The organism is Serratia sp. (in: enterobacteria) (assembly GCF_051654945.1).
GTDB lineage: Bacteria > Pseudomonadota > Gammaproteobacteria > Enterobacterales > Enterobacteriaceae > Chania.
Genome location: NZ_JBOFZA010000027.1, coordinates 1 through 56319 on the forward strand (window position 1 = coordinate 1; position 56319 = coordinate 56319).

At 51.7% G+C, this 56319-nt stretch carries 51 protein-coding genes and 1 pseudogene; 8 read left to right on the forward strand and 44 right to left on the reverse strand.

Features of this window, described 5'->3' with window-relative positions:
- Positions 1 to 68 precede the first annotated feature (68 nt).
- Positions 69 to 1484, forward strand: a complete 1416-nt coding sequence (locus ACRDCA_RS02120; protein ID WP_438688104.1) for an IS4 family transposase — start codon at positions 69 to 71, stop codon at positions 1482 to 1484.
- Here the strand turns inward: ACRDCA_RS02120 and ACRDCA_RS02125 are convergent.
- The 43 genes from ACRDCA_RS02125 to ACRDCA_RS02335 form a co-directional block, all read right to left on the reverse strand.
- Positions 1475 to 3394, reverse strand: a complete 1920-nt coding sequence (locus tag ACRDCA_RS02125; RefSeq protein WP_438688105.1) for a hypothetical protein — start codon at positions 3392 to 3394, stop codon at positions 1475 to 1477. The two genes, ACRDCA_RS02120 and ACRDCA_RS02125, sit on opposite strands and share 10 nt — an antisense overlap.
- Positions 3394 to 5190 carry a hypothetical protein gene (locus tag ACRDCA_RS02130; RefSeq protein ID WP_438688106.1) on the reverse strand — a complete coding sequence of 599 codons (1797 nt, stop codon included), beginning with the start codon at positions 5188 to 5190 and terminating at the stop codon, positions 3394 to 3396. Before ACRDCA_RS02130 ends, ACRDCA_RS02125 begins: the two co-directional genes overlap by 1 nt.
- The gene (locus ACRDCA_RS02135; RefSeq protein ID WP_438688107.1) at positions 5187 to 6380 is read right to left on the reverse strand and encodes a tyrosine-type recombinase/integrase; all 1194 of its coding nucleotides are present in this window, start codon (positions 6378 to 6380) and stop codon (positions 5187 to 5189) included. Before ACRDCA_RS02135 ends, ACRDCA_RS02130 begins: the two co-directional genes overlap by 4 nt.
- A 71-nt stretch (positions 6381 to 6451) precedes the next feature.
- Entirely contained in the window at positions 6452 to 7609 is a 1158-nt protein-coding gene (locus ACRDCA_RS02140) for a UvrD-helicase domain-containing protein (protein WP_438688108.1), read from the reverse strand.
- The gene (locus ACRDCA_RS02145) at positions 7602 to 9263 is read right to left on the reverse strand and encodes an ATP-dependent nuclease (RefSeq protein WP_438688109.1); all 1662 of its coding nucleotides are present in this window, start codon (positions 9261 to 9263) and stop codon (positions 7602 to 7604) included. Before ACRDCA_RS02145 ends, ACRDCA_RS02140 begins: the two co-directional genes overlap by 8 nt.
- A gap of 112 nt (positions 9264 to 9375) precedes the next feature.
- Positions 9376 to 9675 carry a phospholipase D-like domain-containing protein gene (locus ACRDCA_RS02150; protein ID WP_438688110.1) on the reverse strand — a complete coding sequence of 100 codons (300 nt, stop codon included), beginning with the start codon at positions 9673 to 9675 and terminating at the stop codon, positions 9376 to 9378.
- A gap of 40 nt (positions 9676 to 9715) precedes the next feature.
- Complete coding sequence (gene trbC, locus ACRDCA_RS02155; RefSeq protein ID WP_438688111.1) at positions 9716 to 12046, reverse strand: F-type conjugative transfer protein TrbC; 2331 nt, start codon at positions 12044 to 12046, stop codon at positions 9716 to 9718.
- A gap of 10 nt (positions 12047 to 12056) precedes the next feature.
- On the reverse strand, positions 12057 to 13121 hold the full coding sequence (locus tag ACRDCA_RS02160; RefSeq protein ID WP_438688112.1) for a hypothetical protein: 1065 nt from the start codon (positions 13119 to 13121) through the stop codon (positions 12057 to 12059).
- A 4-nt stretch (positions 13122 to 13125) separates the two neighbouring features.
- The gene (locus ACRDCA_RS02165; RefSeq protein WP_438688113.1) at positions 13126 to 14385 is read right to left on the reverse strand and encodes a secretion/conjugation apparatus DotM-related subunit; all 1260 of its coding nucleotides are present in this window, start codon (positions 14383 to 14385) and stop codon (positions 13126 to 13128) included.
- A 91-nt stretch (positions 14386 to 14476) separates the two neighbouring features.
- Entirely contained in the window at positions 14477 to 15151 is a 675-nt protein-coding gene (gene excA / locus ACRDCA_RS02170) for a plasmid IncI1-type surface exclusion protein ExcA (RefSeq protein ID WP_074032218.1), read from the reverse strand.
- Between the two features lie 18 nt (positions 15152 to 15169).
- The gene (locus ACRDCA_RS02175; protein ID WP_223665711.1) at positions 15170 to 15457 is read right to left on the reverse strand and encodes a type II toxin-antitoxin system RelE family toxin; all 288 of its coding nucleotides are present in this window, start codon (positions 15455 to 15457) and stop codon (positions 15170 to 15172) included.
- Positions 15454 to 15705 carry a type II toxin-antitoxin system Phd/YefM family antitoxin gene (locus tag ACRDCA_RS02180; protein WP_074032216.1) on the reverse strand — a complete coding sequence of 84 codons (252 nt, stop codon included), beginning with the start codon at positions 15703 to 15705 and terminating at the stop codon, positions 15454 to 15456. The genes ACRDCA_RS02175 and ACRDCA_RS02180 overlap by 4 nt, the downstream gene beginning before the upstream one ends.
- A 106-nt stretch (positions 15706 to 15811) precedes the next feature.
- Positions 15812 to 17959, reverse strand: a complete 2148-nt coding sequence (locus ACRDCA_RS02185; protein WP_223665712.1) for a DotA/TraY family protein — start codon at positions 17957 to 17959, stop codon at positions 15812 to 15814.
- Positions 17960 to 18026: 67 nt separating this feature from the next.
- On the reverse strand, positions 18027 to 18536 hold the full coding sequence (gene traX / locus ACRDCA_RS02190) for a conjugal transfer protein TraX (RefSeq protein WP_438688114.1): 510 nt from the start codon (positions 18534 to 18536) through the stop codon (positions 18027 to 18029).
- Positions 18536 to 19729 (reverse strand): conjugal transfer protein TraW, encoded by a 1194-nt coding sequence (gene traW / locus ACRDCA_RS02195; protein ID WP_438688115.1) that lies wholly within the window; start codon positions 19727 to 19729, stop codon positions 18536 to 18538. Before traW ends, traX begins: the two co-directional genes overlap by 1 nt.
- Positions 19730 to 19743: 14 nt before the next feature.
- Positions 19744 to 22821, reverse strand: coding sequence for an ATP-binding protein (locus tag ACRDCA_RS02200; protein ID WP_438688116.1), 3078 nt, complete (start codon positions 22819 to 22821; stop codon positions 19744 to 19746).
- Positions 22822 to 22846: 25 nt separating this feature from the next.
- Positions 22847 to 23791, reverse strand: a complete 945-nt coding sequence (locus ACRDCA_RS02205) for a hypothetical protein (RefSeq protein ID WP_438688117.1) — start codon at positions 23789 to 23791, stop codon at positions 22847 to 22849.
- A 63-nt stretch (positions 23792 to 23854) separates the two neighbouring features.
- Complete coding sequence (locus tag ACRDCA_RS02210) at positions 23855 to 24238, reverse strand: DUF6750 family protein (protein WP_059202132.1); 384 nt, start codon at positions 24236 to 24238, stop codon at positions 23855 to 23857.
- A gap of 24 nt (positions 24239 to 24262) precedes the next feature.
- Entirely contained in the window at positions 24263 to 24790 is a 528-nt protein-coding gene (gene traQ, locus ACRDCA_RS02215; protein ID WP_065684911.1) for a conjugal transfer protein TraQ, read from the reverse strand.
- Positions 24791 to 24793: 3 nt separating this feature from the next.
- Complete coding sequence (locus ACRDCA_RS02220; protein WP_438688118.1) at positions 24794 to 25579, reverse strand: hypothetical protein; 786 nt, start codon at positions 25577 to 25579, stop codon at positions 24794 to 24796.
- An 11-nt stretch (positions 25580 to 25590) separates the two neighbouring features.
- A complete protein-coding gene (traO, locus tag ACRDCA_RS02225; RefSeq protein ID WP_438688119.1) occupies positions 25591 to 26853 on the reverse strand; it encodes a conjugal transfer protein TraO in 1263 nt (420 codons plus the stop codon).
- Between the two features lie 2 nt (positions 26854 to 26855).
- Positions 26856 to 27878, reverse strand: coding sequence for a DotH/IcmK family type IV secretion protein (locus ACRDCA_RS02230; RefSeq protein ID WP_438688120.1), 1023 nt, complete (start codon positions 27876 to 27878; stop codon positions 26856 to 26858).
- A gap of 17 nt (positions 27879 to 27895) precedes the next feature.
- Positions 27896 to 28615, reverse strand: coding sequence for a DotI/IcmL/TraM family protein (locus ACRDCA_RS02235; RefSeq protein ID WP_438688121.1), 720 nt, complete (start codon positions 28613 to 28615; stop codon positions 27896 to 27898).
- A 482-nt stretch (positions 28616 to 29097) separates the two neighbouring features.
- Positions 29098 to 32370 (reverse strand): LPD7 domain-containing protein, encoded by a 3273-nt coding sequence (locus ACRDCA_RS02240; RefSeq protein ID WP_438688122.1) that lies wholly within the window; start codon positions 32368 to 32370, stop codon positions 29098 to 29100.
- 15 nt (positions 32371 to 32385) lie between these two features.
- Positions 32386 to 32646: an IcmT/TraK family protein gene (gene icmT, locus ACRDCA_RS02245; protein WP_161713074.1), complete on the reverse strand. Its 261-nt coding sequence runs from the start codon at positions 32644 to 32646 to the stop codon at positions 32386 to 32388.
- Positions 32643 to 33800 carry a plasmid transfer ATPase TraJ gene (gene traJ, locus ACRDCA_RS02250; RefSeq protein WP_059202126.1) on the reverse strand — a complete coding sequence of 386 codons (1158 nt, stop codon included), beginning with the start codon at positions 33798 to 33800 and terminating at the stop codon, positions 32643 to 32645. The genes icmT and traJ overlap by 4 nt, the downstream gene beginning before the upstream one ends.
- Positions 33797 to 34585: a type IV secretory system conjugative DNA transfer family protein gene (locus ACRDCA_RS02255; protein WP_438688123.1), complete on the reverse strand. Its 789-nt coding sequence runs from the start codon at positions 34583 to 34585 to the stop codon at positions 33797 to 33799. The genes traJ and ACRDCA_RS02255 overlap by 4 nt, the downstream gene beginning before the upstream one ends.
- The gene (locus ACRDCA_RS02260; RefSeq protein WP_438688144.1) at positions 34582 to 35040 is read right to left on the reverse strand and encodes a DotD/TraH family lipoprotein; all 459 of its coding nucleotides are present in this window, start codon (positions 35038 to 35040) and stop codon (positions 34582 to 34584) included. The genes ACRDCA_RS02255 and ACRDCA_RS02260 overlap by 4 nt, the downstream gene beginning before the upstream one ends.
- Before the next feature lie 196 nt (positions 35041 to 35236).
- Positions 35237 to 36313, reverse strand: a complete 1077-nt coding sequence (locus ACRDCA_RS02265) for an acyltransferase family protein (RefSeq protein WP_438688124.1) — start codon at positions 36311 to 36313, stop codon at positions 35237 to 35239.
- 79 nt (positions 36314 to 36392) lie between these two features.
- Positions 36393 to 37745 (reverse strand): shufflon system plasmid conjugative transfer pilus tip adhesin PilV, encoded by a 1353-nt coding sequence (pilV, locus tag ACRDCA_RS02270; RefSeq protein ID WP_438688125.1) that lies wholly within the window; start codon positions 37743 to 37745, stop codon positions 36393 to 36395.
- On the reverse strand, positions 37742 to 38413 hold the full coding sequence (locus ACRDCA_RS02275) for a prepilin peptidase (protein WP_438688126.1): 672 nt from the start codon (positions 38411 to 38413) through the stop codon (positions 37742 to 37744). The genes pilV and ACRDCA_RS02275 overlap by 4 nt, the downstream gene beginning before the upstream one ends.
- Complete coding sequence (locus ACRDCA_RS02280; RefSeq protein ID WP_438688127.1) at positions 38410 to 38895, reverse strand: lytic transglycosylase domain-containing protein; 486 nt, start codon at positions 38893 to 38895, stop codon at positions 38410 to 38412. Before ACRDCA_RS02280 ends, ACRDCA_RS02275 begins: the two co-directional genes overlap by 4 nt.
- Before the next feature lie 54 nt (positions 38896 to 38949).
- Positions 38950 to 39540 (reverse strand): type 4 pilus major pilin, encoded by a 591-nt coding sequence (locus ACRDCA_RS02285; protein ID WP_438688128.1) that lies wholly within the window; start codon positions 39538 to 39540, stop codon positions 38950 to 38952.
- Positions 39541 to 39576: 36 nt separating this feature from the next.
- A complete protein-coding gene (locus ACRDCA_RS02290; protein WP_438688129.1) occupies positions 39577 to 40692 on the reverse strand; it encodes a type II secretion system F family protein in 1116 nt (371 codons plus the stop codon).
- Complete coding sequence (locus ACRDCA_RS02295) at positions 40689 to 42179, reverse strand: GspE/PulE family protein (RefSeq protein ID WP_438688130.1); 1491 nt, start codon at positions 42177 to 42179, stop codon at positions 40689 to 40691. The genes ACRDCA_RS02290 and ACRDCA_RS02295 overlap by 4 nt, the downstream gene beginning before the upstream one ends.
- Positions 42180 to 42184: 5 nt before the next feature.
- Positions 42185 to 42775, reverse strand: a complete 591-nt coding sequence (gene pilP, locus ACRDCA_RS02300; RefSeq protein WP_438688131.1) for a type IV pilus biogenesis protein PilP — start codon at positions 42773 to 42775, stop codon at positions 42185 to 42187.
- Positions 42762 to 44066, reverse strand: a complete 1305-nt coding sequence (pilO2, locus tag ACRDCA_RS02305; protein ID WP_438688132.1) for a type 4b pilus protein PilO2 — start codon at positions 44064 to 44066, stop codon at positions 42762 to 42764. Before pilO2 ends, pilP begins: the two co-directional genes overlap by 14 nt.
- A 3-nt stretch (positions 44067 to 44069) precedes the next feature.
- The gene (locus ACRDCA_RS02310; RefSeq protein WP_438688133.1) at positions 44070 to 45701 is read right to left on the reverse strand and encodes a PilN family type IVB pilus formation outer membrane protein; all 1632 of its coding nucleotides are present in this window, start codon (positions 45699 to 45701) and stop codon (positions 44070 to 44072) included.
- Positions 45702 to 45725: 24 nt separating this feature from the next.
- Positions 45726 to 46151 carry a type IV pilus biogenesis protein PilM gene (gene pilM, locus ACRDCA_RS02315; RefSeq protein WP_438688134.1) on the reverse strand — a complete coding sequence of 142 codons (426 nt, stop codon included), beginning with the start codon at positions 46149 to 46151 and terminating at the stop codon, positions 45726 to 45728.
- Between the two features lie 152 nt (positions 46152 to 46303).
- Complete coding sequence (locus ACRDCA_RS02320) at positions 46304 to 47311, reverse strand: toxin co-regulated pilus biosynthesis Q family protein (RefSeq protein ID WP_438688135.1); 1008 nt, start codon at positions 47309 to 47311, stop codon at positions 46304 to 46306.
- Between the two features lie 77 nt (positions 47312 to 47388).
- Entirely contained in the window at positions 47389 to 47589 is a 201-nt protein-coding gene (locus ACRDCA_RS02325) for a hypothetical protein (RefSeq protein WP_438688136.1), read from the reverse strand.
- Positions 47590 to 47642: 53 nt separating this feature from the next.
- A complete protein-coding gene (locus tag ACRDCA_RS02330) occupies positions 47643 to 48347 on the reverse strand; it encodes a hypothetical protein (RefSeq protein ID WP_438688137.1) in 705 nt (234 codons plus the stop codon).
- Between the two features lie 118 nt (positions 48348 to 48465).
- Positions 48466 to 48975, reverse strand: coding sequence for a transcription termination/antitermination NusG family protein (locus ACRDCA_RS02335; protein WP_438688145.1), 510 nt, complete (start codon positions 48973 to 48975; stop codon positions 48466 to 48468).
- A 293-nt stretch (positions 48976 to 49268) separates the two neighbouring features.
- On the opposite strand from ACRDCA_RS02335, the gene ACRDCA_RS02340 reads away from it, so the two are divergent.
- Positions 49269 to 49646 (forward strand): helix-turn-helix domain-containing protein, encoded by a 378-nt coding sequence (locus tag ACRDCA_RS02340; RefSeq protein ID WP_059202111.1) that lies wholly within the window; start codon positions 49269 to 49271, stop codon positions 49644 to 49646.
- Positions 49647 to 49974: 328 nt separating this feature from the next.
- On the opposite strand, the gene ACRDCA_RS02345 is transcribed toward ACRDCA_RS02340, so the two are convergent.
- Positions 49975 to 50268, reverse strand: a complete 294-nt coding sequence (locus ACRDCA_RS02345; protein ID WP_438688138.1) for a LuxR C-terminal-related transcriptional regulator — start codon at positions 50266 to 50268, stop codon at positions 49975 to 49977.
- 491 nt (positions 50269 to 50759) lie between these two features.
- Between ACRDCA_RS02345 and ACRDCA_RS02350 the strand changes: the two genes are divergently transcribed.
- The 6 genes and pseudogenes from ACRDCA_RS02350 to ACRDCA_RS02375 all read left to right on the forward strand — a co-directional run.
- A complete protein-coding gene (locus ACRDCA_RS02350; protein ID WP_438688139.1) occupies positions 50760 to 50942 on the forward strand; it encodes a ribbon-helix-helix domain-containing protein in 183 nt (60 codons plus the stop codon).
- A gap of 616 nt (positions 50943 to 51558) precedes the next feature.
- Entirely contained in the window at positions 51559 to 51810 is a 252-nt protein-coding gene (gene repA, locus ACRDCA_RS02355; RefSeq protein ID WP_438688140.1) for a replication regulatory protein RepA, read from the forward strand.
- Positions 51811 to 52097: 287 nt separating this feature from the next.
- Positions 52098 to 53180, forward strand: a complete 1083-nt coding sequence (locus tag ACRDCA_RS02360) for a Replication protein (protein WP_438688141.1) — start codon at positions 52098 to 52100, stop codon at positions 53178 to 53180.
- Positions 53181 to 54121: 941 nt separating this feature from the next.
- Positions 54122 to 54712, forward strand: coding sequence for a plasmid pRiA4b ORF-3 family protein (locus ACRDCA_RS02365; RefSeq protein WP_438688142.1), 591 nt, complete (start codon positions 54122 to 54124; stop codon positions 54710 to 54712).
- Positions 54713 to 54848: 136 nt separating this feature from the next.
- The gene (locus ACRDCA_RS02370) at positions 54849 to 55421 is read left to right on the forward strand and encodes a recombinase family protein (protein ID WP_438688143.1); all 573 of its coding nucleotides are present in this window, start codon (positions 54849 to 54851) and stop codon (positions 55419 to 55421) included.
- A 36-nt stretch (positions 55422 to 55457) separates the two neighbouring features.
- A pseudogene (locus ACRDCA_RS02375) lies at positions 55458 to 56180 on the forward strand (ISKra4 family transposase); the annotation flags it as partial.
- Positions 56181 to 56319: the final 139 nt, after the last annotated feature.

Here is a 56319-nt window from a genome sequence, read left to right on the forward strand (position 1 = left end):
CATACCCTTACCCATAAGCCCAAAAGGTGGTAGTTTATTGATAAATTAACTATTATTTCAGAGGCACAATGGAAAATTGGGTTATTCAGGAACTGGAATCTCTGAATGTTGGCGACGCCAGGCTCGAAAGGCGAGTTAAGCACATTCTCAGCGTTCTTAGCCGGTCACCAAAGGAAAGCATCCCTGTATCCTGTCGCACCTGGAGTGAGACAAAGGCTGCTTACCGTTGTTTTTCCAGTGAAAAAGTATCTGCAGATAAAATAATGGCTCCTCATAAGGATAAAATTATTGAAAGAACTCGACAAGTTAAACTGGCTCTGGTTTTACAGGATACGACTGAACTAAATTATTCAGGACAAAAACAGAAGCAGGGTGTCGGACCCAGGAGGCATGAAAATGAACGTGATTTATTTATTCATCCTCAGCTGGTTGTAAGCGATTCAGGTGTTTGCTTTGGAGTTTATGATGATTATCAATGGTTCAGAAGCGAACTTAAAACACAGAGACAAAGCCGTAAAGAAATAACTAATGAATCTCTTCACAAAAAACATATCAGTGAAAAAGAAACTGGGCGTTGGGTCGAGGGTTATAAAAAGGCAACGGAGCTGGCAAGTTTCTGCCCTGACACTCATATAATCTCTGTATCAGATCGTGAAGGAGATATTTTCGACCTCTTTGAATGTGCAAAAAATGAAAGAGAATTAAAAGCTGACTGGCTCGTAAGAATGAAGAGCATTAACAGGGTTATACTGAATAAATCAGGAAAAAGAGATTCTCTACTCCTGAACGAAAGAGTAATGCAGTTACCCCCACAGCAAATAATTGAGTTTACCCTTCCTGAGGGACGAGGACAATCTTCCCGCCAGGTTCAACAGGAGTTACGTATTGCCAGATTGACTCTACATCCACCAACTGGTCGTAGAGGAAAGCTACGGTGTTCTCCAGTAACTGTAACAATATTACTTGCAAAGGAAATAAATGAACCGATTAATTCCAAGCCGCTAACATGGTGGATAATGAGCAGTATACCACCAGAAAAGCTGACTGAACCAGCACAATTAATTCAATGGTATTTATTACGCTGGCAGATTGAAATTTTCTTTAAAATATTGAAGAGCGGGTGTCAGGTTGAAAAGTTACAACTTGAGACATTTGAAAGAACAAGAAACTGCCTGGCTTTATATCTTATAATTGCATGGAGAATACTTTACCTGAGTTCACTGTATAAAACAGCCCCAATGGAACCTTGCAATCTAATTTTTGAAAAGAAAGAATTCGAATGCCTTTGGATTCTGATAGAAAATACTCCGCCACCGGAAACGGTACCAGATATAAAAACGGCAATTTTAATGCTTGCAAAATTAGGCGGATATCTGGCGAGGAAAAACGACGACCCACCAGGGCCTAAGGCTATATGGTCCGGGTTAACTCGATTAATGTTGTCAGTAAATGCAATAGAAGCAGCAAGAAATACTTATGGGTAAGGACATGGAATGCCAAACCGTGATCGATTCAGACGCCATTTTGCAACCCGCTGCAGCGGACTCAGTTTAGGTACCCGACGCATAGCCTCCGCGTCAGCGATGGCATTCTCCCAGGCGGGCTTATGCTTCGCTGATATGCAGGAATTGGCGCACCGGTCCGGATGGCAGTACGACATGACCGGAGATACCTGCGCATCCGTCTTCTCTCCTGCTAGGCACATTGCCGTTTCAGGTTCGAAAAAACAGTAATTCAGCAGACCCGGATAAAAATGCTTCGCTTTATGCCGAAGATAATACGCAACGTCATCATCCCGGCGGTCTCCGGCGCTGCCCCGAAACGCCTGCAGCATCTGCTCCCCTTTCGGCCCGGTAACGCAACCATCCACAACGTCATGCGCAACCTCATCAAGAAAATCAGCATTCGCCAGTAGCCGCTCCTGTCTCAGCAGGCTCCGCCAGGTGCTCAGGTTTTCACTGCCTGCATACCCCTCAAACGTCGCAACGTGAACATGCTTGTACTGCAGCATGCCGGCGATAACCCCGAATGGCTGCCGTGCGATATGGCGGGCAAGCGTGCGACGAAACTGACGGGTGTGGAACGGCCACGGGCCACCGTCCTCTCCCGGAGGAACGGGGTAAGACGGAAATAAGGTTGTCACATGGTCCCGGAACAGGTTGATGTATTTATTAATGACGCCCGTTTTCAGGGGCTGCCCCATGCTGTTTCTGAAGAGCACATCACCCGGGCTGGATCGGTACCAGACGGTGGCCGCCGCTATCGTTTTCAGCGCATTCGCCACCGGTGGTACAATAACCCATGTTTCCTTTCGCCCCTGCGGATCAGGGATCCCCTTGAATAGCGTTGATTTCACCTTCAGGTGCGGCTGGCCATCAGGCGTTTTTTCAGACACAACCGGCGCATCCCGGATGGCAAGGATTTCAGAAACCCGCATCCCGCTCAGCCAGGCCACGACGATATAACAGGCCGCGATAAGCATTCGCTCTTCATGGCGAAATTCCGAATAAGCAGCCCACACTTTACGCCAGGGATGACTCGTATCCGGATCGAGGGTCAGTGCAAGATTTTTAGTGAAACGTCTGAAGATATGCCCGTCAATCTCAGACTGGACCCGCTTCCGGCTGAGGCCCAGCGCCAGACGCTCGCATCGCATATCTTCCAGCCGAGTGCGCAGATGGATAATGTCTTTACTGAAAATATCGATATACCGGATGGCGTGTTTCCCCATTACCGCCAGAATGTCATCAGGAATGACCGGTGTTTTATTCTCTTCTCCCCGGTGTTTCTGAAATCCGGTGACAACGCGCGGATTTACTCCCTGCCAAGGATAAAATGAAAGTGGGACGGAAAGAACTTCTCTGTATTCCCATAGGCGCTGCAGGGTTCTCAGGATCAGGACAATCTGCAGCGTCTGCCTCTTCCCCCGGCGATCGCCTGTCTCCCAGTCCCTATTTATCATCAGATGTTCACGAAATTCATCGACCATTTCCTGGGTAACACCGGAGAAATGCCTGATGCCACGCCTGAGCAGCCAGCGGCTGAACAGGCTCAGATTACTCACGTCAATGATAACCGTGCTGGCTGATTTCCGGCGCATACCGGCGGGAGGAACCAGCAGTCGGGCGAAAGCCAGCTCTTTGGCAACCTGAATCAGGGACTGATCCGCTACGGCACTCCCTCTCTGACCGGGCGTGACATCAAAATCGAATCTCACCACCTTATTCCCCGCAGGAATGCTTGTTGCCCCGATAAGCGGAGCAACGTTCCACTCAGGATCGGAGAAACGGGTTATCACCCCATCCCCTTCCGCTATAAGGGTCTCGAGCCTGACAAAAGGCTCGGCCCGCGCCGCCGGAACGGCGGTTTCTGTCCGTTTCTGCGTGATACTCATCAGTTCCCCTTCATGGTTGCAGGGATATGAAGCACCTCATCCTGCGCAGCCATTTCCGCCAGAGAGATAATTTCTGGCCGGAACGAAGGCAGGATGGCCTCTGTGATTGCCCGCCATGGAAAACCAAAGCGCCGCTTCCATTCATCCGCGGGGAGATGCGTTCTCTGCTCCGTCAGAAAGTCCCTGAATCGGATAAGTCTGGGCAGTATCCTGGCCGTCCAGACGGCATTACGGCATGAAAAACAGGCAAACGGCCGATCGCAGGGCGTATCCGGAGGGCCATCAGGCCGGTTATAGAAGTCGCGACAGGAGGCAACGAATACGTCCTGTTCACCGGCAATCAGGCGCCGGGCTTCCGCCGCGCCTGTGCGAAGATTTTCTGATATCAGCGTGATTTCGTGCTCATCACGTTCTGGGGCAATGACCGTTCCGGCTAGGAGGATCTGAGCTTCCGTCTGCGCGGCACGGATGCTGGCCTGATGCAGCTGATGCGTTCCGGGGTTCGTTAAGTAATCGATCGTTGTCTGCATTTGTGCATGCCTCGCCCTGTCTTTAATCAGTGCCAGACTGCCGGTACGGCGGTACGCTCTGGACAGGCTGGTCACGCGAAACCGCGCGAGCTGAAGGCCCGGGAGGCCGTGTTTCTTTCCGAATGCCATCACCATCCGGGTGGTTTCACCCTGTGGAACCGTATGAACCGCTTCCGCTCGGCGGGCCAGATAAACCCACAAACTGTTTTTAATATCTGGATCATGTGTCCACTGACGTAATGAGCGGGTGATAAGTTCAACCATGCGGATAACGCGACCGGGCGACCAGATGGACGTATTCCCGTAGATTTTGGTGAATTCTTTCCGGACCGGACGTGTCTTGACGAAGCGAATACGGCAGAGCCGGGGGTCTTCAGCGGGTTCAATATCGCTCAGCTTCAGCGCCATGATGCAGTGCGGGTTTTCATCCAGAAGTGCGTGCAGCAGGATGATAAACGGCGTCAGATCCTCAATATGAGGATACAGATAGCGATAAATCTCATCTCTCGAGGGGTATCCTGCTTTCCGCTTCGCAAAAGCCGCACCCAGTGAGGTATGGGCCGATTTGTCGGTACAGGAATCCAGAAACGGGGCACCATTCATGGCATGATGCACATACCACAGAACGTTCGCCGGTGAACGCCAAGCTTCCCGCTGGTATCCGGACGGGTCTTTACCTGCTGCAATCAGCTTTTTTCCCGTTCTGAACCGGTGAATAACCGAAGCGATTTCTGCACGGCATACCCGGACTATCTTAAACATTTCCTCATCGGTATAGGGCTCCCGCCTAACGCCTGGTGTAGTCGCCAGCCGTTCGGGGAAAACCGGCACCACAAACCCGGACTGAAGTATATCGGGCCGGTTAGCCAGCAGGGCATGCAGACAGCCGCTCAGACAGTAAAATATCCCTGAACGCGAGCTCTGGGTGGGATAAGCCGACAATAACCAGGCCACAAAACGGACAAAGTGATGCGGCGTTAAATCACGGGCCGTCAGGGGGGCAGGCCAACCGCTGGCAATATCCCCGTTCAGGAAGGCGCAGAAACTACCCCACGCTGACAACACCGATCTGACGGAAGACCAGGCCGTCAGGCTGCCGTCAACCTGGGTCATATGCCAGACGGCAATCCCTGCCATTTCAGCGATAAAGGGGCGTTCAATATGCGCCCCGAGATCAAAAATTTTGCCGAAACGGACGCGCAGATCAAGTACCCCGGGGGCCAGCCAGGGCGTGTCATCATAAATGCAGTGATGTTCTGAGGTCATTGCTCATCCACCATGGGTTGTAAAGGCACCGTCCAGTTGCCCAGACTATCGTCAAGCAGCCTGTCGGCCTCCTCCAGGCAGTCGAGATAAATAAACGTCGTGGCCATACTCGCATGGCCCAGAAGCCGCTGCAGCTGCCGGAGGGGATCCCTGAGCAGTACCTGATAAGGCGGCTGTGACGGTGTTACCCATGCAGGGTCGGTCAGTAAACTCTGAATCATTGCCGTCAGCTGGTGAATAGCAAATGCATGACGCAGCATGTGGGGGGTACAGGAAACGCCTGACCGTTGTGACGCACGCCGGAAAACAGCGTGCCACCGCGCCGTTTTCATCGGCCTGCCGGACTCTGACAGCCACAGTTCTGCCGGACGTTCACAGGCGCTGTGCATGGCAACGGCATTTTCACGATCTTCTGCGATATACCGGAACACCGTGCGAAGCACGTGCACGGGAATACGGATGACGCGAACCTTCCGGCCCTTTGTTCCCCGGTGTAACGTCAGGGGAACCGTCTTTTTCCCTCGGCATTCCACGGCATCAGGATCGGGCAGGTCCCCCAGAAGCAGGCTGTTTGCCTCATTAATCCGCATCCCCGTTGAGATCAGTAAATCGGCAAAGGCACGATCCCGCTCCGCTGTTCGCGTACCGCCAAAGGCGGGCCTGAACTGAGCGAGGTATACCCTCAAGAGAAGGTAGCGAACCGGGCTGGCCGGGACTGACTCCATAATTGCTGACCTGACCTGCTGCGTACCCGGGGCGGCGGTCATGCGGCCCGACCTGATATCGCGATACGTGACGGGACTTTTGGCTATTTCTCCTGTCATGGCCGCCCACTCATAGAACCGCGTCAGCGCAGCTGCAATATTATTCCATGTTCGAGCAGATATAGGCCGCCTCTGACTAAATCTGCGCAAGGTATAGTAGGTGCGAAGTGTTCTGCGATTAACCTCTCGCCATGATAATTGATGTTGCGATAGCCAGGACAAGAACTTGGCAAGATGGTAAGAATAGGTACGCCAAGTATTAATACTTGGCGTTGATGGATCAACCAGAGATTGAAGGAAAGCATTAACTACACAATCGAATGTCCCATTGCACTCTACTATGAATGGTTGTCCGTCGATTATCCCAAGCTGATTGGCAACTTTAACTAAGTCAGGCGTCTTGCTCAAATCAGTAATTACCAACATAGAAACTTCCTATTTTTTAGGAGATAGGATTTATTACCCACTTAGTTTCGCATACTATTTAAACCATGCAATTACGCATAGGGATTTATCCAGGTTGGGAAGCGCAAGTCTTTTACTTTTTTGTCTGGCACAATAAATCCAACACTATACCTAGCTCTTGTTATTGCGACGTACATTTTATTCTGCGCCATCTCTGCATCTTCAGTAAAAGTCATCTCGCCATCTAATACAAACTGAATTTGACTCTCTGATGGTAAAATAAGCACACGATCAAAGCCCAGCCCTTTGCTACTACCAAAGGTGCAGCTACGCACATTCGTGGGCAAGATTTTTTTCCCTGAAGCTACACTCCAACGTAACACTATAGGATTATATTCTGATATATAAGAGCAGACATCAGACTCTTTAACGATGAAAACCCCAACATGATGATTTATTTCTTTTGGGATATGCGTGACTGCTGATTTGGTTTTGTCGTATGCACCCTTATGCACGGTATCTGCGATTGTGCAGATTGATTGAATACATCTCCAATTTAGCGTAAGTGATTCCTCCTGAAATCCCATGGATTTGAATGCTGCAATTTTATCGACTGCTAATTTAGGTGCTTTATGACCAAAGGTTGTATCGTAAACTGTCTGCCTAAAATCACCAACACAGCACATTGGTATCTTCATGGACTTGTTTAATATCTTTAGATTTTCATAATCCCACCCAACCAAGTCTTGTACTTCATCAAAATAAACTTTGCTATATATTTCACCAAGACGAACTGCAGCAGAATTCTGAGTTGCCTTTGCTATTCTAGTCGAGAGCTTTGCTAAAAATCCCGTATGCGCCAGAGTATTACAGCTAGTAAGAAAATGATTAGGATTATAGCTTTTGTCTTCTAATTGCTCTTTACGCCCCGGCAACATATATGTTGAACCAGCTTTAATATGAGGGTTTCGATCGTTGAAATATATGCCATCAATTCGCTGCGGAAACAGCACTTGCTGATATGGCCTCACCATGTCTTCTAGGTAAAATGAAAATAGGCCTTTAACTATAAAACGATCGCAGCTTCTACCAAACTTGGTTAAAAAACGCTGTCGCAGCTCTTGTTGGTTGCTCGTTGTGTAAGTAACAACCAGAACCTTGCCCCCGCGTTCAATCTCTTCTATCGATTCAGTGATGATTTTATTAGTTTTACCCGATCCCGCACCGGCAATGCATAGTGTCTTAACCAAAATTGAACACCTCTTGCAAGAAAAGAGGATACTTAAACGGCTTAGAGGTCTCGAATAACTTTATGGCGGAATCTACCTTCTTTTTACCTTTTCCATCACCATCCACGCTCTTAAACCAATTGACGAGAAAGTTTATTTTTTCTTCAAATGTATTCTCAGAGTTTAGCAAATTATAAGTCTGAGTTGAAAGCACTATCTTAGCGAAGCCTAAAAGCTCTTTTTCAGATGCTGAATTTGCTGAGATCATTGAAGGTTCCAACGAGAAGTCATTATTATCTTGGGATGAGACAAGTTTAATGTTTTTATATTCATCATATTCCTGTTTTACGGGGATAATATTTTTATTATAATCACCGTCATTGTCACGCAGCACATTTATTGCAGTGCCAATCTCTTTTCCAATTTCAATAAACGTCTTAAAGCCAACACCTCTCACGACAATAATATCTATTCCATCCTGTTCTGGAAGGCGCCCATTATTCTCAGTTATGTATAATTTCTTTAAAACTAATTCATCGGATGGCCCCTCCACTAAAATAACTTTTTTAGCGAGTGCCACACGTAGAGTATCGTAACCAGGTAGTCTCTTGAGAGTTTTAACTACATCTTTATCGAGAAGATGTAAGCGTGTATATGAATCATTCAATAGGCATATTTTATCAATGCTTAACTTGTTGAGTACATATGAACTATGAGTTGTTATAAACAACTGTTTACCTTCACGCTGCTCTTCAATGTTATGTACAAGTCTGCTTAGCTCGATATGAGAGAGATGGTTTTCAGGTTCCTCCATCATCAGAAGGTCAATATCTTTTGATTTATTATGGAGTGCTAGCTTTATTTGAACCTTGCTTTGCTCGCCCTTACCAACCATGTGAAATGGCACCGCATCGACTTCAAGTTGTAATGCATTCTGAAGTGCACCTACCGGCATTGTGTTTGAAGCAATAGTTAACTTTTTATCGGTGATTTTGTTGTCTGAATCGAGATCGTTATTAACCCCCCTGACTTCATCAGTATTATTAAATGATTGGAGGGTCTCCCGATAGTTAAGATTTAAGCGATATTCCTCCTCTTTGTTTAGGGCGGTATTAAGAACATTGGAAATATACTGGTTTTTACCAGATGAGGGATGGATTCGCGTAGGATCAATATAAAGAGCTCGAAATTTCTTTGTAAAAGGCTTAATTACATTCCATGAAAAGTCCATCCACTCCAATTTATAAAACTCAACTGGAATGCTTGTTATAGGCGCTCCACTATCTAAGTACTTCTGGTAAGCATCAATGAAATCTGTGTCAAAACTTGCTTTGACCTGTACTCCTTGAGTATCTTGAAAGCGGCTATTATTCGAGCCTCTATATTCAGGGACACCTTTCATATATGCCTCAATAACCAGAACTGGTAAATCCTCCGGTTTCATAGGAGATGCAAGATATGAATAAACGGCTTCTTTACTAAATAAGTCTGGAGAAAATTCTTTATTAAATGAACGACCACGGTATTGAAAGTTAAGTACAATTTCCAATGCTTCAAGAATAGTGCTTTTCCCAGCATTGTTATCGCCCACGAAAATATTTATATCTTCGTTGAACTCAAACGTTTTATCTGAGAATTTTTTGAAGTTCAATAAACGCAATGATTCTACTAGCACTTTTAGATCCCTCTGACATGCTGTCGTTAGACATGAATTTGTAATGTATCTCTTGTATGTAATCCATATAGTACTTTCTGTTATCTACATCACAATATGAAACATTGTCTCATTACACAATATAAGAGTAGTTGAACGATCCCGTCTGAGTCGTCACACCGTCAACGACCAGAAATTTATTGTGCTGAATCGCGTACCTGTCGTTTAGTCTTACCGGAATGCCCTTATGTTGTAGCCAAGTTACGGCAGAATAGCGTCCCCCGTTATCTTTGGCGTCTGCCACAACCCGCACTTTGATCCCCCGCAGACTTGCGTCGTTTAATGCCATGGCCACTTCTTTGCTGGTAAAGCTGTATGCGGCCACGTCGATAGTTTCACGTGCACTATTGATGGCTCTCAACACGTTAGTCACGGCACTTCCCCCAGGGGAAAATCCCGTAGTGATTTGTGCTTCAGAAGCTATGGTGGTCAGGGGTGTTAGTAAAATCGTCAACAAAAGCGTCGGAAGTAAAGTTCTGATACCAGTCATCATGATTTCGGTTCTCCGTGTACGGGGGGATCTCGTTCTGTGTGGGGAGGGGTGTCGGTATTACCGATTGTGCTGGCTGTTCTGCAACTGGTGAAGTGTCAGCGCCGGCGCTATTTTTGTGTGCTTCATCTATCCTTTTTTTCGATATGCGAATGTTTTCCCTCTCTTTCAGCCACTGGTAACGTCCCTGGGTTTTTTCCAGGGCGCTGATGGCCGTTTCAAACAGCAGAGCGCCGCGTTCTTCCGGGGTGTAAGTAACGTCATTGCGGTTATCGAGATCGGCGGCGATGGTAGTCAACGCCAGGAGGGTTTTGTCTGCAATACGGGCATTCAGGCGGCCGGACCATTCATCTGGTGCCCTAGTCCTGCAGATATCCAGTATATTGTTCGCGCGTTCCTGGGAGACCGGGCGACGACGAGCCGCAGCGGGCACTTCACGACACAGATCGCTGAAGTCTGGACGTCGAATCGGGACGTACCGGTTAATTTTTACCTCCAGCTTTGATATTTTCTCGTCATCCGGGATGTAAATGGAGTTGCTGCGCACCTGCTGGTCTTCGAATACGATGATGCCTTCACCAGATTTCAGTGCCTTGAGCTCGGACAGCTGGATATTGTCCCGGTCGCGGAATTCCACGCGGTCAACCTCCTGGTAGTTGCCCATTCCGGTACGGTCCATGGTTCTTTGCTCGGCGTACTGACCTGTACCACCCACGGCACGTATCATCTTCAGGGTATCTTCCGTGTCCTCTGTTTTCATGAACTGTTTGGTGCCCAGGTTGGCGTTGACTGAGTGGACTTCTTTGCTGCGATTCATCATGGCCTGAATGTCCTGGCCAAGGATGATAAGCATGAACGCCAGGGAACGTAATTGCGCTGCCAACTTATCCATCCCAGGAGCAAAGTAGTAGCCCACCTCGTCGCACAAAAGCAAAAATGGAAACTTACTGGCGAATTTCTTCACCGTTAGCGTGTGCTCCGGGGAGCCTTCAATTTTGTTACCCAAGTCTTTGGCGATGTTCATCCTGATGTCAGAGATGTAGAGCTTACCCAGGGTGGCGGCTTCGTTATCGGAGAGCTCCAGGGCGGGGATCAGGACAACCAGGGTACGGTCATTGTGCAGGATATCCTGCATATCGATATCGCCCCCGTTTTTGGGGAAAATATGGCCGTAGGTGTCGTTAAACATACTCAGCATGCGGGTGAACTGCTGGATAAGGTACCCGTGCTGGTCAAGAGCTCCCTGCGACCATTCTCCTGGGCGGTTGATGAGCTTCATATCAAAGCCGGCGAGGTTGGCCAGATAGTTCTCCATTGGCTTGAAGCCTTCTTCGTGCCAGCCTTCTTCCAGAGCTTCACGATACAGACCCACAAATTTCACCAGGGGGAGGTATGACTGGATAACAGCCTGGGTCAGCATGATGTTATCCCGTGAGCGCTTGTAACATAACGCGTAGATCAGGGCATTCATCATGGCGCGAGCTTTATCTTTCCATCCCTCATCGCTGCCGTTCCCCGCCGGCAGTAATGACTCCATCAGTTGGATGATAAATGTCGGGCTACCATAGGCGAACGGGTTTGTGCTGTTTGACTGAGGGCGGGATTTATCCCCGATCATCAGTCTTTTGAAACGGTCATCATTACCGGTGATGAAGTTCAGAACATGCCAGTCGTCTTCCTGGCCAAAGCGTCTGGCCATCGACCAGGTGGCAACCGCCAGGTCAATCTGTGCCTTACCATCCGAGATACAGCAACCACGAGCCCAGCACAGTGTATTCAGGTACAGAGAATACAACGTTTCCGTCTTGCCCCCGCCGGTGGTTGCCATAATCTGCATATGACGCAGGCTATCAGATTTAGAAAGCCATAATTCTTTACCTCTGTGACTCCAACGACCCGTACCAAGGCACAAAATACCTTCTGCTTTACTGCGCACAATTTTTGGCAAGTTGAGATTTAGCAGCGGGATATTCCAACTGAGTTCGCGATCGGTCGACAGGTCCAGGCCTCCCACATCCATTGGTATCCGGAGCGGTAGGCGAAAACGTTGATCACTAAAGGCAACCAGCATGGCAATGCTGGCGGGCAGGGAGATCAGCAGGGTCGCCTGCCATTGCACGCCAGCAATCAGAGATATCACCAGTACCAACTGAACCGTAAACGGGGCGAGCATGAATCGCTCTGTCAGCCGCCCCTGTACCTGACGGCTTATCAGCTGGCTTTCAACCGGCCCATGGCGTCCTTTTAAATCCATCGATATCTCCTCATTGTGCGCTGTTCAGGAACACCTGCAGAGCGGTATCGCTGGTCATGGCCTGCAACGGGATCAGACGGCCGTCATCGCTGATAACCGTCGGTGTGCCCGGGAGTTTGTAAAGTTCAAACGCCAGGTCGTTACGGGCCAGGGCATTCTGGCCAGCTTCGCAGGCTGAAGGTTCAGATTTTGCTTTCTTAGCCGGGTTCAGCATGCCGGCGCCAACGTCAAACAGGTCGCGCCACATGCCGGCACGCTTTTCCGCTGGCGAGCACAACAGCGGCACGACACGTTCTGCGGTTCGTGCTTTACCAATCAGCGTGACCGGGAAAATTTCAACGTTGTACTGTTCTGACAGAGCCTGAACGGTAGGTTCGAAAATGCGGCAGTTCTCGCACTCAGGATCCGCGAAGACGAACAGGGTTCGCGGATGGCCAGAAGAAAGGCTAACGGTAAATTCCTTTCTGGCGGCACCATTTTTCAGACGGGTTGCTAACATCCTGCGGGCCTCAGCCGCATCTTCTGGCGAAAGTGTGCTGCGTTGTGTCGGTGGCGTTATCTCTGCAGTGGAGGGATTAACTGGCGCTGCGATCGGGGCCGGAGTTGGTAGCGGAGGCAGCGGTCGTGTATTTGTTGCTGATTTAATCATGGAAGACAATTCGGCAGCCGCTTGCGGGGTCAGTTCTGGGTGAGGGAGTGTGCTGAGCCATGAAGCCCACGCTACGGTAAATATCGACCCGGCAAGTATCGCTCCGGCAAATTTCAGTAGGACAACGCCACGACGACGCAGGGGGGAGGACTGGGTTTCATTCATGGCCATGCGCTGTAGCGCGTCAGCCGTGATGTTCATGATGTTGTTGGCCAGCTCAGGGTCATCGGTTGAAAACAATCTGGCAAATACGTTACAGGGCTGGCGCATCCAGATGGTGTACTGCCCATTATTTTGCTCCAATGTCAGCAGATAGCGATCGGGTGAAGGACGATACAGGCTAAACAGGCTGTGACCATTAAGTCGCACCTGCAGGTGTTGGCCGTTAATTTCAATAGAGGTGTCGCAAGCTTTATGTTCTGACATGGGATTATCTCATTTTGGGGCGTAAGGAATTTACGTGGCGGTGGACATGTTGTTCAACTGACGGGGTCTGTGGTGAAGACTCATCACTGTCTTCGGCGTCATCATCGTCCTCTAGTTCATCGAGAGAAGGTCGAGCTTCCGTCGGGGTGTCATCAACGACGGCGCCAATATTTTTCAGGTCGTGTTCCAGCCCGTCTAGGGCTAGCGTCAAAATGGGTTTACTCAGTCGTACCCGATAGCGTGCAGCCAGCTTCTCCCAGTGGGAATGACTAACCACAGCGGCGCCCTCAACGAACGGCCAGGGGCGACCGGTTGACGCCAAGGCATACCAGAGTGTTCTGTCCAGACCTTTCAGCCAGCGGTAGCGCCTGATGGGAAGATGAAGGTCGTTATCATGCAACGCGGCAATAGCTGTCCGGGCATAGCGATACTGTTTGATCCAGGTCTGCGCGGCCGGTGATGCGATGACTTTCCGGAAAGCTGGATTTGCCAGAGAGAGGTTGGGGTAGCCAATTTTATTGCGATACCTGCGGTCTGACTTGAGCGTTGAACGGTTCAGCACGTCAAGCAACTGCTCAGCCTCAGACCGTTTATCAAGGAAATGCTGTAGGCCAAAGATGGTGAACATGGCGCGCTCATGGTCATTAAACTGCTCAAAGGCGTTATCAGCATCAGCGAATGGAGTGCCTAGTTGAGCGGTAAAGAGTGCCTCTGCCAGGTCGCGGCGGAGCCGATTGTTTACAACCAGCTTATGCTCGATGGCGAATTCGTCCGGTGACTGGGCGCTGCGATGCTCCTCGGGATCGACGTTCAGCAACTGGGTTTTTTTATCGCCATAGGTCAGGGCTGGAATAATCGCTGGAGAAAAACTCGACATGATGCGCGGTAGTGAATGGATGGATATATCGCGGCGGGTCCGGCTGGCCTGGTGGCGCCGAACGGCAATGATGCCGACGATGGCCAACGGGATCAGGACGACCAGCAGAATGCCGGCGGTGACATCCATCACAGCAAAGAATTCAGACCAGGTGACCGTCTCCGCGTTATTGTGAGTGGTGGCCAGCAGATTTATACGCCAGGTGGCATCAGCATGGAATCGAGGAAAGTCTGCCAGACTCCACATCCAGTAGAGTAGGGTAGTGATGTATTCAATGGTGATTTGCCGAAAGAAAAGGGCTGCGATGATCAGTGTGACAATCAGGCCGATAGCAGCCATTGTCCAGTCATTGCCTGAATGGACATCGTTGCGAGTGGGTTGCGCCATAGGAAGCCTTTGGTATTTTGCAGAAGCAAAAGAAGAGGCACCCTGAAAAGGGTGCCCCGACGTCATAAGGTTGAGTTACTGCGGGATGAAATTAGTTGGGAGGTAGGATCAGGTTAAGACCATGTTCATCGGCAATGCGTTTAGCCTGGTGCTCTACATAACCGGGAACATTGTTCTCATAAGTCCAGTCCTGGTTACGCATGGCGTTGATTTTCTCATACAACTCGTTTGCTTTACCGGTCGAGATGCTAATAGATGGAAGCTCAGGTTTGCCTGTGTAGATCGTGAGCGTTTTGCCTTCCACCTCAATTGACTTCCAGTCGTGCATGCCAAATCCCATAACACGGACATCTTTAGGCACGAAAAAGTTAAAGATGGTGGTATCTGGGTGATTAATATACAGCATCGTTCCATTTTTAGTATCGAGAGCCAGATAACTTAAACCGGTCCAACTTTTAGCTGTGTTGGATGGAGTTGCCTCATTGAAATGTTTTTCACTAAAGTAAGAGGTAAACGCCTTGATGTTTTTTTTCTGTCTAGAAATTGTTGTCAGTATAAGCGTGGCAATTAAGGCTAAAGAAACCCAAATGAAAATACTAAGTGTAATGTCAGGCTGCTGGAAGCCATAGAACTTGGCATAGGTATATATAAAAGCAGCCAGGGCAATGTGAATTGGAAGGCCGAATATAAAATACATCCCTGAAAGCGTACCCACAAAAGCTACTGGCCACTTCTTTGAATATGTATCTACATGTTTAACCGTCATATGAATCATCCTGATATTTTATTTGAGTCGTTTGTTGGCTTGGTTGTAAACTTCGCTATGTTCACGTTTTCCAACAGCAACGACGGCAATAATTAACTCATCATTAATGACCTGATAAACCAGCCTGAAGCCGGATGCGCGGAGTTTAATCTTGTAGCAATCCGGCATGCCCCTCAGCTTAGCTGAGGGTATGTGCGGGTTCTCAGTACATTTCTTTAGTTTTTTAGCAAACTGCTGCTGAATGGAACGGTCGAGACTATTCCATTCCTTAAGCGCATCAGTTCTGAACTTGACTTTGTAGGTCATACATAGCGGTCCAGATTGACATCATGCAGTGTCTGCTCCGAACGCTCCTTGACCAGGTTTGCCAGCTCCTGATCATCAATATACTCTAGCATCTGTTCGTACAGTGCCGCAGGGATACAGTAGAACGCAGGCTGATTGCGGTTCAAAATGGCGACCGGATACCCCTCTCCAGAGTTGACTGTGGCCATTGGATTCGTTTTCAGCTCGGTGATGCTGGCAGTCATGGTGCTATGAATGATGTTAGGCATGTAGCTTCCCCCGTAAAAACCGTTTTATAGGTTAAATTTTACCACTTTAAAACCTATTAACAAGTCTTTTGTGCGGTTATTGCCCAGTTTTCCTCGGGCAACAGGGTTATTTGAAGCCGTCAGAATTGCCCCCAGGTTTGTTCTGATCCATCCGTTTAATGCCTGGCGCATGGCCAGCTTTACTGCCAAATCCAGCAAACATGTTCCGTGCCGACTCAACAGCACCCTTCATCATCTGTGCCGCCTCGCGTCCGCCCAACCACGCGATGACATAATCTGGCAGGTATACTTGTAAACTGAACGCAGAAGAGACTAAGGTGGTACAAATTCGTGCGTAAATCATCAGTATACCTATGATACTGGTTAGCCCGGTGATGGAGTCTGCTTGAATATTAGCCATCGCAGGCAAGATTAATATATTGAGCAATGTCCCAATAGCAACCACAACCAGGCTGGCAAAGAAAAAGCCAAAGACCATCAATGATGGGCGAATAGCTGCATCAATCAGGAATATATAACCATAATTAGCACGACTACCTTTGTCTTCCTCCGTACCTATATGTGTTGCGGACCATAATGTTCCAGCTGTCGTACCAATAAGAACGCTTCCTAGCCATGATGTACAAGAAGTAATCCAGTAAATCAAAGGTATGAATGGAAGAAATATCGACAGGGAAAATCCGATGCTCAGTAGTATAAGCAGGATGAAGTAGACAATTGGAGCGATAGAGCCAATAACACTTTTTGCTAAATAGCCGGCACCTGATACAGCATTGACTACTTTTCCCACCCCGGTTCCATTCCCCCAGTCAACGAGCCCCTTTGCAATGGTAAATGCAGCGAAAGTCGATTGAGCCGCACCTAAGGTGTAATCGCCGATAGACTTCATTTTTAGAAGCGGGTTAACTTGACTGGAATTATTGGAGTTTTCACCATCCATAACTGAGTGAACAATGAAATTTGCAAACTTTATCCCGTAAGAGTTATTCAGTATTTTCAGCAACGTTGAGTTAGCCGATTGCCCATCATCAATGTTGTCGTTGCCAGGCATGTTTGCTGAACCCAGTGGTGGAGTAAACGTTGAGTTTTTTTTCTGAGCCAATAGGGCTGTCTTAATTTCCTCCTGCAGCCGTCCAACGCCAACTTCACCAACACTGGAAGATCCCGTGACTATAGGACTCTGATTAGCCACACTATTTACTTTTTGGTTCGCGGTGGCAAACGACTGGTACCAGGCACCTAATGAGATCCAGCCGCTCTGTTTGAGATAGGTGGCTAATTCTCCCCGGATAGCCCCTTCATTGTTGACTGCAGACGTTGCTGCGTTGATGGTGTCCTCGTATTGTCTGGCTGCCTGCTGGATTTGTGACTCGACGTCTGGAAGTTGGGACTGCCCACCATCCTGGTAGTTGAGCCAGGCGCTAACAAAGTTATCTGCACTGTTCGATAACGAGCTGTTAATCGTAGTAAACGCGGTGTTTTGTGCATTCTCCAGAGGTCCAGAGTTGATAGGAACGCTGAACGAGAACCAGGAGGTATTGTCTGTGGTCTCCGGGAGCCTGGCGCTGCCGCAGATAGCGCTGCCGTTCGTTACCCGGACTTCTCTATTGTCAGTTGAACGCTGTACCGACATGGGAGGGGTACCGCTGCTACCGTTCTGATGCATTTGCGACTGTTCAGTGTTCAGCGCGGCCTTGCAGAGATACATATCGAAAATACCGCGGGCCGCTGAGATAGTTTCGCCAGCGACCGGCTGCATAATCATTGACTGTCCTTCCATCACGGAGTCTGCGGCTTTATCAACCAGAAGGTTGGCACTGCCAATGCCCATGATGGAAGACATCCAGAGAAATGCCAGGTTGGCGATAGACCATCCGGAAGGCGTTGGAACCATGGCCATGAACCCGGCCAGAGAGGAAACGGGTGCCATCATCGTGGTGCCCCGGCCGAAAACCTTACCCCGGTTCCCGGTCAGTACGGTTGCCCGTAGCGTGACCCCCATAAACCAGATAAACGCGAGTCCAGCAATGATGCCATTGAACACACCATACAACTGGCCGATAAAGCTTACGTTCGCGGGCTGCAGCGGGTTATTTACCACATCCCCGAAGACCATGATCAGCAGTTGACGGGACAGGTCGGTGTTACGGGTTGCCGCAGAGTTTATCGTGTCAAAATTGATGTTATCAGCGAATGCTGGCAGCACCAGGCAGGCCAGCGCAAAGGCTGACGCCAGAAGAAGGTATCTTTTCATGGAGAGTTTTCCGTAGTACGGCTGAAGCGGCTCCCGGACGGGAGTCATCGAAGGGTGAAGCGACCTCTCAGCGCAGTTGCCAGCTGAAAATATCCCGTAGCCAGTGACCGGCAGCTTTCCATTCAGCAAACGTCCCGAGGTAGCGGGCCTGCAACTGCCACAGGTGGTACTGACTATTCAAGGCGCGCGCAAACATCAGCCCGGCAAATCCGACCAGCATGAATGCCATGCTCATGACTCGGACAATCAGGGTACCCGAGACAGGGCCCTCAACCATCAGCGTTGCGAATGGCAGTAACACGATGAAGATTACTGCTACACCAAAGAGCATCAGCCAGATCCGTTTGGTGCTGAGATAACGTCGTATCAGTGTCTCGTGACTCATACCACTGATTCTAATTGCCTCATCAAAGGACAGTATTTCATTAGAAACCGTCTGTTTTTCCTGCTTCAGGCGGCGGGCCTGCTCTGCCAGTTTAGTTCCTGAATATTTCATGGTCCGCAAGATGCGGGCCGTTTCTGACAGGGGAAGCAACACATTGGCGGCATACCAGGTGACTTTATAGATCTTTTTCATCAGCGGGTGGCTCCGGCTGCTGCCTGCTGCAGTTTTTGAGCGAGGCGGGGTTCATAGTACTGGGCGCTACTGAGGCTCAATTGCTGGCCAGACAGAATGGCATTCTCCTGCAACTGCTGTTTGATACCCAACAACAGGGCATTTTGCAGACTCTGTACACGAATGGATTCGCGCATCAGGTTGTCGCCATCCATCTCCTGTAGGTCGGTCAGATAGTCGGTATTGGCATATCGTCGATTGACTTCAAACGATTCGAATTCACGCAGGGACATCGTGCCGGTGCGTTTAGCCTCTGCAGACGCGTTCTGGTCATACCATGCTTTACTGGACGGGGTTTGCAAGGTTTCGGCCAGCACGTCTTTAGTGGCTTCGTTGGGCTGGCTGGCTGCGACCATGGCCAGTTGAGGCTGTTCAGCTGCACTCTGAATGGCGTCATGTTCGGTCATCATGCCAATGTATTGAAGGCCACTGTCGGTCTTCACTTCCCCTTTTTTCAGGGCACGACCCACGCTGCGACGTGATGAGTTTTTCAGGTACATCATGGCAGCATCCGTCTGCTCCTGGGTGAATGTCAGATCCGGAACCTTATCTTCTGCGCCGGCGCCGCCCAACAGTGAACGGATCTGTTTATCGCCCCCTGGCAAATCAGAGACGCCATTACACATGCTCCCCCAAGCATCGGCATCTTCTTGTGTGCAGTATTTTCGGTGTATGTCTGCCGTGGTGAACTGATCTTTTTCCGGGGCATCAGGTTTTGACGACAACGCTTTTTTAATGGAGCTGTTGCTGACGCCACCGCCCCTGGAGAGGCTGGCCTGTTTGGCACCTGCCTGACGGGCTATCTGTGAAGCTTGCCCGGAGGCAGATTCACTGCAGATGGTTTCCGGTACCGTGTAGCTGCGGCGCGCCGTCTCCAGATTTTGCGCCTGCTGCGCATACGTGGCGTATTGCTGCATGTTCTCCGTGGACTGCTGGATCATAGCGGCAATCTTGTCGTTGCCGGAGCTGATAGCCCCGCCAATTTGTTGCCCTGTCGAGAGAATACTGCCCAGGGTGGCATTGGCCGTGCTCAACTGCGGTACAACCTCTGTGGTGATAGGAATACTGCTGTTAACATTCACTGTATAGGCTGAGGCCTGAAAGGCAGACAGCACCAGCCCGCCAATACAGGCGGTAAGGACAGATTTTCTCATGGGGAATTCCTGGGTCAGATTTGCAGGCCGCGTTCGGCAATGAGTTCGCTGGCCAGACGGTTGATGACGTTGCTGTGATCCGTTTCTTTTGCTTCTTTCTGGCGAAGATCAATCAGCCTTTCCGCGCTGCCGGTTGGGAAGGCCGCTGCCAGAATGCTGCGGGCGGTAGTCCCGTCGAGTCGGTCATACAGCTGATCGCGCAGTTGTGCATCTTTCGGGGTGGAGTTCAGCGCCCACAGTTCCTTTGGCCCAAGGGTGTTTTTCAGGATTTGTACCACCCGGCCAGTCTTCAGGCGGAAGCATGCTAGAAAGTGGGTCCCGCTACCGTCGGGAGAGGCCCCGGAGCCGATATGGCGGAAGGCCTGGGCCGTGTGCGCGGGCACGCCAAAGTGCTCCGTCAGAAGCGGTAAGTCTTCGTGGCTGATCTGCATCAGATACATACTGTTAGCGGACTTCAGGATCTCTTGCGGGAAGTGATTTAAGTACTGTGAGCTGAGTACGGTGCGGATAAAGAACTTACGGTTTTCAAGATCCTGAGTGACCAGTTTGTTCATGATGAAAGGGATGTCTTTCGCATTATGGAGCTCATCATAGATTTTGGTTTTTACCTCCTGCGCCAACTGTGTCAGGCGTTCGTGATGGAAAGGACGGTACATCTCAGGCAGATGCTCCATCAACTCATTACGGTACTGTGGGAGTTCGTAATGACCGGCGGCCAACTGACCAGCGTACAGGTACATTAGGCCAGTTTTTACCTGACCTGAACGGGTTTTTCCGCCGACAACGTTGTTCAGGTCAATGGCAATTACCCGGGTATCCGAATTGAGTTCGAAAACCGTCCGGCTGGCCAGCATTTTGTAAGTACCCAGGGCATCAGACAGGCAGCGACCAATATAGGACAGAAGTGTTTCACCACTGCCGTCGCGGGTGATGGAATCGAACTGCATGCGCACATCTGCATCATTGAGGTAAACCTGCAGATCGCTCAGTTCCGGCATTGCCTGGTAATGTGCCCGGGTGGCCGCTTTTATCTCGCCCTTGGCGAACAGCATATCCCGGACCTCATACCACGTGGCTTTTTTCCACCAATGCTCATCAAATTTATGATTTAGACCTGTTTTTTCCAGTGCGGCATCAACGTCTGGTTCAAGTGTTGGTGCGTAGCGGATGGGGTCCTTATCCGCATTGTTCTCATATGCGGTATCGATGATTTTGCTCAGGATCTGCCGACAGTCCTGGGCGTTTGGGGGAATGCCGGATTCCGGATTCACACAGAGTGTTTCGCAGATATTAACCAGATATTCCTTCTCTGGAGACAGTGGGTATTTCATCCCCAACTGAACGTCGAAAGGGTTTTTGCAGTGATTACGGCTGTTTTCCAACACTAGGCCAACTGCCTCATGTTTACGTTCTAGTGGCAGAGCGTCCTGGATAAGCCGGATTACCCCCAGTGCGGAAAACCCCTTGTCCACGTAAGACAGGAACGGAAGGCGGTTCTGGCCGGAAAACAGGATCGCCTCGCTGAGTGCGCCAAGCGCGACTGATTTACCGGTACCCGGTTCACCAGCAACGATTTCGGTGAATTTTGTCTGCAGCGTACTGGCCAGTTTCACAGGAAAAATTTTTCCGTCCGGTGTGGAAAACACGATGCTGGCATCATCCGCCCAGGGCGTATTAGGACGCTGCAGGGGCAGCAGGGCGAGCGCCGCAGATAACGGTGGGAACATCATCGACGGAATACTGAGGGCGTTGGCACCGGCCAGAGTGGCCACCCAGGCACCCAATGGGTCACCGAATGTACTGGTGACCTCACAGACTCCCCAGGACTGAAGACCTTTCTGTAGCAACGTACGGTTTCGTTTGGTCGTTTCCTTTGTCCGTCCCCATGTGCTGGCGCAGATGGTCATGGCACAGACCGGATCGCTTTTACTGGCCTCCTCAAGCCATTGAACGGAGTTATATACCGGACGGAGCGGAGGAAGCAGTGCGGCCATACTCAGGACGACTTTTTTCCCTCCCAGGATTTTCAGACCGTTTGGCATCAGGTCCATCCGGATGCGCCAGGGGAGGTGACGACTCATTTTACTGAACAGCTCGCTGAAGGTTTCGGGATGCTGTGGCCCCAAAGACAGCGCCAGGGTTGCGTGCCAGTATCCATCGAGACGTACGAAGTTACCCTCCACTTTTGGCTCACTGTTGAAGAGTTGGTAGCGAAGGTGCGGTGCCAGGAGCGTGGAGTGGTCATCTCCCTTTGGCACGCCATGTGGCCAGGTGACATCACCAGGCAAGAAAGGGCGCCAGTCAGGGGAGGTACTTTCACGCTCTACCTCTTCACGGAGATCCAGCCCGAATTCGCGGGCATCCATCAAGCGAATACGTGTCCCGAAGTCACCCTGACAAAACTGGCTTTCCAGCGTGGTGACGAAGGTATCGTGACGGATCTTCAGGCCTTCCAGTTCGTGGAACAGTGGGTTCTGGCCGTATCGTGCGCCTGGGGCAGACTTCATTACGGCTTCACGCCGCTTTTCTTCATCACGAATTTCGGAGGAAGAGATCGCTTCACGCGCGGTATATACCACCAAGAAAGCGCGCTCACGGGCTACAAAGGGCGCCATTTTTTCAATGCGCTCGTCAAGGATATCCGACAGGTCGAGGCCCATACGTTTAAGCCCTCGGTACTGGTGAGACAGCAGTTTACGCAGCTCTTCCTCGGCTTTATCTGGATCACGCTCAAAGACGAAACTGAGTTTATGGCCAACGTCCTGAAATTCGCTGGTCAGCAGCGTATGCAGCCGCTGGACGTAGTTACTGAACAAGGCCTTGTCACGACGTTCTTCCTCGGTGATGGCCTGTTGTTCGTTGAACAGGCAGTAAGTTCCTTCAACTTCGAATACGCTGGCATAATGCCCTTCTTCGGTGACAAAAATATACGGTGAGGCCATTCTAGGGCGACGCTTTATGTCGTCCTCAGTGAGGCCAATGACCGTCTGCAGATCGCAGTAGCGGGTAAAGTCATGCCCCAGTGCATAGCGGGAAGCATAAGCCAGCGCTTCTTCCACCCCTTTCATCGCGGACACTAACGGGTTCTTCATGAATGTTTCTCTCTCTGAGGGGCTGTCAGGCCAGACTGTGATACTGATTGAACAGGGAAAGCCAGGTGTCCGGGGTGAGCGCGGCCGGGCCGATATGCCGGGCAAGCAGGTCCGGGTTGGGAATGAGCGCAATGTGCCGCAGGCGTTGCTGCAGGTCTTCCCGAAGCCTGACTGGCGCCTGCATCAGCGCCTGCCCAAATTCGCCAGGATGACTGGTTCCCCAAAATGATTCTGCTTCTTTGCGGTGTTCGGCCAGCCAACGAAGCACAAGAGAGGCCCCCTGTTTCTGGCGTTCATCTCCCTGCTTCCTCGCAATGACGACAGCTCTCAGCAGATGACTCAAATCGGCAGGGGCCAGCTCCGGCAGATACACCATGACTCCATCATTGGCTCCTAGTCGATTCAGATGACGACTGCAGGCGCAGACCGCACAGGCAACGCCGAGATTGTTTTCTGCCTGGTTTTCCGGATTGTTGTCCCGGAATATCAGCGAATTGTGCTTGCTCTGGTAGTGGCAGAAATCACAGCAGTCACCGGTCAGTTGCCGTGCTTGCCGACGCAGGGCCAGCGGGTAACCTGCCGATTCATGGCCCCATACCTGCTGCTCGATGCCGAAATTCACCTGCCTGCGCGGCAGTGTCAGCCTAATAAACTCGACCTTCAATTTGCTCCAACGTCGGCAGGCCTTCAGCACTTGCTCCGTTAAGGATGATGACGGCTGGTTTTTCAGCAGGTCTGTGACGGGATCCAGTGGGAGTAGTATCACATCACAGTCGTAGCCTGCTTCATGGCGGGTGATGCCACAGTGCCAGAGCTGGCTGGCCAGTGGGGTGAGTAGTTCACAGCAGGTGAGATTATCCGGTTCGTCCAGACGAATGACCGGGGCAGCCGCATCGGTTTCATAGTCGGGTAGACAGGGCTCCAGCATTACCGGATAAATCATGCTGGCGTTTTCCAGACAGGTGTTCAAGACCTGACTCCTTCTTGCTGATGGAGCCCTCCCCGGTACAAAAGAACCGGGGAGGGTGATGGATTAGCCGACGTCAACTGGGTTCAGCTTGATGGTGGTCTGGCCTTTCTTGATGAATTGGTCAATGGCGATCAGAATAAAACCGGCACCCATCGGGGTGAGGATCCAACCCCAGGTGATCTGCGGGTTTTTCTTTTTGGCCACCCAGAGACCTACACCAACCAGCACCAGACCGATACCGCCAAACTTAGCCAGTTTCAACAGGCTTTTCCCTGAGTTATCCGCACCGTCAGCCACGCTATCGAGCATGCCGAACATATCATCTGCAGCCCAAGCTGGCAGGGTGAATGTCCCTAGAATGGCGCTGAGTGTAGCGACAGCAGCAGCACGTGCTGCATGCAGAGACAGCCAAAGACGAACGGAAACGAACAGTGTGAAATTACGCATTATTACTACCTCTTTGTTGTTGAATTAATTCCAGGTGAGACCCAGTGTTTTTTGCAGTGCATTAAGTAGTTCGGGGTTACAGACCAAGAGAATGCCGGTGATGGCCATCACCAGGCCTGTAGAGACGTCTTCCCGGGCTGACAGGCCGGTGTGGCCGTCAACCAGGGAGCGCCGGGCGCGAACCACACCCATATAGAAAAACAACACGCCGACCGCACGCAGCAGCGTGAGAACGGCATCAATGGCCAGCTTGGCTTGCCCCATGGAGTCAGGGGCATAGGCAATGGCATCAAAGGAAACATCCCCGAAGTTCAGGGTATGTGCGGCTTTGTTCATCATTTGCTGCAGGGCAATCAGGGCGCCGCCTAAGCAGACCGAAACCAGCGCTTTCATCACGCTGGCCGGTTTGCCACTGCGGGACTGACGGGCCACAGAGACGAGCGTGGCGATACAACCGGCGAGACCAAACATAAAGCCGAGCGCCAAAATGAGACGGATCCCGCTGCTCTTCAGGTTGTCCGCCACGTGAACCAGGATCTGAATGGCGTCCATTCACTAGTCCTCTTGTCGGATGTTGCCTTTATCTGTCACCACAACCCGGCGTTGGATATCGATGCTGCGGATAGTCAGCCCTTGCAGGACGTCTCCGGGGCGAACGGACCAGGTGCTGCCGCTATGAGTTATCCAGGCCATACCGGGGTAGAGAGTGTGAACGCGCCAACCTTTCATACTGGCTGTGGAACCGGCGACTGCGGTGCTTTGATCCGTGCGTTTTACCCGGTGCGGCGTGGTGGTAGTTTTCGCTGACCGTGTTGCCGTTGCTGTGCTGGTGAGGGTGGCACGCTGTTGCTGTGCTCGAAGCTGCTCTTCCAATAATGCCAGTCGCCGTTCTGCATCGCTCAGGCGCCCGTTCAGTGTCGTAATCGCTTCCCGATTGGCGACACCGTATTGTCGGATTTCATCGGTCTCCTTTTCCGTTACTGTTGGCGGCATGGTGTCAGCCGTGTCCATCTGTGAAGGTGGATCAGTGTCCGTTACTTCAGGCGTGGGCGGTGTGAAAGGCGGCTCTGCGTGATTCAGCGGTGCGGTATTATCGGGAATAAATGCCTGTGGTGGTGGGGAGTCTGGCCACACGGCATAAACGGTCAGGGCAATTAACGCGGCGCCAGCAATAAGCAAGGTACTCAGGTCATACCCCATAATCTGACGCTTGCGGGGCGTCTCCTCCACCGCCGGTGGATGCGAAGCCGTGCCCTCTGTGTCGGCGTCTTCTGCCGGACCCTCTTTGGGTAGCACCGAGTCCTCCAGTTCAAGGTCAGAGTCAAAATATTCATCTTTCATGGCGTTTCTCTTCAGGGATGAGAGGCGGGGGTAAAGGTGCCAGCAGGTTGTAGCCGTACACCTGTCGGTGCGCTGTCCGTCGGTGTGTTGGTTTCCTTATCACTCTCTTTCACCGCAGACATAAAGATCACGGCGATACTCTGGCCGCGATTAACGAGAACCTGTTTAACGGGGAGTTTTTGGGCATCGCTGGCGATGACCTGGCCTGCCTGTTGCGCAGCGCCACCGAGTACGGTACCAGCGACTGCTTTACCATCAGGCATGCCAACGCGGCCTTCAAGGGTATTGAACCCGTTACTCATGATCTGAGTGTTAGCACTGGCATACAGTTGGCCCCCCAGTCCAAGGCCGTTGGCCAGCGCTGGAAGCAGAATACGTGTCGCGTATCGATTACTGACCTCGGACGCGACAGAAGACTGCAGAGTATCCGGCATCGCTGCCCAAGCATTGATACGCCAGGTATCGTTGTTCCAGCTCATGCTCGTGAAATTGATAGAAACGCCATCGCCGGCGAGTTGCACGCCATTGGCCGTGAGCGTCGCGCCGGCATAGGGACCGACTGGAATGTGCGCCAACACCTGGGACCTGGTGTTATCCGAATCAATGGCCGTATCAATCATGGCTCCAGGGCGGCTGCCGATCGGGATAACTACGCGGTTGGTACTTCCGGACTGAGGCCCTGACGAACCGTTCCTGACACTCACCGGTGTCAGGCTTTCTGTCCATCCAGAATAGGGATTGCTCTGTGCACCACCAGGGGCGTTGCCGCCAGTCTGTGCACTGGTTGCCCCAGTAGCACTGGCCAACTGTCCGGATGGTGCGCGGCGCTGGGCGACCAACTCCTTAATCAGAGCCTCTAGCGCTTTTTTCTTATCGGGATCAACGATGGCGTCCCCGGAAATCGGTGGCGGTGCATATTGCTGAACCTGTATGGGCTGCGGGTCCGGTAGCGGGGCTGGCTCCCGTGATATCGGAGGAACTTGCCTCACGGTGCCGGATTCCACCGAGGAGATGAAGCTGCCATTTGTGGCTTGGGCCTGTTGGGCGCCATCCGCATTATTTTCGCGGAGGATTTTCCGGTACTGCGCGCTTTCTGGGGCCGTTTTACCGGAGCCTCCCGCCGCTTTGTCCACGTTGATCCGGGACGCTGCCGGTGGGGGCGCACTCACCCAGGAGACCAGAAGAAAGCCGCCGGCGATCACACTGAAGATGACCGTGGCGACAATAATGACGGTTTTTTTCACGTCCCGGCTGACGTCTTTTTCGGCGGACATAGTTACTCCAGAGAAATGGACAAATACACGGTTTTACCGGCGTTTGAGAACGCCACTTCCGGGGTCAGAGGGAGCTTATAAAGCCAGGTTCCATCTCCGGAGGACTGTGTAAGTTCGAATTCATCACGGATCTTGCTGCGGGTGCGGATATACAGGTCATCGCCCATCTGCCAGACCTGCGTGTAAGGCAGTGTGCCCTGAGTTTTCAGACGACGGGCTTCTTTGGGCGGTACACCATCGAGGAATGCCTGCAGTGTGGCATCGTTGAGGCCGATTTTTGCTTGCCCTGACGGCATGCGCTTCGCCTGAGGGCCCTGTTGCGGAATGCGCAGATCCAGTCGGCCGTCGACGATACGGGACTTTGATTTATCCGAGGCCTCACCGCTATTCACGTCAACGATGACGGGAACGGGCAGACCTTTCAGGTACACGGTAATGTTGCCCCGGTCATACTGTCGCTGGGCCTGAACAGTCATCACGCTGCTGTCCGGGATGTAGTTCACCACAAAGCCCTCTGAGTTCCCGTTATACGGTGGTGCAGCGAGTGGCCATGGTGCGCCGGTGTTATCGGTGAACATCACGGAACTGGCCTGGGAGGTGGTGGTCCGTAATACGGGAAGCGAGGCCCCTGGGGACAGGTTGACGGTAAGAGAAGAAATACGCGGTACCACATCTGCAGACTGCCATGCACGTCCCCTGCTGGCGCCATCCATCGCCTCGCCCAGCATTTCTACCCCCTGCTGGCTGCCTAACGGATTGACCTGACTCATGGCCCACGCCTGTTCTGCGGTCGGCGGTGCCGGTGGCGCGTACTGACGAAGTGGGGCGGTAATATCGTTCTGTGGAGGAGTAGCCGCCACAGGTTGTCCCTCCGGGGCGGGTTGTGCCTGAGTGGGGGGTGGTGACGGCGCTGCAGGCAAATTAGTGGTGGGTGAGGTTCCGGAACGTGCCGGCACCCATTCTGCTGCCAGTGCGGACGTGGCCGAAAGCAGCAGAGCTACTGCTGTAAGAGTTCGTTTATTCATGGGAATACCTGAGAGTGTTAACGGGCGTCGCGTGTGACAATGGAAGCCGCTTCAATACCTTCCGGTTTTACGCTGACGTCAGTTCGCTGGATGCGGACGGTGAAAATAAAGGTCTGTGGCGGAAGACTGCGGGTCTGACCATCCAGGCTCAGGGTGACCGGATACTGCACGTCCCACATGTAAGGACCATTTGAACCCTCCCGGCCACGGCGATAAATCATGCCCTTACGGGTGATATTTGCTGACATCAGCATTTTTTCTTTCACAACCTTGTCGAACAGATTTGAACCGGTCAGTGCCGCGTAGTAACTGGAAAATCCGGCTTCTGAGAATTTCTGCTGCTGTTGACTTATCTGGACGCGGTAGTTTTTGAAATCAAGCTGGAAAGCACTTCGGATGAGTTTGTCTCCGAAATCCACGATGTCATCATCCGTGTAGGCCGGTTCCGACGTCGGATACTGCGCCAGCACACTGCCCTTGTACGTGGCGAAGTATTTTGTGGGGGGGTGAGCAACTTGCCACCCCAGCCAAGCCGTCAGCGGTAGCTGAAGCAGGCTGACTGTTGATGCGATAAGGGCAACTTTCAACGTTCTCCGGGCAAAGTCAGCATCGAGCATGCGCTCTTTCTGAAGTTGCAGGGTTGCCATGAAGGGCCCCATACGTTTTTCAAGCTCAGCATTTTCTTCAGCTGTGGCCGAAGAAGCCTCCCGTGGGGAGGCTGGATTTTTTTTATGCACTGGATAGTTTCCGTCAGTTCAGGGAGATGAAAGAGGAACTTCCGCCACTGGTGTCTGAGGTCACCGGTGCTGTCACCTGCATGACCGGCTGAGAGCGGGGGGATGGAACATTTACGCCGTAAGATGAGAGTCCGGCCGTCGACGGTAAATCTCCCCATGGGTCAATAGTGGATGGGACATAATCATTAATTTTGTCCCGGGCAGCCTTACAGATTTTCTGACCAATCTGATTCATTATATCGGCCAGGTTTGGGAAGGTCGGGGCGGTGATGGTGGTGGAGATATTCCCTAGACAGTCTCCCAGTGACGCAGACACGTTGTTCTGACGTTGTGACCAGGCTTCTGCCGCTTCTTTTGCCCGGTTGTAGCCAGCTTGACTACCGGCCTGTGCGGCGGTACCCGCCCGGCATGATGCGGCATCAGCTGCAGGCAGACACGTCAGAAATAGTAGGGTGGAGCAAAGTATACGACGCATGATGACCTCACATCGGTTGTGGTTGAGCCGGCTTAACCTGCGCACGAGGTGCCTGAACGGGTTCTTCAGCTTTCGGCGGTGTATATGCCTGAGAGAAGCCCAGTTTGCTGTGCAAGGCCGGCGGGATCTTTTCCGGGGAAACTAGAGGAACGGCAAATTTGGGTGCATCCGCTCCCTTCATCTGGAAGGCAAACGTGTCGTAGCTGGAGATGCCATTTTTCAACGAATTCACTGCAGAAGCGTGACCGATAAGCTGCGGTGACCCGTTGTCCTGAACAGCGTTCAGGGCAAGGAAGGTATGGCCGTTATCCCCGGTGCAAATCCGGGCCAACACGTTGTGCAGTTGTCCTTCATGACGGACAACACCCTGCAGATAGTCACCGTGTCCTTTGGCCAGATGAGCCAACATTTCACCGTCAGCGGTCAGTGCCTGCATCACCACCGAGCCTGCGGCTTTTGAGGGTTCCGGCACTGGCGCGTCTGCCGGCGGTGTTTCAGGAGCGACGTGTCCTTTGCCATCAGGTCCGGTGTACAGCAGACCGTGGCCAATGGCTTCCGGTACCGAGACGGACAGTTGTGCAGACAGAACGATCTGCTGCTGCAACTGCCAGAAGACGTTGCCGTCATAGGCTGACAACGCGGCCGGCGCAACGGCGTTTTTGTCCGCGACCAGCAGGCGGTTGTCTGCCGCCGGTGTGACTGCCCAGTGGTTTCGGTGCGTTTCGAGTCGTTCATAACGGGTAACTGTTCCGTCGTCGTTGGCGACCGGGACGTTGATGGTGACCGGTTTCTTGCCGAGGTACTGCAGCTTCACCATATCGCCTGCCTGCTTACCGCTGTCCTTCAGAGCCTGCTCCAGTTCGACACCCCAGAAGGTTTTATTGCCGGTTTTGGTACGCAGTTGCAGATAAAAACTGTCGGTGTTGTTTTTATCGAACTGGTACGGCGCCTTACTTGCATCGAGCAGCTTACCGGTGAGACCGGTACGCATGCTCTCTCTTTCAGGAATGCTGAGCTCTGGTGCTGCCAGATGAGCGGCTGCTCCGCTATTTACTGGTGCCTCCATCGGGGAGACTACGGGGCCCGAGCCTTGCGCCGGTATGGTGGCGTCAGGAGTGGGGGACTTTCCCCCTGGTGCGGGTTGCGTAGCCGTGGGCACCGGACCTGTTGCGGTGTTTGCCGCGCCGATATTCAGTCCATTCTGTTGGGTGGTGTTCTCAGTCCGGGCCTTAAGCAGCGCTCCGAACTGTTCCCGCTGCTGCGGATTTTTCAGATGCACATCAATGTTGTGATCGGCAATCAACGTCAGGGTGCGTTGGATAAAGTCATCGCTGCCGGTGATTTCCACGGCACCGCGCTGGTTCGCTTTTGCCGAGAGCAGAGCCGCCAGGATCATACGATCGTTCTCACTGGCCTGTGGTGTGGCCATGACAATTCGATCGCCGTAATCCCGGAACGCATCCTCGCCATTAAGTGCATACACCCAGGTCTGCCCGTCCTGGCGACTGGTCAGCCCCTGCAGCAACTCATCCAGGTTAATTGGTGTGACGGAGGGTTCCGGGGGGCTGACATCACCAGGTAGGCGGCCAAAAGTGAAATTAAAGCTATTTTCAGACTCTGTTACAGGAGCGGGATTTCCGGATGGTCCGGCAGTATTCTCTTCGGGCGCGGCAGAGTCAGAAGGTGCAGGGAGGGGCTGCGCTGGCTGCTGAACGGGGTGCGGTAATGGTGGAATGATCTCAGCCTGTGTGGTGTCGTTCTCTGGTTGTTGTGGTAATGGTGTTTGCTGTTCTGGCACTTCCTGGGCTGCTGACGGTGTGGGTTCAGCTAATGGCGAGATGACTTCTGTCTGTACGGTGTTGTTCTCTGGTAGTTGTGGCTCCGGGATTTGCGGTTCCGAGAGGGGGGATGCAATCGCCCCCGATACTGGCTTCTCCTCAACCGGCATCGGGACGGGCTCCTGAGGCAGTATCGGTGCGGTATCTGTGACGGCGTGGGTGACATTATTATCAGTCATGGCCACCGCGTTTGGTTGCCTGTCTGCAGGGTTGTCCTGCAGAGGGGTCGTATCTGGCATGGTATTTTCCTCTGAGAAGGTCTGACGCCAATGAGGGAGTAAAGGGTCAAGTGCTGGTGCCAACTGGTCGCGAACGGCATCGAGCCCACGGGAGGCATGAATATCGTTAAAATCACTGAATGAAGCCGTACCGGCAAAGGCCTGTGCCCGTTCACCGTAGGTGAACTGTGGGATGATGTACGTTCCGTCGATGGCTTTTGCTGCTTCCTGGGCCTTGTTCAGGCCCTTGTTATCACTTTTGGTGAAGTCATCCTCACCTAGGATGACGTGAGCCGCGTCGGGATACTGTTCCTTCAGTTTTCGTGACACTGTCACCATGTTACCGGCATCCACCGTCATCACAACGGGGATCCCTGTGGCCATATGAAGGCTTGCGGCTGTAGCGTAACCCTCGGCATAGAGGAGGGGCTGACTCGCACTGAGTGATCCACCGACAACGAAAAAGTTACCGGTTTTCTCGGCGCCTTTTTTCAGGTTCTTGGTACCGTCAGGCTTGATGTATTGCAGAGTTCGTATGTCTCCACCACTGTTACGCAGGGGAATGACCAGGTTGTCGTACTTGTCCAGCCTGACACCTTCTGCCGCCGGTACTCCCTTGCGGGAAAGGTAAGGGTGTGACGCCGGCGCGGGGGGCATTTTGCTCCACTGCTGTGTCAGTTTTTTGCCAATCTGCGTGAATTCCACCTGAGACTGTATTTCCCTGTCCCAGCGTTTCTGAGCAGCCAGCGCCCGCAGCTTAATTGCTTCTGCTGGGTCATAAGTATGTGAGCCGGTGGAAGTCCAGTTCACCTTGCCTTCACTTGCCCTGTGATCCTGGTACCATCCCGCTGGTCGGCCATCGAGAAAACCCTGATAGACACCCGAAGTGGCTCCGGGTTTATCATCGTCGGTGGCTACTCTGTGTATTTTTCCATCCATTTCAGGCAGGTCGTTGCCGGGCAGAATGAAACCCGCGTCCCTGAGCACCTGTGCGAATTCTTCTGCTGGCGTCAGATTATCGGTAATGGTCCGGTTAAGGTCCGTCACGGTATGTGCAGGCAACCAGGCTTTCACCTTCTCCAGGTCCGCGTCCGCCACTGCAAACCAGAGTTTTTCTGAACGATCATACTCAAGGGGGTATCCACCACTAGGAAGACGACCAGCTGCGCGGATCGCGTCCTTTTTGTTATCCCGTGTGATAGTCAGGTACGTGCGTTTCTGCATGGTTCTGTCCCTCTGTTATTCAAAGAATTTTCGATACCACCAAGGACGCCCGGTCAGACGCTGGCCACGTATGCGGAAAACCAATCGTTGCCAGAGCACGGTGATGGTGAAGCCGAAGAATGAGAGAAGCCGAAAGAAGAGGATGATGCCGGTGATGATGTATAACGTGCTGGTCTCAGGCCACTGAAACCAGGCGGCATACAAGGCAAACAGCAGCACCGGAATACCGAATATCTCTAGCCGCCGTCCGGCATCCCGCCATTCGCATATCTTCACATTGCGGTCCTCCTGTCGATTTCACGGGGACTGATAACGGTCAGCAGCTCTTTCCGGTCGATGCGACCAGACTGATAAAGACGCCAGGCCTTGTCAGCCATTCGTTCCCCGCGTTCGCTGAGATGGCGGTCAATCCAGTCACGCCACTGGGTGTAATCCAGCTGGCCAAGCGCCTCTTTAACTTCGTCGTCAAACACCAGGTATTCCCTGATGGATTGGCGTTTACCATCGGTCGTGCGCAGCAGCCGCTGGGCAATGACGTACTGCAGGTTACTGAGCAGGTTGTGGGCCATAGCCTCACGTTGCTCTACTGGAACCAGCATCAGGGCGCGGGGGATGGTCTCCCCGGGGGAATTGGTATGCATGGTGGACAGGCAGGCATGTCCGGATTGACCGTTCATGATTGCACCGTTCAGCGTCTCCGGGTCACGAATCTCACCGACCCCAATCACGCCCGGTGCACGACGCAGGGTAAGGCGGAGATGTTCGGCGAATGAGGCCACGTCTCTGCCTATCTGCGACTGCTCTGGCATCAGTATCGCGTCGGGGAAGTTCAGAAGAAACTCGATCGGGTCTTCTGCAGTGACTATCTTGCGATCGGGATCGTGCAATGCGCAGTACTGATAAATCGACGCCAGGATAGTGGATTTACCGGACCCTGTTTCCCCGACAACCAGGCCAAGACCTTTATGCGGCAGAAGGCAGGGGAATAAATCCTCTTCCAACCCCAAGTTTTCCAACTGCGGGATAACCGTCGGGATGGTCCTGAGTGTCAAGGCCGGCACCATGTCATAGTCGCCGATAGTTGCCTGTACGAAGTTACAACGAAAGCGCAGACGTTCGCCGCGCTCAAGTCCGTAACGGTTGTACATGTCGCCCGTCAGCTGCAGTGCTCGGTCGACCCCTTTACCGGCTTTCAGGTCCCCTTTAATTTGCTCAGAGAACACTTCATCCATGAGGCGCGCCAACTGGGGCGGCTCGATACGAAACTCACTGCCCCTGACCTTTCGGCCGTGCAGGTCCACCACCAGAGGGCCACCCCCTTGCAGAAAGATGTCGGATACCCCGTGGCGGGCGCAGTGAACCAGGAATGTCCGCAGGCTGTCTCCATTTATCCCTCCATGCTTATGAAACTCAAAAGCCGGGAACGTCATTGTGCCCCCTTACGAATTGCTGGTTTCCATTGGTTTTTGTCCACCACAAAACTGGCCGGATCTTTAATGCGTTTCACTTTGTCACCGATCATCAGTTCGTCACGTGTGCCGGTGACGCTCTGCTGGGTTTCTTTAACGTCTGGTGCCTGAATCATGCCTTGTTGTAACAGAGTGGAATAACGCAGCATGCCGGTGAAATCGCGGGTCAGGCGGTTAAAGTTGGCTTCCAGCGTGCGGTCGGCACTGAGGCGACCTTCTTCCCATCCACGGCGTACCGCTTCTTCCCAGACAGTTTTTTCCTTGCTGTTTTTGGGTCGGACGCTGACGTCTGGCGCGTCGATCCGTCTGGCTGCGAGTCCTGGCAGAAGCCAAGTGCGCCATCCCGGTGGATTACTGACAAAGCGTGCCGGCACAAGAATGTTATAGGTGCGGTACGCTGACCGGATCTGATCTGGCGTCACGTGTGCCATGTCGCTCGCCGTGGCGATCACTGGCGGTAGATAACCCTGTTTGCTGATAAGCGGTCGAAAGTCGTACATGTTGTTCAGTACGCTGTCTCGGGCGGTTAGTATTTGACGAAGTTCCCAGGCGCGCTGGGCTTTACCTCCCTGAAATCCGACCGTCTGGCCCGCATCATTGAGCATTTGCCAGACGGTATCGCTGAGACCGTTGAAATCATTCACTGCCGGGTTAAGGTAGTCGGAAATACCCGTCGGTGGGGTGTCTTCGGCGAATGAAGGCAGGGCAAAGCACAGCAGCAGGCCCGCAAGTAGCTGTCGTTTCATGCGAGGCGACCTCCTTTATCCGGCAGGGAGAAATACAGGTGCAGTTCCAACGGTTGCTGTTTCAGGGTGGCACGCCAGCCAATTTGCGCTTCCAACTGGCGCAGCAGATTTTCGAACGTGATGTTATTGACGTGTACGCTGATGGGTAGTGGCAGGCGAACGCCGCTGTATGCAAAATTAAGCCCGCGCTGGCGGGCGAGCTGGGCGAGCAGTTCAATGGCGTCACCCTCCCAGTCCAGTGAGAGGCGATCGCTATTTTCCGTGAAGCTATCTGGGAACCGGGCAGACCTCTGATTGAGTGCGCCGTTCAGGTAAAGTTGTTGTTGAGTACTATAAATGCGTGAAGCATCGTCTGATACGGACTGTGGCTGCCGTGGGCTAGTAGTGTGAGGTTGTTGTGCCTGACAACCGGACAGCAAAATAAATGCCAAGCCGGCCAGATACGTGGTTTTCATCATATAGATTCCTGCAGTAATACGGCATTTAATGGAGGTTATTGCGTGAGTTAACAGATTTATGCGGAAGGATAGTTAAATTTGGATAGTTGTTTTTGGCTCTTCAATACTCTAGCTGTAGGTCTTTGTTGTGAGGTTAATTGATGTAAATAATTCTGCATGTGACAAAAGAGGGCGTTGCGCCCCCTTTTATTAACTACACAGTCTCATGCCTTACTGTTTTTTGTTTTCTCATGCTCACTGGCCTTTCAATAAACTTATACGACAAGTAGGCCAGACCGATAGAGACAGCACATGATAAAACAAATCTTGGCAAACCGTCAGCCACACCAATATCTTCAAACCGTTTACCTATCCCACTATTCATTAGCGTGTGTATGAGATAGAGAGAGAATGATATCTCTCCCAAGGTAATAATAAATCCAGGAATACATTTCGTTATGAGTTCATCATTTAAGACTACAGCAATAAACAAAATTGACAGATACCACCCTGACATCGTCAGTCCATGACCCAGTCTTGGTGTAAAGAGAACGAAGTAGCCTGTAACAACTGTTGCAATAACTAATGTTGCTAAGCGTAACTGACCATTGAAGTTTTTTGTAAAGGGATAGATAAGACCAAAGCCAACACCCACCAAAAACTGCCATATGATGGGGTTGGTCATTAAGTTCAAGTAAGCTGAATTGAATTGATAACCACTAACATCCAAGGTCGGTGAATGTCCTGCCAACATAGGGAAAACAACCAGGCTTAACGAAAACACGCCAAGCAATAGTGGCCATCGATATTTTGATATAAGACAAATTGCCATTACCAAGTAGAACAACACTTCGTAATTCAGTGTCCACCTAATACCATAGAAACCGCTATCATCCACATAGAAAGGGGCATGGTTGGCATCGATTGGGGAGAACGTGATTGCACTTATCAAGTTACTCACTTTCTCTGGATAATGGAAAGTGCTCATAGCTCCAGATAAAAGGAAAGTAATTAGCAGGATGATAAAATAGACCGGAAGTATTCTCCTTGCGCGGTGTTTCAAAAACACCCTTGCCGCCGATAGTCCTGGTGTTAGTTTTTTCGCTGAAAGCGTGATGACAAATCCGCTTATTATGAAGAATACATCAACACCAATAGCCCCCCATCCGAATAACTGATCACCCAGATTAGGATAGGAAAGGTTTATATTCCAACGAAAGTGAAATAACATGACAGCAAGCGCTGCCAGTCCTCTCAGCGCTTGGACGCTAGCTAGTTTATCTTGTTTCATGAAGATTCTTTAAATTCAGTGAATTAATAAGTCATTATATTACATTGTGTTATGCAATTCCACCTCCGATAAATGAGTGTTATTTAGTACAAACAGCAATCGCTTGGAAACATGTTGTTCGATCTTGGTTGTTAGGCGTCACGACAATCCAGCTATTTGAACCGATATCAGGATAAGCAGCGTCCGGACTGTTGTGATTAGCACTCTCGTTAGTCCATCGAGAGAGCCGATATCCACCGGATACTAACTTCGTCCCTGCCGGGCAATATGCCCGTGACTCCTTGAGATTTTGACATTGTTCACCACCTGTGACATTAAACGTATCTAATGCCCCCAATGATTTCCAAATCCCATTTTGGCAAGAGAGGAGAACACCTTCCGATGTTCTGCCAACAAGTCCATTAGGACTACATCCCCATCCTGCATTTGCCGTACCATCAAGTTGCAAATATTCACCGACTGACGCCCGTCCGTCAGCACGAACGGTCCCGCCTTTGATTTGCCCACCGGTATAGATCCCCTTGTTGTTCACCGAACGGATCCAATCGTTATCTTCCATGTAGAAACCGCCGCCGTGGTCTTCATTGAGCCAACCTTTACCATGCTTGGTAATAAGCCAGCCGCTATTACTGCGAATGTCTCCGATTGAGTTGATCCACCCGCTGGACCAGACACTATCGTGTGCAATTAACCTTTTTCCGTTAACATCTTCACTAAAATTACCCGTTTTAGCATTGATATTATTCGCATTATTCAAGTCATTGGTGCCCATATCAATTGCAGTATGCATCTTGTTAAGGTCGGGACGACCGTTAACCTTGAATCGATACAAGCGATCGCTTTCTTCCGCCCCGCCAGCCAACACATCGGACGTTAGGTAAGCAGCCAGATGTCCACTCTGCCCGCTGAGGCCCATAGTGGCCAGATTGACTTGCCAGCCTCCTCCCGCACCGTTGGCAATATTGGCGGGGTAGATATATCCCCCAAGGCCAGAGGTGTTCTGGGCGATATACCGCTGCCCCTTGAACGCAATATCCTGACCGCCGGCCGTCAACACAAAGGCAACCAGTTTGTCGGTCTGCGTGGAATTGCGTGTTACGGTGAGGATATAGGTCTGGGTATTATTGTTGGTCAGGGAAAAACCCGGCGGTAAATACCCTTTATCCCGTAGGGTTTGCCCCGTTACCGTGACGTTACCGCCCCCTTTGACCTGGTTCAGTAACGTGTCGTAGTTATCTTTAACGTATCGGCGTGCACCCTGGCTCACCGTGCTCAGGTGTGTGGCAGTCACGACCCAGGTTTGTTCCTCCACATAGTCAGAATATCTTTCCAGCCCGATAGGGGCGGCAATCAACACAATCCCCAGCACGATGGCCATTGAGATCAGCGATAGGCCCCGGTTGATACGAGGGTTGGCAGCGTCAACAGTCATAAGGCACCCGAAATAGTCAGTTGAGGGAAGCATCCGGCCAGCCCCGCCAGTAAGGCGAACAGCCAGGGAGCATAAGGTTGGGCATTTTTTCGCGTCAGCAACGCACCAACGATAAACAGCAAGAAGGCACATCCGCTCAGCACGCTGGCCAACTGCCAGGGAAACCAGGCACACAGCGCGGCGATCAGATGAACATCGCCCAGGCCAAACCCTTCTTCACCCCGCAGGCGTTTGGCACCGTAGTGAAAGACATAGAGGAATATAAACATGCCGAGACTGCCTGAGAGCGCCGCCGTTGGGGTGAGCGAGCTCCCAGGTAGAAAGGTAAACAGCAGACCTGTCAGCCAGAATCCGGAGGTATAACGCAGCGGTAGCCAGTAATTGCGCATATCAAGCAGCACCATGGGAATACCCCACGCAAACAGCCCCAGAATTTTGACAGTGCCTAACCAGGAGGACCCCGCGAGTGCTGTCGTTGCGATCAGGACTGTGCCGGTACCGGCGAAAACGAGGGTGACGCCCCTGATCTGCAGCCGAGTGAGTGGCGGGCCATCATGCTCAAGCAAGAATTGTTTCGCCCGATGAACCAACGGTTGGGCACCCATGAACAGAGCGGCGCTGGCCAGGGCTATCAGTAGCGAGAACTTCAGGGTATACGGGGCCATCATGCGGCACCGCCCCTGAGCTTCGTATACATCGCATAGATCTTACGAGCATAAATCATTCGCCGTGGACCGTTGTCATCAGCAAACCCGGCATTGTATGAACCGAGGCATTGCCAATTGACGCCACATTGTTTGAGGTGTTTAGCCAGTATCCAGGCGCCGATTTGGACATTGAGGCACGGGTTGTTCAGCAAGTCTTGCTCATTGCTCAATATCCCCAGGGTCCGCAGCGTCGGAATATGGCGGTCATTGATCTGCATCAGCCCAAAATCGCGGCTGGTGACCCGCCCTTTTTTATCGCGATTCTTACCGATAGCGTGAGGGTCAAGGCTGCTTTCGACGATGGCCATGGAACGCAGTAACAAGGGGTCCACTTTATAGCGGGCGCCCGCTTCGTTAAAACAGAACGCCTGCGCGGGCAACGAGAGCAATAACGCACCGCCCAGAACCAGAAAGGACAAGGCACGTTGAAAGGAAAACAACATAAGAATGCACTCCAGAAGGAGGCCGGCAACAGGACGTTACCGGCGGGATGGGCATTAGGTGTTGCTGGTGAACGTGAGGGTGTTTTGACCGACAGAGCCTTTATCGGCAGTGCACTGTGCCCCAATGGCACTGGCGGCGATCGCCCCGTTGGTCGACGTGCCGTTGACCAGGGTGGTCACAATACTCGGCGCCGCACTCAGCTTGGTCGCCAGGGTAATGCAGGCTTCCTGTGGAACTGCCGCGTAGGTCAGTGAGAAGGTCGACTTCTGCCCGCCTGCCGTCGAAACGGGTTGTATGGTGACAGCCCCCCCCCACAAGTTTTGAAGCTTGGCACTGCCGGAGGATTTGGTACCAACAACCGTCATGTTGGCTGGCGCACCGCCAAACTGGATAAGCGCACCGGTCATGGCATCTGCAGCAGCAAAATTATAGATACCGGACGTTTTCAACATGGTGCGGGTATTGGTCATCAGCTCTGCGGCATTACTGTACTCCGTGCTGGCGTCGTTACGGTTAAACAAACTGCCCCCCTGGGTAATGGCGATAGCCAATACTGCAAGGGCAAGAACAAAATAGATGACGGCTTCAAACAGGGTTATGGCTCCACGGTTGATAGCCGAGTGAGGAGTGTGTGTCAGTTCCATTATTATTTCCTTTAGATTTTGATGAGAGTGAACGCCTTAATGCGCACCCACGAGGTCGTTGAGGTTTTGTGTGGCCAGGAGGATCAGGATCATGTAGCCAGCGTTGGTGCTCAATGCGATGTAAGAAAGCAAAGATGCCGTCCGCTTGATCCGGGCTACGGTTTGCACAAGCCAGGCCCGTGCAAAATTTTCAATAATCATTTCAGCGTTATCGCCATCGGTCAGCAGGACCAGTTTGTCGATAGCACGTGGGGAGGGAAATCCGTAGCCGGCATTGCGTAATGCCAGCCCCAGGTGGTCACCTTGTTTAACCTGACGCTGGGTTGCGGCCAAGCGTTCATACAACCAGGGCGGTGCATAGCGGCTCAGCATCTCGATGGCGTCTTCCGTCTTCACCTGTGCACGCATCAGTGCACTGAAATTCAGCAGGAAGCCCACGCCAAGTACGTCGCGATACACGCTCCAGGGCAATAAACGGTCCAAAACATGCTGTCGTATTTTCCCAATCAAATTTGGCATTGACCAAACAATGAACCCGATTAACAAGATCACCAGCCCACTGAGAACCAAGGCATTATTGACAAAAAATTCTGAGATGGCACTGAGCCACCACAGCCCACCTGCCCAGTGTTCTCGGGAGGATAATGACGCCAGGCGAGGCAGAAAATAGACAGTCACCATCTTCATCATGGCGAACGTGGTTGCCAGCAGTAGCGTCGGATAAGCCAGGGTGGAAACCAACGCTGATTTCATATCCGCCATTCCCTGAACTACGGTGATCGCCCGGTATAAGGCGGCGGCCAGGTTGCCATCTTGAACACCGGAACTGAGGATGGCGGCCTCTTGTCGGGGTACCCAGGATGCCAAACCCTGATCGACTGATCTGCCCTGACGCAGCGCTCTGAGCATATCTTCTAGGCAATAGACCACGGGGGGGCGTTTGTGCCCGTAGCTCCCAATCATCGAATTGATGGCTTTTTCTACTTTAAGGTTATTGTCGAGCAGGAAAGCCAGGTCCTCGTAGAGCGTCAAACGGTCAGCGGTGGAGAAGGTCTTTTGCGCCAACCAGCGGCCTAGCCCCTCATTCATTTTTTCCGATGACGGCACTTTGCTCCGCAGTGCCGTCAGACGTTCGCGCCAGCGGGAAATCATGATGTGACCTCCGGGGCGAGCAAGGTCAGGCTGTCTTCGTCAAGCGGGCTGATGTAATCCGCATCAATCGGGTCGACCAGTCCTGTGTTGAGGTAACGGAGCAGGTGTTGACCGCGAGTAATACCGCCCAGCTCATTCACCCAATAACTGCGCGCGGCCAGTTTGCCCTCATGGCGAAACAGCTCCATGAATCGGGCATCGGGACGAATAACCTCAGCAATAACACGCCGGCCAGTCACACCCTTATAACAGTGCTCACATCCCTCTGGATGGCGAAAGGCCAGAGTCTCCACGTGGCAAAAGCGCTCAAGCAACGCTTTCTTCTCTTCTTCCAGGTTGCCACTGATCGCTCTCCAGCTTTTCTTGCAGTGCGGGCACAGCAACTGCACCAGGCGTTGAGCGATTAACCCGATCATGACTTGCGGATCGGCCACCTGACCCATTGGGATACCCAACGTGTCGGTCAGGCGGTCAAGAATGCCGACAGCGTCATTGGCATGCAGCGTCGTTTTCACAAGGTGGCCGGACTTGGCCGCCGTCAGCGCTGATTTAACCGAGTTGGCATCACGAATTTCACCCACGACCATGGCATCAGGGTCCAGGCGCAACGCAGCAGAAATAGACCGAACCCAGGCACGACTAACCGCATCCGGATCGTTTTTATCAGCAATGATGGGGGTTTGTACGGCCCCGAGGATCAGTCCCTCCGGTGGATCTTCCAGCGTCATCAGGCGTTTTTGATGGCCCGTAAAAGACAGGTACATTTCGCTGAACGTGCGCAAGGAGGTACTTTTCCCCGAGCCTGTGGGACCGGAGAGGATAATGACGCCCTCGGGACGTGCCAGCATGCGGCGAATGAGCCTTTGCTGTTCCGGTAGAAAGCCCAGTTCGTCTAGCGTGGGTGGAGCCATTCCTTCATCAGGTAAAATGCGCATCACGACATACAGTCCAAACTCTGCTGGCGTATGCGCATAGCGGGCACCGAAGAGCTGAAGTCCTTGCAGGAACTCCTTGCGCACCCGCCCATCCTGGGCGCGATTGGGATTAAAGCTCTTCTCGGCCACATCGCACATCGACATCACAATCGTCGACGCCAGCGTCATGCCTTCGGCACTATCCAGCTGCATCACCGTTTCGAGGTCGCCATGCACGCGAAATTGCACCACGGTCACATTGTTCATCCCGATCAGCAGATGAATATCGCTGGCCCCTTTCTTCTTGGCTTCCCGAAAAAAACCAATGATTTTCGACTGTTGAGCGGAGTAATCGTTAGCATCGGGGTTGTCTGTTACCTGGCTTTGCTGCAATTCTTTCAGTTTGTCGAGCTGGACCCGCTTCACCTGCAACCTGGGGTATTGCTTAAACGCGCCGGCAATCTCTGACGTGACGGCCAGACTGTTATTGTGCGCGTCAGACACATACAAGGTCGGGGCGTCAGAATTGGCCACATCTAAATGGATATAGGTTGAGCCACGTTTCTCATACATATTGGTTACCCCGCAAAGGAAAGAGACACCAGCGTTGGGTTCTTCCCGGAGACAACGACCTCATTGAGGTTGATCCGTTTCACAACGTATTCCGTACCCGGAATGCGATCCCCTGACTGCACCGTCACCTGGTTGCCGTTGCTGAGTGCCAGCACGGCCGTGAAACCTTTCCCCGTGCCGGTGATCTCGACAATCTGTGGCGGAACGGCATCTTGTACCGCGCCCTTGACCTCAGTTTTGTTGTCCTGAGAAGGGGGGGCTGGGTTGAAGGGCTGATCCAGTGCACGGTCATAACCGTTCTTTTGCAGTTCATTCAAGGCCTTTGCCCTGGCAAGCTGGGCCTCATACAGCACTGTCTCAGCCTGTATCGCTTCCAGTTGGCCAAGATTTAATGCACGTCCCGCTTCCGCGTGCGTGAATGTGGTTGGGAGAGGAATATCTGCTGACGTTGGCGGTTTCACTGACTGTTCAACCGAAGACGAAGGTGTAGCAGATGGAGCCGCCGGTATGTCAGCGACAGGCGCGGCGAATACACCCGGTGCGGTTAGCACCAGGCACAACGCCCAGGGAGTGATCCCGAATTTAACGGTTGGCATACAGAAGTCCCTCAATGTTGTATTCCAGACGGTTGTTCTTGAGTGTCGTCGTGATACTGGACGCCCTTATCCCACTGCTGTTGAAGCGCGTCGGCGCAAACAACCGATCCGGCGGAATATCGGTAATGAACGTAAAGCTGTAGGTTCGCCATGGCAGGTTTTGTACATCGCCCTGCGCTAACTGCGTGCTTACGTCCATTTCGCTAAGGCGCAAACGGGCATTGATACGTTGGGCATAGCTGGTCAGATGCTGAATTTGCTGGCTGCCCGGGAGCAGTGCTTCGGGGTGTTCTGGGAGAGAAAGCGACACGGGTAACGCAAAGGAAGCGTCATCAGCGCTGCCGGGAATATTAAACACCGGCTTAATGTCTGCGCCATAGAGTACGGGTAACCGCAAGGCAAAGTCCCCCACGGTGCCCCCGCTCGGCAAAGTGTAGTGCAGCGTGATCTTGCCGTGGGCATCGCACGTCGCCGTATTGAATACCCAGCCGGCAATAGAGATCTGCGCGTCTTTCCACACGTTACTGCAGGCGCTGAGCATCGGCGGGAATCGCGGTTGCGTTGCCCAGGGTTTCAGGTTGTCGGCCGGAGCCTGTTGCTCCAATTGTTGCCTGGCCAACAGCGCAGCCTGAGCAGCGGCAATACGCTCATCTTCTTGATGCGTCTGCCATGCCGAATAGCCCACATACCCTGCTCCCAGGGCCACCACCGCAATGCCCCACAGCCACAGTATCTGCGGATTATGGGTTTGGCTCAGACGCGCTCGTCGCAAACCCACCTTGTTGTCGATCAGTGTCGAGAGTGCCTTATCTTCGGCGTCAAGCTCGGGAAAGAAGCCGCTTGGGGCATATACCGTCCAACCCGCCGCGGGATCAGCGGTGATTTGCAGAAAATTGGACACGGCTATTCGTATCGCCGCCTCATCCCCCACGATATCGCCGAACGGTGACAACATGCCGTCGCTGACAGCCACGAACCAGTATTGCTCGTTGGGCAACGGGAAAACACCGTAACAGGCCTCCGGTAATGCCGGCAGGACGGCTAACGCCATTGATGCCAATGTATGTCGGCCGCCTTTTCGGCGCGTTTTGTCCGTGAGGGTGACGGTGCCCAGAAGGGTACCTTGTGCCTGACCGTCGCCGGTAGGTAATACCGCCCAATGCGTGGCATGAGCTTCTTTCGCGCGTAAGCGCATGCTACGGCGCCCACGTAGCGGCAGATATTGCCAGTGCAATCCGGCAACCAGCCAGGCACGCCCATTCTGCAGCGTATAGGTAGTCTGTTGTTTCATGGCTTATCCCAAAATGACCGGAGTGATAAGAATGACCAGCATGGTTTTGTTGTTTTCACCGTTGGCACCGCCGCCGAGTCCGAAGAAGCGGAAACTGCCGACGCCCTGGCGGTTGGCGGTGTTATTGAGAGACTGGTAACCACTGAGCACCAACGTCTGTCCAGACTGCATGATGACGCGCTGGGTAAAGGTCTTGAGGCGCGTCTTCATGAGTTCGACCGAGGTGTTGTCGCTGGTGAACGTGCGCATGGTCGGGTCATCCGACATATTGATCGCAAACTGCAGCTGCATTTTTGGCGACTGGGGCATCAGGAACGGCAGTACCGTCATGTTGAAGCCTGTGGTGATGGTCGACTTGGTGATACTGCTTGAGGAGCCGACGTTCGCCGTGTTCTCGGTAGTGACGTTCGAGGCATAGTCCTGTTGCAGCGCAACCTGGATTGGCACCGCTGACAGGTTGGTCGTCATGCTTGAGGCTTCTGTCATCACGCTGACGTTCGCCTGCTCGGACAGGGCTTTGATAAAGGCCTTGGTGCCCGCCCCTTTGCCGTCAAGTATGGAAATACCGCCATTCAGGGCATCGGATGAACCCCCAGTGAACGCATTGGTCAGAGACAATCCGATGCTGCCACTGTTGAATACGGCGTTCCAGTCAATGCCGTACTGATCCTGCGTACGTTTCTCTACGCTGTAGACCTGGACGTTGAGCACAACCTGTCGGTTGAGTTCTTTATTACGATCATCCAGATAGCGGCCTATCTGCTCAAGCACGCGCGGCGTATCCGTCACCGTCAGAACGCCGGCGGACAAATTCATGCGACCGGTGCCCGGTGTCAGCATTGACTTGATGGTATTGGTGACGTCCTCGTACAGACTGGACTTGATTTCCATCTCAGTGGCCTGTGAGGTATTTGAGTCGCCACTGAGTCCACCGCCGCTGCTGTCGCCCGTGGCCCCCATGGACGACGTTGTGCCGCTCACGGTTTTGGAGCCAAAGCTCGCCTTACTGTCCATGAACATGACCGGGAACGTCCGGGTGTCGAGATAGAAAATGGCGATCCGGCCTTGCTCATAACGCCATGACAATCCCAGGCGAGTGGTGACATTGTCGAGTAAACCGCCCAACTCCCCCTGCCAGAACACACCCCTGAGCGCAGTCCCCGTGGTAACGGCCGGTGCGGTGCGAACGGGTGAACCGCCCAACGCGGCCAAAGGTACCATCCCATTCGGGTCGGGTGTGGGAATGGGGCCACTGAGTTGCTCCGTTTTGCCACCTGTCGGCGCTAATATGGCCTGCGCATCTGGCGTCACCACCACGGGCAACTGGCAACGTTTACTGATAAAAGCGCCGACTTCTGCCAGCGTGATGCTCCCAGGCCGATTGATGGCCACAGCACAAGGTGGCAGTAAGTTATTGCCGCCTGGTTGGGAATTTAACGGGTAAGGGTTGATCCATTGAGAGGTAAGATCACGTACAACTGACCCCTTTTTAAGCGCATGAAGATGCTTATCTGCCCGTTTTTCGTCCTGTGAGACCGTGTTGTCGATCTTGTCGATGCGCTCAAGCGGCGCACAGCCGGAAAGCAGCAAATACAATGTCGCCGCCAGCCCGGTTAGGGGGAGGTGTTTTTTCATTTTTAACCTTACGGTGAGGAGAGATTAGTTGAGGTACACCAGCCTGCCGTCAGCAATGCTGTTCGGTACATTGACCTGCATGTCATTGCCAAAGCTGTCGATCAGACGTCTTCCGACGACCTTTCCAACCAACGCTGAATGCCGACTCTGTGCCAACAACGCGGCCATCAACCCAGGTTGGTCCGGCTGGTAGACATACACACGGTCAGCTTGCAGCACATTGTGTAATTCAGGTAGGGATGACCAGCCGAAGGCGCTGTCGGGGATCACACCGTCTTTTTGCGAAGGGTTGTTATAACGCCAGTCATTGATGTCATTGATGTAACTGACGGTTTGAATAGCGCGCTGGCTCAGCGTGCTATCCTGCATCTGTGCACCTGTTTGGTCATGGGGTGATATGTTGACCCATACCAGGAGCCCCAGAAATACGGAGAGCAACCAGTAAATCATCGCACAATTCCCCAAATCAGAATCCAGAACACAGCACACAGGACTATCACGCCGATGTTCACTTTGCCGCGATAACTCATTTGTACCTCCAGAAATTAAGGCTGCGAATGCAACCTCTTGGACAGAGGGGTATGGAACCTATTGACTGGCCATCAGTGGATTTCCTTGTCGTCAACAGAAATGACGCACTGAGCATGGCGAATGCCGGCATACAATGGCACTTTCGCCGTACCGTACAAGGTAAACAGGCTATTCAACGCATCACGGAAACTGCCTTCAAATTGGAGCGGTGCATCAATACGGTAATTTGTCGATGTCAGCCAGGCTACAGTCCAGTTAGCCACTCCTGGAGTAGAGCACTTCTCAGCGGCTGACCAACTGAATAGGGTATCTTTCAGCGTACTACCCGCTTCGATCCGCCAAACTTTAGGAGTCGGCACTGCTTTTACTACCGGTACGGCCACTTTTTTGGGCTGTGCTGGAGTTGATTTATCTCGAGTACCGTTGAAAGGATTACGCGAGCCTGTGGCGACGATCGCAGTCGGAGAGGATGGATTAGTCGCGTTCGCAGCTGTTTCTGGCTTGGCCACTATTTGTGTATTGACCGATTTGGTCGCAAGCATTGGTGTGCCATACGCCACGGAGACCTGTTTCTTAGGCCAGTCAATCAAAGCTACCCATCCATGTTGGCGTAATAATTCGTCGAGAACGTACGGCCACTGGTCGTTAGCTTCGAGGGTTATCCGCTGCCTGGATTGCATTTGAATATCGGCAGAGATTATTGCGGTCCAGCCTGCCGGGATCACTTTATTCAGTGTTGCCTCTAGCCCCAGATTAAGAGCTTTGACCCTGACCAGGGTAAAAGACTCTGGTGTGCCGAGAGATTTGATCCGGGTTAACCCCCGCAACGTATCTGGCGCACTAGCTGTAGCCGTCGCTGGCGGTGTGGTTATGTTGGTTTTTGTCTGTGGGGAACGGACGGGCTGCATCATTGCGCTAGCTTGCTTCACGCTTTTTTGAGCCAACTCGATGTGTTGCAAGTTAGTGCTTATCAGGGCATCCACGAATTGTCGGGCATCACTGTCAACTGGCCGGTGATTTGGCAAGCTGCAGCCACCCAATAAAACGGGAAGCAGCATGGATGTGTGAATGATTTTCATAGGTTTCATCAGGTTATGGAATAACCGCACCGCATGAGGCGTTGGGGAACGGTATTGCCTGGGTGACGAGGGTAAGGTTAACGGAGGTAGTCTTGTTGAAACTCTGCGATTCTTTCATCCGCTTCATCGATTAAATTACGCAAAGAGGTCAATGTACTGAGTGGCATTTTATCCGGGGTTTTGGCCCTAACTCGGCAGGCACGTTTGAACTGAATAACCCGCGCGGCCCGGCGGATATGCAATTCACGCAAATCCTTTTCGGTGACGGTGATACACATATCAATAATCCTCAGAGTTTATATCGGTATTTCCAAAGTGAGGGGGCACATTATCAATGATAACTCTCCTTTTTGAGGCTAATTGAGTTACTAGGTGGTTGCCATATGTCGTCCTTCCGTGGATTCCACTCGTTAGTCGTCAGCGAAGTGGTGCCGATGTGCAGTGTGCGGACGAGTCGTCGGTTATCCAGCGCTAGCTCTAAGTGGGCCACCACGACTTGAAATCCTTCCATGTGAAATACTATTTCCGCATCTTCACTGATCTCTGCTGTGCTATTAAGCAGAAGCTGAAATGTCACAGGCAGTACCATGTTCCCGGTAGACTGGAATGCGTTTTCGGTTCGCGTCAGCTGAAGTGCATGTTTGCGGCGGTCTCGCCGTCGCTGCATCAGCTCAGCCGTTATGTTTTCCGGGAATCGGCAAACGGCAAGACGCCAACCCTTCTGTATCAGAGAGTTCAATGCGGAGCGAAAACGGAACAGGTCGCAGTGTTCTGCAGCGAAGGCATGGTTCAGCAGGACGCCGAGGTTTCCATCGACCGAAACGGATTTATCGCTGGTTTCTAGTAATTGGCGCAACGAGGAGAACTCGGCATTCATACCTCGGAAACTGGGATGAGTGCGTGCTGTATCAAGCCAGTTCGAGATAAAGCGCCGGCGGGCTGTTTCCGAGGTGAAAGGCTTTTCCTGTTCGGCTGTACGAATTGCGATCAGAATGCACCAAAGCAGATGGTGGACTGAATTATCTGCAGAGTACAAAGGTTATCTCCTTTTGTGAGTTTGCGTACCGAATGCTGGCATTGTGCGTGCGGGAAGGAAAATCGGTGAAAAGAGCCCGGCAAGATCCGGGTTAGCTAAAAGTTGTTGAGGTTTGCAATTAAAACCCCGCTAAACTGGGCTCAAATACTAGTTGCATCAGCAATGCCACTCTCGATACAGGGCGGGAATCTTGCTCCATGCGGAGAAGATACTGGTACTGCGCTGGAGTCAGCCATGTCTGGGAGGCCGCTTTCAGCTCATCCTGTGCCACCAAACTCAACTCCGGATCAGGATGAAGTTTCATCAGCCCTTGAACTACCGAGGGACGAAGCGGTGCAATCTGTGACCCATTCATAACAAAACTGCAGAAAGCTGAGTGACGGCGGATCGTATCCACGGTCTGTGTGGCTAAGTTGGCCTTAAGGAAAAAATACCCAGGAAAGAGTGGTGAGATTTGTTTACGCAAACAATTGATTTTATCAGTGCGGCGGATGGTTTTAATGGTCAGCGGTGTCCAGGGAGTGATGTGCTGGTCACTGAGCCAGTCGAAAAGTCTTTCGCGGTTTTTGCCTCCGGTAATGTATTGCGCAAGATACCAGCATTGTCCGTTAAGTTCTTCAATGTCCATCATGCTCTCGCCCGAACCGATCCCCCTAAGGGTTCATTCTGTATCCGGCAGGGGCCGAATACACTGGGCGATAGCGCTGAAACAGTGGCTGTCTCACTCAGCCCCCTGTAATTCAGACAGCGGCATCGCCCAGTACATTCTTGTGTAAAAACGTGCTTTATCCTCTTGGCGGTAGGACGCACACAAATCGCATACTATCATTTCAACCCATAATATCAAGTATCTTGTAAAATGAATAATGAGGGGTTCTTCTACTGAGTATCATGGATCCCCCTCATTAAAGGTGAATCTATATGGTACCCAAGCGCTTAAAGGAAGCCCGCGAAGCTGCTGGGCTTACCCAGAAACAACTGGCTGAGCTAGTTGCTATCGAAGGCGTTAACCTCACGTCGAGGCTCTCCAACTATGAAGTGGGTAGATTTGCCCCCTCGTTTGACTTCATTGTACGTGTAGCTAAAGCTCTCGATTACCCTGAGTACTATTTTTATGTAGTAGACGATGACGTTGCTGAATTATTGTTACAGCATCATCATTCAGCAGGAACTACGCCGTTAGTTACGCATTCTGCTGAATATATGAACAGAGATAGCAAGAAATACAAGGCTTCACTAGAAGAGGCTCTAGGCATGGCAGAGCGTCTTACGTCATATATTAAAAAATCGATAAAGTAAAAATGACTTATCCCAAATTAATGGTCTCTTATCTTGGCGGGGATAAGAAATAATTTGGTATATGAGTCAATGTGACGGAAAAAATGATCTCATAAATTATGTAATAAATACAGACCTCTACAGGGGTCGATATGTTAAATTTAGCTTGTAAAAATTAACATTTTAGTTAAGTGAAGTTATTGGATAACTATGATTTAGGTCATCATGTAACTAATTCTGTAAAAATAATCCTATGGAATTTTGTGCTTATTATTTGATTTAATTCAAATTTCCGTGAACACTCCGCATTAAATAATGTGGAGTGTGGTGATTATTTCATCTGGTTAATTTATAGTCTATTGCTCATGGCCTCATAATATTTTTTAGGAAAATCATCGGGTGCCATCATCGCAGTATGAATTCGCGAGTGATAGATAATTCTGACTGTTTCTAGTTTGTCAACCTTCATGTTTTCTTTGATCCTTTTTAAGGATAGCTTAACCGCGTTTTGCGAGCATTTTAGTATGTCAGCTATGCCTTCACTGTTAGAACCGAAAGCGTAATACATCAAGACCTTGAACTGAGATTCGGTCAGTTCTGGGAACATGAGACGCTGGTTCCAAAATGTGTCTAAATTCAACATGATATACCCCTTATTTTATGAAAGAATGTATTGGGGTGACGCTCTCATGTGAATGAATAATCTGTTAAATTGTTCAATGGTAAGACTTTGAGATTTTAGGGGTATTCATTAAAGGCATATTATTAATATGGGTATTGGAAGTGATACACCTTCAGTCGTGTTCACTACATACAGGTGTTGGCTCATGGAGAATGGTAGACCGGCAAAACAGATCAAAATTTTAACCTGCTTTTCAGGGCTATGGTTCCACTCATCGAGAGAACTCCCGGGCGTAGCATTCAGAAAATCAGCCATGCACTGTTCACTACTTAATCATTATAAATTAATAGGTTATATAAAATAGAAAGCCGCTCTTAACGGCGGCTCGGTTTCCCTGGTGAGGCGGTATGTTTAGATACTATTTGACACTATATAGTGCCTATCTTCAACCACTTTAATCTATTGCATGACTATTTACACTACCCGTACATTTTTTTACGGGCAGGTATCATATGGCAGAGCCATTTTTAAAAAACCGAAAAAGGTTTACATCCTCACTGGATAACAAACTCGTTCCACTTTTCGATGAATTATCGCGCACCACCCGTATCCCGAAGAGTCGATTGCTTGATGAGGCAATCGAGGATCTACTGAAGAAACACGGCGTAACTCCATCCGTGGGCGAAAGGAGCTGATTTTGGTTGTCTGAACGGAGGTTGAGCCGGAGTTGCCGAAAAATTCACTTGTGCTGGGATCGGGATCTGGAGGAATCGTTTATGCACGATCCTTCGGCTCTTCGTTCTTAACGATGAGCTGAAGGGGGCGTTGGGATTCGAAAAATAGTGTACGGTAAGCCTGTTTTTTGAAGAGGAATCACTATCACAATAGGGCGCGTTCTTTATTTATACGTTATTTTTCAGGTGATTATTGTTAATCTGATAACCTAAATGCTGAGAGCGTGGTAGTAATCTGCAACTAAACTCTGCCTATCAGCAGGAGCAGGAGCAGGAGCAGGAGCAGGAGCTGGGGGTGAGCGCACTCCGTGGAACGAGCGTTACTGAAGGGGGGAGCAAATATGAAAGCGCAAGAAAGGGGTTTTCCGTTACAGATTTAACCGTTTTAAGGAGAGCAATCAGAGAATAGCATCAGAACATCCTGCAGATGTAGATGGTTGGCTAGTCGTTTTTATCAAAACTACTCAATGCTCATGCAATTACATGAGCAATCGGTCACTATAATTTACTGCTAACCACCGAAAATTGTAGTAGTCTCTGTCTCAATGATCCTTTTTTGATCCTTGGGGAGGCAGAAATGTCGCAGACGATTGGTGTAGTTACCCCCTCAACGAAAATGAGGCGAATTTACCGTAAGGGAAATCCTTTGAGTGCCACCGAGCGGCAACAGGTTTCTCTTGCGCGGAAAAAAAGCACACATAAAGAGTTACGTGTCTTTGTTAGGGGCTCACTGAAAAGCCAGCTTCAAAACATGTGCCAGCGAGAAGGCATAACCCAGGCGGAAATGATTGAACGGTTGATAGAAATGGAGTCAACGCGTCATATTTAGAATGTAACGACGTCACATTCTTGATCGTTATGGTTGTGAGTGCTAGATTACTGATCGTTTGAGTATTTAAGGTTGGCCACGCCAGTAAGGTGGCAGGAACAGAAGACGTTGAGAAAGTTCTCCGGATTCTGAAAAGCAAAAACCCCGATAATCTTCTCTATCTTGGCGGACGGGAAAGATTAACGGGGCTCACTCAAAACTGTATAGAAGCGTTGCTCTATGCAGGGAGTATAGAATTGTGCCAAAAAAAATTCAACTCCTATCGTGCAGCATAAGCGCAGGGCTATTTGACTAGCCTGAATTACACGTCTGATGCACCGATAACCGAACCCAATCGTACCCGCCGTGGGGAAGCTAATGCCTTACGCAAAGGGACGTCAAAAATCCATCGTCGCTATCAGCCTGGGCTGAAATGTGCTGTGCCACGTGGCATGGCGTCTAAAGTAGTCGCCCGCGTCAGCAGTCACAATTGGCATCGCAATCCCGACCTGGTCGAGCTGCGTCAAAATGGGTACATTCCGTACACCAAACGCAATGATCCCTATTACATTCCCAAACCGATGCGCGTTCACGCACGTTCCGAGGCCTGTGAGGCGTTGACGGCTTTGTCACAGGTGATGGCTGCCAACTGCGACTTTAACCCGGACAGCGACTATCCGTTCGAAATCATGGCTCCGATGGAGCAATTGGCGCATTACATGGGCGTATTGCATGTCTACGACAGTGGCCGCAAAGCCTATGACGTGGCGCTCAATGCTCTGTCGGTAATGGAGCAGCTGCAGTACGCGATCGTCCTACATGGCAAAGATACCGACAGTGGTCAGAACAAACCGTTACGTGTCTGGCTAAGTGAGAAATTCTTCACATCCCGCGGTATCGCGGTCGATGAAATCCGTCAGTGGCTCGGCCAATTCCGTACCTGGGCGATCAAGAACGGCCTGACCGAAACGCTGCGCACCAAATATGAGCGCCATTTACTGCGTATCGAGCACATTGGCATCGATATCAAGAACCGTCATTCCTTGCGTAACCGGCTCAAGCAGATCAAACGCTGGGTGGTCAACCCGGACTTGGCGCGTGAGAAAGAGAAGGTGGTTGGCCAGCTCGAAAACGCCCTCGATACGTTCGAGCAAGGTGATCGTCTCGATCTGCTCCTGGACGGTCTACAGAGCAAAATCAAAGCCGATGGTAAAGGCCACAAAAAGGCGCAGAACATGATGTATCAAGCCTATGTCGCCTGGTCGAACAAAACCATGCGTCACGAGGTTGTGTCGCTGGAAATAGCGCTCCAGCGCGACAAACCGGGTCTGCTTCACAGCGATCCGGAAACCTATTATCAGTTGTTGCTGGAACGCGCCGGCAAACTCTAATCCCCAACACCTCGCTTGAAAACCCGCGTCCACCCCGACGCGGGTTTTGTGCTGCCTGGCGTTCAGGCATTGCTGTTTTTGCACGCGATACGCGCGCCGGCGAGGGGCAAAATGAGGCGGGTTGAGCATCCTCTTCCTGAACCAGATATCCGGGAGCGTCAATGACAACAGTTAACTTCGAAGAAGGTAATTAATTTCGAATCATAACGTACCGATATCCTTATTTTCGAACGTTAATCCATAACAAAATAAGCCTTTTAAAAAAGGGGATGTCATCGCGCTCAACAGCGCTCGATGATACCTCCCTCGCTTTGCTCAGGCAGAACACCCCGGAAAACTCGAATACCGAGCAAAAACTCAACCCATCGGCTACGCCGGTAAAGTAGCTCCCGCAGAGCGGGCTATCTCACTGCATCTAATTACTCAATGAAACAAGACCATCGTGGCCAAAAAAATCAGAGGCTCCTTCTGCTACAAACAACTCCCCACCCACTGCAAAGCCGCCGCCGCCCCGGCCTTTGGCCGGGAACAGCAGTGGCTTTATAATGGGTGCTATAACTAATAACTGAGTAGCTTCAGGATATATCGCGGTAAGCATTATATACACGCTCGTAAACGGCCCTTACGGCCCGTTAACGCGGAGATACGCCACGCCTTCGGCGTGACCACTCCGACCGCGCAAAATTGCTTCAACGTCGCTTTAAGTGGGTTTGACTCTCCAGGGCGAGGGATGGAATTGGTGAAACCTATCAAACCGGAACCGGCTTCGCCGGGCTAACGGCGCCATTCACCAACAGAAGCATTATTCAGCACCATTGGCGCCTTCATGCCGCTATGCGGCATTTAGATGGAGAGCATGAAAAACCCTGGGGCAGTCATCGAATGGGGTCTCTTCAGGGGTTAAAATACCCACCACCACTTCATAACAATACCTGCTGACTATGAAGATCTACGTCATCAAAATAGCAGTTCGTGGAGTCAGTCCGATGGTCTGGCGTCGGCTGAGAATTGCTGCCGACACGTCACTGGCCGCGCTTCACTTCATTTTCCAGATCGTGCAGGGCTGGGGGGACGACCATCTCCATCAATTTCACATTTATGGCAAAGATTACGGTATCTCCTACGAAGGAGGCATCGGTTTTGTCGATAATCCGTTCCGGGTCGTGATTGATGATTTTGTTTTTGATGCTGGCGATCGCTTTACCTATGAATACAATTTCTTTGAGCACTGGCTTCATGACATTCGTGTTGAGGCCATTCATGAAAACTCTACGCTGAAAGCGCCGTTTTGTATAAGCGGCCATGGTATGCCCGGAGCCACAGCTGCGGATGAGTTCGATAAAACCCTGGCGTTTCTTGAAGCTATCGTTAATGCGGATGATGAAACAACGGTCGGCGAGATTCGCCCTTTTGCTGACGACCTGGATGCTGTCCGGTTCAACCGCCACAAAATCAACCGGCAACTGAGTAGGCTCAACCTTGCATCTCCAGTGCTGGAGCCTGAAGTGATTTGGCTTGGTCGTCGTCGCTGACGGATGTCTATAAAGGTATACGTTTTCAACATGCCTCTCAGCTCCCCGGAAAAACGTCTATAAACCTCCCTAAATCGGTGTTTATGGATTATTCTTTAAATCTCTATAATGTTTAAAGACCTTCCGGAGGTTTTACGTGCAATATGCCTACATCAGGGTGAGCTCGGCCGATCAGAATACAGCCCGTCAGGAAGAGGCACTGTCAACGGCGGGTTTTCAGCCTGATAAAATTTGTGTTGAGCATGCCAGCGCGAAAGACACAAACCGCCCGGGGCTACTGGAACTCCTGGGGCAATTACGTCCTGGTGATACGCTTCTGGTTCATTCCATCGATCGCCTTTGCCGGAATATGTCGGATATGTGCGCTGTCACAACCCGGCTGCGCCGCCAGGGCGTTACCCTTATTTTTCTGAAAGAGCAGCTTACGTTCAGCGCCGGCACAAACAATCCGATGCAGGAACTACAGCTGCACATGATGTCGGCATTCAGCCAGTTTGAACGGGCTTTACTGAAAGAAAGGCAGGCAGACGGCATCGCCGCGAAAAAAGCACGGGGTGAAAAAACCGGGCGCCCCAGTGCCGATATCAAAAAGATCCAGGAAATTGACGCACTCAGAAGCAGAGGGGTCAGACTCAGGATCGCCTGCGACCATGCGGGCCTTGGCGTTTCCACATACTATAAGCTTCGTCACCAGATGAACAACCAGTAGCCGGGAGATAATCATCCACCACCGCAGGAGGCAATGATGCAACTGACGCTCCAGATAGTCATCACCGATGAATCAGGCTCTAGTCGAACGGAGGAACTGATGACACTCCAAAAACTAGGGGAGGCCCGGAACGACATCGGATTATCGGTATCAGAATCTAAGCTGTTGCTGAATACGGTCCAGCAGTCGGTGGTCCAGCTACAGGCAGACGAATATACTCAACACCATATCCGGTGCCCTCACTGCCTTGCTGCACGCAGAATCAAAGGCAAACAGAAAATACAGTACCGGACGCTGTTTGGCGTTATTCCGGTATCCGGGCTTCGGGTGTACCGGTGCGGTTGTGAAGACAGTGATACAAAGACCGTCAGTTTGCTCGGTGACTGGGCTGGCGATTATTCTCACCCGGCACTGAAATATATAGAAACCCGCTGGGCCTCGATGATCTCGTATGAAATGACGACCCGTCTGCTGAAAGATATTCTGCCAGTGGGCCACAGCCTGAATGCCTCAACAGTGAGGAATCATTTATGCCAGGTGGCGCAGCGTCTTGACGCTGAGGCTGAAGCCCATTCAGGTTGTCTTTCCGGCTGCCCCCGCGACTGGGGGAACCTGCCCCGGCCAGGAAAACCGCTTGTGGTGGGTATCGATGGTGGTTATGTTCGCGATCGGGATGACAAAAAGCGTAATTTTGAAATTATTGCCGGTAAGTCTTTTTCCGTTGGCTCGCCAGCAGAAACCCGCCGCTTCGGTTTTGTCCATGGTTAGGAGATTGAATCGACCATTTTTGAGATCCCTAACCATAGATCGTAGCGTGTCATACTCCCAGAGGGCGGGGAGTGCCGAGCGATTACGCGTAAAAATGCCAACTTTGCTGAGTTTTTAAACTAAAACCCAT

What these genes read in the sequence shown, in the direction of transcription:
- ACRDCA_RS02160 (WP_438688112.1), bottom strand. Translation starts at nt 13,121, where the DNA reads ATGTCAGAACATAAAGCTTGCGACACCTCTATTGAAATTAACGGCCAA.
- ACRDCA_RS02135 (WP_438688107.1), bottom strand. Translation starts at nt 6,380, where the DNA reads ATGTTGGTAATTACTGATTTGAGCAAGACGCCTGACTTAGTTAAAGTT.
- ACRDCA_RS02185 (WP_223665712.1), bottom strand. Translation starts at nt 17,959, where the DNA reads ATGAAAAGATACCTTCTTCTGGCGTCAGCCTTTGCGCTGGCCTGCCTG.
- pilO2 (WP_438688132.1), bottom strand. Translation starts at nt 44,066, where the DNA reads ATGAAACAACAGACTACCTATACGCTGCAGAATGGGCGTGCCTGGCTG.
- ACRDCA_RS02255 (WP_438688123.1), bottom strand. Translation starts at nt 34,585, where the DNA reads ATGAAACGACAGCTACTTGCGGGCCTGCTGCTGTGCTTTGCCCTGCCT.
- ACRDCA_RS02180 (WP_074032216.1), bottom strand. Translation starts at nt 15,705, where the DNA reads ATGCCTAACATCATTCATAGCACCATGACTGCCAGCATCACCGAGCTG.
- ACRDCA_RS02120 (WP_438688104.1), top strand. Translation starts at nt 69, where the DNA reads ATGGAAAATTGGGTTATTCAGGAACTGGAATCTCTGAATGTTGGCGAC.
- ACRDCA_RS02260 (WP_438688144.1), bottom strand. Translation starts at nt 35,040, where the DNA reads ATGAAAACCACGTATCTGGCCGGCTTGGCATTTATTTTGCTGTCCGGT.
- pilM (WP_438688134.1), bottom strand. Translation starts at nt 46,151, where the DNA reads ATGATTTACTGGTTGCTCTCCGTATTTCTGGGGCTCCTGGTATGGGTC.
- pilP (WP_438688131.1), bottom strand. Translation starts at nt 42,775, where the DNA reads ATGCCAACCGTTAAATTCGGGATCACTCCCTGGGCGTTGTGCCTGGTG.
- traW (WP_438688115.1), bottom strand. Translation starts at nt 19,729, where the DNA reads ATGAGAAAATCTGTCCTTACCGCCTGTATTGGCGGGCTGGTGCTGTCT.
- ACRDCA_RS02350 (WP_438688139.1), top strand. Translation starts at nt 50,760, where the DNA reads ATGGCAGAGCCATTTTTAAAAAACCGAAAAAGGTTTACATCCTCACTG.
- traX (WP_438688114.1), bottom strand. Translation starts at nt 18,536, where the DNA reads ATGAAAAAGATCTATAAAGTCACCTGGTATGCCGCCAATGTGTTGCTT.
- ACRDCA_RS02200 (WP_438688116.1), bottom strand. Translation starts at nt 22,821, where the DNA reads ATGAAGAACCCGTTAGTGTCCGCGATGAAAGGGGTGGAAGAAGCGCTG.
- ACRDCA_RS02210 (WP_059202132.1), bottom strand. Translation starts at nt 24,238, where the DNA reads ATGCGTAATTTCACACTGTTCGTTTCCGTTCGTCTTTGGCTGTCTCTG.
- ACRDCA_RS02125 (WP_438688105.1), bottom strand. Translation starts at nt 3,394, where the DNA reads ATGAGTATCACGCAGAAACGGACAGAAACCGCCGTTCCGGCGGCGCGG.
- ACRDCA_RS02325 (WP_438688136.1), bottom strand. Translation starts at nt 47,589, where the DNA reads ATGTGTATCACCGTCACCGAAAAGGATTTGCGTGAATTGCATATCCGC.
- pilV (WP_438688125.1), bottom strand. Translation starts at nt 37,745, where the DNA reads ATGACTGTTGACGCTGCCAACCCTCGTATCAACCGGGGCCTATCGCTG.
- ACRDCA_RS02130 (WP_438688106.1), bottom strand. Translation starts at nt 5,190, where the DNA reads ATGACCTCAGAACATCACTGCATTTATGATGACACGCCCTGGCTGGCC.
- ACRDCA_RS02340 (WP_059202111.1), top strand. Translation starts at nt 49,269, where the DNA reads ATGGTACCCAAGCGCTTAAAGGAAGCCCGCGAAGCTGCTGGGCTTACC.
- traJ (WP_059202126.1), bottom strand. Translation starts at nt 33,800, where the DNA reads ATGACGTTCCCGGCTTTTGAGTTTCATAAGCATGGAGGGATAAATGGA.
- repA (WP_438688140.1), top strand. Translation starts at nt 51,559, where the DNA reads ATGTCGCAGACGATTGGTGTAGTTACCCCCTCAACGAAAATGAGGCGA.
- ACRDCA_RS02280 (WP_438688127.1), bottom strand. Translation starts at nt 38,895, where the DNA reads ATGTTGTTTTCCTTTCAACGTGCCTTGTCCTTTCTGGTTCTGGGCGGT.
- ACRDCA_RS02290 (WP_438688129.1), bottom strand. Translation starts at nt 40,692, where the DNA reads ATGATTTCCCGCTGGCGCGAACGTCTGACGGCACTGCGGAGCAAAGTG.
- ACRDCA_RS02345 (WP_438688138.1), bottom strand. Translation starts at nt 50,268, where the DNA reads ATGTTGAATTTAGACACATTTTGGAACCAGCGTCTCATGTTCCCAGAA.
- ACRDCA_RS02230 (WP_438688120.1), bottom strand. Translation starts at nt 27,878, where the DNA reads ATGAATAAACGAACTCTTACAGCAGTAGCTCTGCTGCTTTCGGCCACG.
- ACRDCA_RS02365 (WP_438688142.1), top strand. Translation starts at nt 54,122, where the DNA reads ATGAAGATCTACGTCATCAAAATAGCAGTTCGTGGAGTCAGTCCGATG.
- ACRDCA_RS02220 (WP_438688118.1), bottom strand. Translation starts at nt 25,579, where the DNA reads ATGAAAGATGAATATTTTGACTCTGACCTTGAACTGGAGGACTCGGTG.
- ACRDCA_RS02320 (WP_438688135.1), bottom strand. Translation starts at nt 47,311, where the DNA reads ATGAAAATCATTCACACATCCATGCTGCTTCCCGTTTTATTGGGTGGC.
- traQ (WP_065684911.1), bottom strand. Translation starts at nt 24,790, where the DNA reads ATGGACGCCATTCAGATCCTGGTTCACGTGGCGGACAACCTGAAGAGC.
- ACRDCA_RS02295 (WP_438688130.1), bottom strand. Translation starts at nt 42,179, where the DNA reads ATGTATGAGAAACGTGGCTCAACCTATATCCATTTAGATGTGGCCAAT.
- ACRDCA_RS02335 (WP_438688145.1), bottom strand. Translation starts at nt 48,975, where the DNA reads ATGGACATTGAAGAACTTAACGGACAATGCTGGTATCTTGCGCAATAC.
- ACRDCA_RS02175 (WP_223665711.1), bottom strand. Translation starts at nt 15,457, where the DNA reads ATGACCTACAAAGTCAAGTTCAGAACTGATGCGCTTAAGGAATGGAAT.
- traO (WP_438688119.1), bottom strand. Translation starts at nt 26,853, where the DNA reads ATGTCCGCCGAAAAAGACGTCAGCCGGGACGTGAAAAAAACCGTCATT.
- ACRDCA_RS02285 (WP_438688128.1), bottom strand. Translation starts at nt 39,540, where the DNA reads ATGGAACTGACACACACTCCTCACTCGGCTATCAACCGTGGAGCCATA.
- trbC (WP_438688111.1), bottom strand. Translation starts at nt 12,046, where the DNA reads ATGGATTTAAAAGGACGCCATGGGCCGGTTGAAAGCCAGCTGATAAGC.
- ACRDCA_RS02240 (WP_438688122.1), bottom strand. Translation starts at nt 32,370, where the DNA reads ATGCAGAAACGCACGTACCTGACTATCACACGGGATAACAAAAAGGAC.
- excA (WP_074032218.1), bottom strand. Translation starts at nt 15,151, where the DNA reads ATGACGGTTAAACATGTAGATACATATTCAAAGAAGTGGCCAGTAGCT.
- ACRDCA_RS02275 (WP_438688126.1), bottom strand. Translation starts at nt 38,413, where the DNA reads ATGATGGCCCCGTATACCCTGAAGTTCTCGCTACTGATAGCCCTGGCC.
- ACRDCA_RS02265 (WP_438688124.1), bottom strand. Translation starts at nt 36,313, where the DNA reads ATGAAACAAGATAAACTAGCTAGCGTCCAAGCGCTGAGAGGACTGGCA.
- ACRDCA_RS02310 (WP_438688133.1), bottom strand. Translation starts at nt 45,701, where the DNA reads ATGAAAAAACACCTCCCCCTAACCGGGCTGGCGGCGACATTGTATTTG.
- ACRDCA_RS02165 (WP_438688113.1), bottom strand. Translation starts at nt 14,385, where the DNA reads ATGGCGCAACCCACTCGCAACGATGTCCATTCAGGCAATGACTGGACA.